Below are 57,671 nucleotides of genomic sequence, written 5' to 3'. Positions count from 1 at the left end.
CTGCATTTTGTAAAATTGACCTCGCATCTAAATAATCTTCCATTGTGACAATGTGCATTGCCTGTACAACTTTAATATGAGATGGGTGAATAACTGTCTTTCCGATTAAGCCATTTGCATGGTCAAGTGATACCTCTTGAATGAGCCCTTCTTCATGATCATTAGAAAAATATTCCCATACACATCCTGAAATAATATATTCATTTGTTGCCCTTGAGAAAACGTTAATAATGTCTGAAATACAATCACGGACAACAGTAATATGATAGATAGGTGTGTATTTATTGCGCCGAATACTAAATATACTTGAAAAATCAGTAGCACCAATACGTACATTTAAGATGTAATCGTGATAAGAATCTAGTAAATCTTTTATTTGTAATAATGATTCTGCCCGTGTTTCCTTATACATAATTTCTGGTGATTCTAAAATCGGCATGCCATATAGCGATAATGAGTATAACTCGTTTATACATGCAAGCTGATCGATATAAGTCTTTCCGTTAATCGGTGTGAATTTTGGAAAGACAAAACCACATAAACAATGAACAGCACTACCTAATTCAGTAACAATTGTCTTCATTTGACTTGGCTGTCGAACTCTAATAAAAAGAAGTGGGATGTCTGCTTGATTTAGTATGTTGGCACTGACTAAGTTGGCTATTTGCTGTATTTGAACGACGATGTTTTGCTCTGCAAGTTTTACTTCTTCATCGCTGATAGCGTCCTCTAGACAAAGAATAATTGAGGTAGCATCCACATGTTTCTTTCTAATTATATCTTCCGCAATCGTTTCTTTCGTGCCAGGAGTATATAGTGTAGCGCCTAGTGCGTAAGCTAGTTGTTCTTTTCCTATATTTTTTGAAAAACTAAGAGGTTCTTTATAGAAAAAATTTTGCCGTTCTTCTGAGGAGAGATAAGAAAAGTAATTCAAATTGTCACCACCTTATTTGTAATGATTCTGTTTAATTGTAACATAATAAGAAAAATCTTCCATAAAATGAAGCGAGAAATTAAAAAAATATATTGAGAAAGATGAATTATAAGATGAATATCGAATATTGTTAATAGAAATATAATAGGGGGAAAGAGAAAGTGGATATACATAAGTTAACAGAGGAAGAAGCAAATGAGATAAATACGTGGGCGTACGAGGAACCATATAATTTATATAGTTTTTCAGGCGAGAAAGAAGTAATAAAAGAATTATTAGATGGAACTTATTATGGCTGTTGTAACGATCAAGAAGAGTTCATCGGCTATTTTTGTTTTGGAGAAAATGCACAAGTACCAGGTGGAAGAGATGCTAATTTATATGGTGGAGAAGATGTGATTGATATCGGACTTGGCATGAAGCCAGATTTAACAGGGAAGGGAATGGGAGAAATGTTTTTTCAAGCTGGAATAGCGTTTGCTGCTAAGGAATTTAATTCGAAGATGTTTCGATTAAGTGTAGCAACATTTAATACAAGAGCGATTACGTTATATAAAAATATCGGATTTAAGCAAGGGTCTATTTTTTTGAGTCGTGGAAGAGAATTTATGCTTATGGAATACGAAAGACCGTCAGCATGAAACTGACGGTCTAGAAAACATTATTATTCCGAGTGATCAGCTCGGTGCGCTAAACGGCTTGAGGCAGCGGCAGCAATTCCGCCAACGATATCGTCAAGGAACGTGTGCACTTTTCCAGTTGATTTATCATTTAAGTATTCTAAAATACCAGGTTTTAATTTATCGATATATCCAAAGTTCGTGAAACCGATAGATCCGTATACATTCACGATAGAAAGTGCGATAACTTCATCAATTCCGTATAAGCCTTCATCACGTTTTACGATATCTTGTAACGGCTCACTTAGCATTCCTTTTTCAGCAAGAACATCGAGTTCGATACCTGTAATCAGTGCGTTTTGTACTTCACGTTTTGATAGTACACGTTCTACATTATAACGGCATTCTGACATCTCTAAATTTGGATGATATTTTTTTTGAAGAAAATGAACAAGTTCAGCAATATCGTCAATTGTTACACCGCGTTCTTGTAATAGTTGTAATGCTCTTTCTTGTAGTTGATTTGATTCTTTCATGTTTATCACCTTTTTTTCTTTTTAGTATTTGTATACGTTTCGTTGCTTTATCATGTGCATAGGAATGAAAGGCGAGCACAAGCTCATATATATAAAGAAAAACCATAGGTGGCGACTGCGATGATTCAGCATATTTATGAGCATTATCACATGCATGTTAAAGAATTAATCCCCCTTGGCCCCTATAAAAGCTTTTGGATTCGCAACAAAATTTATGTACTTGTTCCAATTGGAGAAATGGAGGAAGAAGTACTTGTAGAGATGAAAAAGCTCAGTGATTATATGAACCAGCAAGGGGATATAACTGTAGCGACTTTCGTTCCGACTATACACGGCTACTATGTAAGTGAGATAGAAGAACAAAATTACTGCTTATTAAAAGGTATGCGCACGTTAGAACGACATGCTATGTCATTAGGAAGTGAGCTTTCTATATTCCATAAACGAGGTGCATTCTTTCCAGAAGAAATTGAGCAATTAAGCCGTATTGGTGAATGGAAAGCGTTATGGGAAAAAAGGCTCGACCAATTAGAAAAGTTTTGGCAATCACAAGTGATGAACCACCCTTCAGATGTATTCGATCAATTGTTTATTGAATCCTTCCCGTATTACTTAGGAGTTGCAGAAAATGCAATTCAATATGTTGTCGATACAGAAATGGATGATACGCCGCAACTAACGGATGCAGCAACAATTTGCCAAGAACGATTCACACCTTTATTATGGCATCAAACGAAGCGGCTCAAACTTCCTTTTGATTGGGTTTATGATCACCCAACTCGAGATATGGCAGAATTAATTCGCTATATGATGATAGAAAAAAAGAAAGACTGGGAGCAAACAATAATTCAATTTGTTACAGATTATGAACGTAATTATTCGCTATCCTCATTTGGCTGGCGCTTATTATTTGCAAGGCTCTTGTTCCCGCTGCACTATTTTGAAACGGTCGAACGATATTACCAAACTGGAAACGAAGAACAAAAAAGCATATATAGAGATCGCTTAGAAGCCATTTTACACGATGTGAACCGCTCAGAGCAATTTATGAAGCATTTTTATGGCTCACTTCGTTTACCAGTAGATAAGCTTGGGATTAGAAAATTAGATTGGCTATCTTAAACGTATAAAAAAGAGACCGCTGGAGGTCTCTTTTTTATACCACAATTTTATGTAATACATTATGCCCCTACCTGTTGATCTGTACATATATTTAAAACGAATTGATGTTTTTCGAGTTTTTCATTTACTTTACCCAATAATTCTTGCTGGATTTCTTTAAATAAAAATTGATAGCTTGTATTCCATGTTGGTATAACGGATGAAAGGCCTAATAAATACTCTTTTTTCTTTTCTAGTTCTTGAATTGTTAAAAAAGTGTTCCCCATTTTTGGCATGTGTCATCCCCCTATGTTTTCTTACTGTATATGTGTGAACGATTCACTATATAGTATTAATTATCGCATTTTTTGAGAAGGATTTCCAATTTTGTTTTATGATGTTAACGGATAAATGTGATTTGAATAAAAAAGGAGACCAAATTTGGTCTCCTTTTAGAAGGCGATTCTGAACGAGCCGCTTCTGCTTTTAATTATCCAGCTCCAGCGGCTAGAACAGTCGGCCATTTCGCGCCTTCCTGTGAGGCAAAAAGCGCCTCTTCGTCAGGAGCTCCAATGACCTCCTGTTCTGAACGAGCCGCTTCCGCTTTTAGATTAAAATACTTGTTCTACTTCGATAACGCCTGGTACTTCTTCAAGTAACGCGCGCTCGATACCAGCTTTTAGTGTGATTGTAGAACTTGGGCAGCTTCCGCATGCACCCATAAGGCGTAGTTTTACGATACCTTCTTCAATGTCTACTAATTCAACGTCTCCGCCATCGCGAAGTAAGAATGGACGTAATTTATCTAATACTTCTAATACTTGTTCTTGCATATGTGGGTTTTCCATTTTTATCGACTCCTTTCATCAGTTTTATTATAATCAAGATAGAGGGGAAAATCTATTTTTTCTCTTCTTGTTTTATTGTCGAAATATTGTATCATGTTTTTTCAGTATAGGGGTATGGAATAAGTTTGTAAAATGATGTGCTTATGTAATAAGACATCTGAATATACTGTTGGAACAAGAAGTGGGGGAGAAGAAATGGTTAATGTGCAAGTGTATGGGACGAAAGTAATTTGTGCGAGCTGCGTCGGAATGCCATCTTCAACAGAAACGTTTGAATGGTTACAAGCGGCAATTGGTCGTAAATATGAAGGACAAGAAAATAAATTTAATTTCGAGTATATTGATTTTCAAGAAGAACAAGAAGATGAAGATAAGAAAGCATTCGCTGAGCGCGTAGTGGAAGAAGATTTATTTTATCCGGTCGTTCTTATAAATGGAGAAATTGTTGGAGAAGGAAATCCTCGTTTGAAGGATGTTTACGAAGAAATCGAGAAATATTTATAAAACAAGAAGTCTTTGCGAATTTGCAAAGGCTTTTTTTATTGGAGGGATAGATGTGAAAAATGGAGTGAAGCATGCGTTACCAACGGAAGTACAACAGTTAATGGAGCGGTACACAGTAGAATTAAAAGAAATTTTTTTGGATGAAAAAATAGTCGGGGTATATATTTACGGATCCATCGCACTAGGTGCATTTCATAAGGAAACGAGCGATGTTGATTTTGTTACAGTGATAAGTGATTCCGTGAATGAAGCTGAAAAACAGCAGCTTGTGGAACTACATAAGAAACTTAGTGATAATACGCTAGGTAAAAGAATGGACGGTATGTATATTCCGCTTGTTGATTTAGGGAAATACAATGATGAAATAAACGAGTATGTGTATTGTGCAGATGGTAAAGCTAATGTTGGTCATTGGGACATTAATGCGGTCACATGGTGGACGTTGAAAAATCAAGGCATTACAGTTACCGGAAAAGAAGCAGAAGATCTTCCGTTGCAAATACAATGGAATGATGTAGTAAATACGATGAAATATAACGTAGAACAGTACTGGAGTGAAAAGGCGAAGAAGCCATATTTATTTTTTATAGAAGATTGGGTAGAATCAGCTGTCGTTACGATGGGACGTATTTTATATACACTAGATTATAAAACAATCGTTTCAAAAGATAGAGGATTGCAATACTTGTTAGAAAGTTCAGCGGAAGAATGGGAGCTTTTATTAAAAGAAGTAGAGCGAATACGGCACAATCCAAAAGAAAAGCGAATGCTCTCAAGGTGGAGAAGGGCAGATATGACGAAGAGGTACTTACTGCATTTAATTGAGGCGTGTAGAGAGAAATGGTAGGGACGAAAATGGACAATACAGTGGGGTGTATTGTCTTTTTTTATGTTGGATTTGGTATATAATGGTTTAAAAAGTTTGATTATACTGGAGGGGATAGGATGAATATAGAATTAGCTACATATGAAGAAAAGAATGAACAAATGAGTATGCGCCAAGTAATTAGCATTCTATTAATTATTTTTGGGGTCATGCATGGAATTGGTTTTTTGAACCTTTTATATGATTCTTCCTTATACCCATGGTATGTAGATTATCTTATTCCACCTTTCACGTTTTGTATGATTATCGTAATGTATGCACCGGCAAGAAATTGCTGCTTACATTTAATAAAATCATTACAATTCAATAATTTTAAATACTATGTAACGATAGTAATGACAGCGATTGTAATGCTTATATATCTTGCAATATTAAATTTAGTTCTACCACATGGGCTTGGGGTGGACGAATCTAATATAGTAATAGAGCCTACTAAAAGTGAAATCATTTTATACGTAGTTGTACTCCCCGTTTTTGCACCGATTTGGGAAGAAATTTTATTTCGGGGGATGTTTTTCACGAAATTATCCCAGCGCTTTTTCTACACTTACTAGTGCCGTTATAAGTGCTTGTATATTTACTTTAGGCCATCCCCTTACAGTAGGTAGTATTTTATATATTTTTGGTATGGGTATATGTTTAGCATATACATATAAGAAAACGAAGAATTTACTCGTTCCAATTGGGATTCATTTATTAAATAATTCGTTTTATTTATTAGTAAATTTTCAACTATAAAAAGACGCCTTTTTGAAAAGGGCGTCTTTCGTATTTTGTAGTAAGTAGAAAGGGTTTTACACTCATTGTGTAGAGGCAAGGTAATACAAAATATAAATAGTTTCATGTGAAACATTTTTATTATCAAATATACAAAATGATTAACTTAGTGTATTAAACGTATCATTCATAAGTATTCTAATATATTTAAAAGTAAAATAAAATAAGAAACAGATAATTGTCGGAATATATTCGATTTCCGTTCATTTTTATGAAATATGTGTACTTTTTGTTAGATTCCTTTATTTTTTACATATACAATAAATGTATATAGAAATAAGAAAAGGATGATGTACGTGAAGGACACTGTTTTACAAGAAACAATTTCTCAGCAAGAATTACATAAAGTTGTTCAAAAAAATACAGCTTATTATGATTTTAAGTGGGGTAAAGTAGAAAATCCTGCGCAAGGGAATACATGGAATTGGGTAGCCTTTTTCTTCCCAACCTTTTGGTTAGCTTATCGTAAAATGTATAAGTTATTTATTATATTTGCGTTATTGGCTATACCTAGTATAGTTATACCCCCTTTTATAGATATTCCAGATGGGATTTATGTAACATTTAGTTTAGCTCTTCAATTAGGAATGATGATATTTACTGGATGGCAAGGAAACCGTTTATATTATAAGCATGCTGTTCGTGTTTTTCGTAAGGGAGAAGATGCGTCTGATCATAAGAAGGCGTATTTCTTACAATCAAAGGGCGGCGTTAGTGTAGCTGGTATGATTGGTTTACAGATTATAGTCGGGATTGTGTTTGGTTTAGCTGCGTTAGGGCTGTCCTTTTTACCAACTGAGCCGAATATTAAAAACGTTGTTCGTTCAAGTGATGAAGGGGTTACTTTAGAGATTATGACTGATAATCCAACTTGGAAGTTTGTGAAGAAAGAAAAAGAGTATGACGTAGTAGAGTTTACTGGTTATGATTATACAGAGAAGAAAAATGTGAAAATTAAATTTGCTGTTTATTTCGATGAAGATTATTTCGAGTGGCAAGAGGTATATGAAAATAATAAGAAGTTAAGTGAAGAAGTAGTAGAAGAATATCAAATTTATATTGAAGAAAATAATTGGGGTTTCTAGAGGGAACTCGTTCATTTTGAAAAGAAGAATCTTGTGAAGATTCTTCTTTTGTTTATTAGGGGAGAGAGAAATGATTTCAGCATTAATAGAAGCTCTAATAGGATCTATTAGTTTAAGTACGGGTTTACACACGAAAAAGATTGATGCTAACATACTTTACTTGCAGCAGTATGAGTGGTTTCGAATGATGTATGAAGACGAGAAGTATCGAAAGTTATTTATTACGAACTACAAAGTTCGCTCATATTTACAAAGTAAGCTGAGAGTTCGATTGCTGGTAAAAAATAAAAATGCACAACGAAGATTTTTAAAATTAGTAGAAGAGCAAATGGAAAAAAGGCATACGAATTGAAATTTTGTAAAATACAATAAAAAATGAGAATTTGAGGTAGGGTTGTCAATAACGTGAGACTATGGCACTATAAAGAAATGCTATACAAATTTTATTTATCGAGATGTAAACATCAATTTTGATTTTTACGTATAAATAATGAACGGAGGAAATGAATTTATGGCTACTTTACCAAATTGTCCAAAATGTAATTCAGAATATACGTATGAGGATGGCGTTCTTTTCGTATGTCCAGAATGTGCTCATGAGTGGGGCCAAGACGCAGAAGCTGAAAATAATGATGGTGCAAAAGTTGTAAAAGATGCGAACGGAAACGTTCTTCAAGATGGCGACGCTGTTACTGTTATTAAAGATTTAAAAGTAAAAGGAACTTCTTCAGTTGTGAAGATCGGTACGAAAGTAAAGAGTATCCGTCTAGTTGATGGCGATCACGATATCGATTGTAAAATCGACGGTTTCGGAGCTATGAAGTTAAAATCACAGTTCGTTAAGAAGGCGTAAGACAATAAAAAGAGGGGGCGAATAGCCTCCTCTTTTTATTATGTCACTTTTTGTCGGTAAATCGATATTTCGTGCAAAATCGTTGATATATTCTAAGTTATGATAGATATATTTGAAAAATCGTTAATATATTGCAAGTTATGATAGATATATTGAAAAAATCGTTGATATAATTTCACTCACCGAGAACAGGGCATCATTTACTGAGCGAAAGTTACGATTCACTTCGCATCATAGTCAACCTCTTTCAACTGACATCGCTTATTAAAGAACGTTTTATATCCAAGCTGTAAAAAGATAATGACAGCGAAAGCGGTACTTCCTGAAATACCGAGTATGATAGCGATTTGATATTGAATGGCTGTGAATGGTGATACACCGGATAATATTTGACCAGTCATCATGCCTGGTAAGCTTATAATTCCCATTCCGACCATAGAATTAATTGTTGGTAAAATAGCAGAATCAAAAGCGTCTCGAATGAGCGGAGCAGCTGCTTCTTTCGGTGTTGCGCCGAGCATAAGTGCACCTTCAATTTGACCTCTTTGCGATTTCATATTGTTTAAGAACGTATTTGCGCCGAGAGAAACACCAGTCATGGCATTACCGACTAACATTCCCGTAATAGGGACGATATATTGCGGAGCATACCAAGGGTCATGACCGATAATAACAAAGATAAATAGTAGAAGTGGCCCAATTGATCCAGCGACCATGGAAAGGGCGGCTACTCGTTTTAATTCTTTAGACATTGGGATATTAACTCGTTTATAAATATTAAAAATTGCAAAGGTAGTAATAGAAGTAATGAGAGCAATTGTATAAAATGGATTACTGTTTTCAAATACGTATGTAAGGACATATGCAACAAGTACGAGCTGAATCGTCATACGGAATGTTGCGAGCGCGATTTGTTTTTCACGAGGTATTCCTTTTAATTTTACAAGTCCAATTAAGATAAGGATAAAAATATAGGCAGCCGCCAGTTGCCAAATTTGGAGTTCAATAACGCCCTTCAATAGAGAGCACTTCCTTTCTAGTTGCACCGTTTGTTTTACTAATTTCAATAATGTCGTCTGCAATTTCTTTTGGAAGTTGTTGCGAGTGTGTGATGAAGATAACTGTTTTTTTCTTTTTTCGTGCTAGTTCAGTAAATTGTTTCATAACGCGGCGTTCTGTATCATTGTCTAGTGCTGAAGTGGGTTCATCTAATAAATAGACAGGCGGATCCATAAGTACAATACGAGCAAAGGCAAGTCTTTGTTTTTCACCGCCGGATAATGAGGAGGCGCTATCTTCTAATTGCTTGTCTAAGCTAACGGTTTGTAATGCACTCCGCAGGGCATCATCATTTGGAAATGGTTTTTCAGAAAGACGAAGTCCCGTTAATAGGTTTTCTTTAACGGTTCCATCAAAAATAGGTGGAGTTTGCCCAAGCATAACTACGTCACGACGTAATTGAATAGGCGGATAATCAGAAATTAACTTTCCGTTATATTCAATTGTACCGGATGTTGGAGATTGTAAATCGTTTAACATGCGAAGCAATGTGCTTTTTCCACTTCCACTTTCACCGATAATGCAAGTGATTTTTTCATTTTGAATCTGTAAATAAGGAATGTGTAGGATATCTTTATATATAACGTCTTTTAATATAAACATAAATCGCTCCTTTCTGATTCTATTTATATCGTATCAAAAAAGGGAGGATAAGGGTTATAAAGAGCAACGTTTTTTCTTCATCTTGAGTTTTATTAATAAGTTAAGTAAACGATCTAATTCTTGGCTGAAAGAAATCACTTTATTATGAGTTAATCCGTATCGTTCAACGAGATAGATTAACTCTTTCTTTTTCGCTTCTATTCGATTGTTTAGTTTCGATAAGTTCATAAGTTGAATGTAATGCCTCCTACAAAAGTATTTATCACATAAAAAATAAGACCGAATGAATTCGGTCTTAAAGGAAATAATAAGACAACTTACAAATAGCATACACTGTTTATCAATAGTTTTTAATATAAAAATGAAAAATAAATCATTATACATATTGAGAAAGATGTGTCTGATAATTTTTAAAAACTGATGCAAAGAGGCTGTCTACATAGTAGACAGCCTGTAAGATATTAACCCTTATGATATTTGTACATCCAAAGTAGACCGGATTTTAATAATCTTGGTACACGTCCCATTAATGGTTGGTTTGCAAGTAAACCGAAGCCATGCTTCTTACCAAGAGAGCCGAGAACACCTTTTAATTTGATTACAGGTAGTTCGTCAGGAAGTGGTTCATTGTTCCAACGTTTTAATAATATTTGGACAATTTGCTCTCCTTGACCTTCAGCAAGTTGGGCAGATGGAGCGTGTGGAAGTGCTGCGCAATCTCCTACAACATACACGTGCTCGTTATTTGGAATATTATGATATTTAGTTAAGACAACCCGTCCGCTACCATCTTGTTCAACTGGAAGGTTTCGAACAACTTCATTTGCTTGAATACCAGCTGTCCAGACGATTGCATCACATTCAAGTGGTTCATCGTGGTTATACACAATATTTGGTTCCACTTTTGTAATGTTAGAGTTTCTTATAATAGTAACTTTATGTTTTACGAACCATTCTTCTACGTATCTACTTAATTTCTCTGGATACGGGAATAAAATTCTATCTTTTCGATCAAATAAATAGATTTTTAAATCAGAACGACTTTCGCGAAGTTCACTGGCAACTTCCACACCACTTAAGCCAGCGCCAACGACAGCTACTGTTGCATTTGGTTCTAGACTATTTAATTGTTCATATGTCTTACGTGTTTGTTCAATCGATTGTAGGCTATGTGTATATTCTTTCGCCCCAGGAACGTTATGATATTTATCCTCACAGCCAAGACCGATAATTAAATCATCATATTGGATCGCTTCGCCGCCATCGAGATGAACAGCTTTTTCTTCGAGATCAATATTTGTTATTGTGCCGTATTGAATATTGAGTCGTGGGTGCTCGGGAAACGGTATACGAATATGTGTTTCTGAAATAGTACCCGCAACTAATGCATAATATTCAGTTTTGAAGCAATGATATGGTACTTTGTCGATTAATGTCACTTGTACATCATCTGGAAGTTGGTTGCTTGGAAGTAGCCTTTGTAGAATTCTCATTCCACCGTAGCCGCCACCTAGTATTACGAGGTGTTTCATGATGGATTACCCCTTTTCTGTTGAAATATCCCCTAATCATAAAATTTTATATTAATAAAATATTTTGACTTTACTCAATCAAATTATATCGAATTTGTGAACAAATAACAATGCATGAATGAATACTCTGTTGTACAATAAGAAGAAAAGTAAAGTAAATTGTTTTGCCTTTTTAGTTACTATTTTATTGCAAGTAGCATGTTATATAAAATAAAACCATCTACTTTGAAGTGAAATAGTGAAGTAACTAAATAGTTTAGGATGTATAACGAAAACAACAAGAGACAGCTTAGTTTTCTTCTTATAGATGAAGTCAGAAGGTAATTTGTTTTGTAGTACAGGGGGGAGAATTTTGATTAAACCATTAATTGAATTTTGTGTAGGTAACCTTGCAAGTGGTTCACAAGCAGCTTTAGAGAAATTAGAAAAAGATCCGAATTTAGATGTAATGGAGTATGGTTGTTTAGGATATTGTGGCATTTGTTTTGAAGGACCGTTTGCACTTGTAAATGGTGAAGTTGTACAAGGTGCTACAGTAGAAGAACTGGTAAATAATGTATATGATTATTTGGATGAAAATCCAATGTTTTAAGGTGTTGCAATCAGCAGCACCTTTTTCATTAGATAAAATGTTATTTCGTAGGGTAGTTTAATACTATAGATAAATAAAAAAAGGCCCTTTTTAGAAGGGCTTTTTTCTTACACAATGTGTGTAAGAGTGGCTCATCGCCAAACGTTGTCAAATATGAGAAACGGGGGACATTCATATTGTGTTCTAAAAGCATGCATTCTATACTTAAAATAACAAATTATTTTTGGAGTGAATATAAATGAGCCAATTTTCTTTTACAAAAATGCATGGTCTTGGCAATAGTTATATATATGTAAATATGTTTGAAGAACAAATTCCTGAAGAAGATTTAGTTCTTGTGGCGGAAAAGGTTTCAAATATTAATACTGGTATTGGAGCAGATGGGATGATTTTAATTTGTCCATCTGACGTAGCTCCGGTGAAAATGCGCATGTTTAATAATGATGGTTCAGAAGGAAAGAGTTGTGGTAACGGTTTACGATGCGTAGCGAAATATGCGTATGAGCATAAACTAGTAGAAGAAACAGTTTTCACAATTGAAACGTTAGCTGGTATTGTAACAGCGGAAGTAACGGTAGAAGAAGGGAAAGTTACATTAGCGAAAATCGATATGGGAGCACCGCGTTTAACACGTGCAGAAATACCGATGCTTGGTGAAGGTGAAACACCATTTATTCGTGAAAACTTCTTATACAATAATCATCGCTATGCATTTACAGCTGTTTCAATGGGGAATCCGCATGCGGTTATTTTTGTTGATGATGTAGAGCAAGCACCTCTTACAACACTTGGTCCAGTCCTGGAGACACATGAAATGTTCCCAGAGCGAGTAAATGTTGAATTCATCGAGATTTTGAATGATGCAGAGATGAATTTCCGCGTTTGGGAACGTGGATCTGGTGTAACGCAAGCTTGCGGAACAGGAGCGTGCGCTGCAGTTGTCGCTGCTATTTTAAATGGAAAGATGGAACGTGGTAAGGAAATTACAGTCCATTTAGCTGGCGGCGATTTAATGATTGCGTGGACTGAAGAAGGAAACGTGTTGATGAAAGGGCCTGCGGAAGTAATTTGCCGCGGAGTGTATGAGTACAAGATAGAAGCGTAAAGATGTATAATAGAATGAGAACAGAAAGGATGGTGTATTTCATGATTGAAGTAACAGAACAAGCAGCTTTTCAAATTAAAGATATGTTAAAAGATGCTGAAGATGGAGAGAAGTACGTGCGCCTTGCTGTACACGGCGGCGGATGTACTGGCCTTTCTTACGGCTTAGGATTTGAAGTAGAACCAAAAGAAGACGACACAGTTCTTGAGTTTTTCGGTGTTGAATTTGTTATCGATACAGAAAGTGCTCCAATTGTTAAAGGAGTAAAAATTGATTATAAACAATCGATGCTTGGCGGCGGATTCACAATCGACAATCCAAACGCAATCGCATCATGTGGATGTGGATCATCTTTCCGTACAGCGACGAATGCTGGTAAGCCGGAAGAGTGCTAAGTTTTTAGCAGAAATAGAGAAAGACCTTTTTAGCGATGAAATAAAATCGTTAAGGAGGTCTTTTCTTTTGCCGTAAAATCCTGATTGGTACGGGCTAATTAAAGTTTCACTTTATCTTTGCATAGATGCATGTATCAGCTAGTTATTTACCGCCAGCTGAAAAATCTTCATTACGCAATATCCCTTCAAGTTCAAAGCCTAGTTTTTCAGGAATCGCACGACTTTTCGTGTTATTAGATTCACATTGGATTTCACTCCTTCTAAATTTGAATAACTGAAATCCAAGGTTTGTTAACACACTTACTGTTTCTGTCATATATCCACTGCCACTAAATTGCGTGTTAATCCAATATCCAATTTCGCATTTAGAAACCTTCCAATTAATTCGATGAAGGCTAGCCGTTCCAACAAAATCATTCGTCTCCTTATGGTAGATAAGATAGCGAAAGCTTTCTCTTTTCAAAAAATCTATATGCGCATTTCTCAGGAGAATTTCCGTTTCTTCAACAGTAGGAATGGACTGGAATAAAGACAACCATGGCTTTAATTCACGAATTGAATCTTTAATAGCTTGTTGTACTACATTCCCTTCACCTGCTTGAAGTGGTGCTCGAAGAATGAGTCTGTCTGTTTCTATTTGTAACGGAACATCTAATAAAATAGGATTCATATTATTTCTCCTCTCGAAACCTTTAAATTATGACAGAATGAAACTTATATCATAAAAAAACTTTCACCCAAAAGAAATAATTCTTGAGGACGAGAGTTGCAATTTATAATAAATGAATTGAAAAATACTTTATCTCACTAATAGAAAATCACGTCACAGCATCACTATTAGTTATTATAGAACTGTGCGAAGTACAGGAATATAGTAAAGCTTATCTCCCATAAAGGAACCTCTCAAAAACGAGTAAACAATAAATATATATTCAATTCATCATTTAGAAATCCCTTTTCACATATTGAAAACTAAACTATCAGTTGGTACAGCAGCATTAGGTTGTTAAACTAATGCATATGTTAATTGAATAAGGAGTTATTATTTTTTAACCTGCTTTAAATTGAACGCATAATTCACGATTGATTATCTAAACGCAATCGCATCATGCAGATTTGGATCATTTTTCCGTACAGCGACGAATGCTGGTAAGCCAGAAGAGTGCTAAGTTTTTAGCCAAAATAGGAAAGACCTTTTTAGCGATAGAATAAAATCGTTAGAAAGGTCTTTTCTTTTGGCGTTAAAACAGAAAATGCATGTAAAGTTACTTTAGAATTTAATTTGAATGTTATTATATATAGAATATATGATAATTATTGTGAATTCGACTTTCATATTGTTCGTTTAAGACAAGATTATGCAACAGAAATGTAAATGAATAGCAGAAATATACTATTTATTAGTTATATTTAATGTTAATATTTGTAACGAAGATGATTGGTGAGGGCTGATTAAAGTTTCACTTTATATAAAAAAGGTGCATGAGGGAGAAGGCTATAGCAAATTGTATAGAACTGAATAGTTCCGTATTAATTAAAATACGTTGATTACTAAATATTAAAAAATACCGGGGGGATTAGAGTGAAGTCATTTAAGAGAGTACTTATAGTAGGGATGGCGTTGACTACAGTATCGATTTTGGGAGCTTGTTCTAGCGATACAGACGTATTAACAAAAGTAGGAGTAAAGCAACCAGCGAAGGCGGAAGGTGACGTACTAAAAGAACAGAAGAAAACACCTATGACTACGAGTAAACGTGAAAGTATTAAAAATGAGGACGCTCCATCATCACAGAAGCGTTACATTTCTCATGATGAATCTAAAAAGATTGAGGAAGGTATGATGTATACGGATATTCTTAATACGATTGACTACGGTGGTGAGAACATAAAACATTATAATAACAATGAAAAACGCGTATTTTATACTGAAAAAGATACGGATGGTACATATGAAATTATGGTTGAATTAAATACATATGGTTACGTTGTGAATATTGAACGTACTGCTATAAAGGATACAGAGAAAGATACAGAGAAAGATACAGAGAAAGATACAGAGAAAGGTAAAGAGAATCGGGTATCTACGAAACGTATTGAAGAGCCTGTAAAGGAATATGAAGAAAAAAACGATCGTGTACCGTGGTATAAAGATGTAAATAACAATTCGGCAGCAGTAAGTTACAATCACTATTTGAAAATCAAAAAAGGTATGCCTGCGAATCAGGTAAAAGCTGCAATTGGACAGCCACATGTGATTGAGAAATATAAATCTTATTCAGTATATGACTATACTGGTTATGGTGGAGAAGGATCATTACGTGTAATCTTTGAACCGAATGGAACTGTTACGGATGTAGTGGAAGACGGTTTACCACGATAATAAATTAGTTACGGGAAGAGTTGTAGTAAAGTTTTCGTTGATTTTATAAAGTTTTTGGGAGCATAACCGAATATAGATGGAAAGTGTTTTTATTAGCCATGTTAACTATAGTATCAGTATTTACCGAAGTTTCTTCCAAATTCAATAGCGTTATTGTGGATGTTGTTGTCGTATTATTCTTGTTGGTATATATCGCAGTAGGACAGCGGTTGTAACTGAACGTAAGAGGACGCGTAGTAGCAGCTTCCTTTTGAAAGAAGGAGGAAAATATGATGGAGGATATTCTTGAATTCATAGGGAGATACGTAATTAAACCTATTATTAGTATAGTGAGATATCTTGTAATAGAGATTATAATTGAGGGCATAATAGAAGGCGTAATAAACGGTATAAGGAAATTACGTGATAAGTGGCGAAATTGGCGTGAAAGACGTTATTGGCGGTAGTGTAGGTGATGAGTGTGCGAAACAAAAACGTTATACAGAAGTTATGAAGAAGTTTAATGAAATAATAGAAAACGACTTGCATTTAGAATCTGTACTCGTTCCAATTGGTGATGGAATGACGATTTCTAAAGTGAAGAAATAATTATTATCTTACAAAAGTGTAATGTTCATGTCATGTTTTTGAATTTCTTCTTTAAGCTCTGCGCTTTAAGATAAGAATATAAGAAAAACATATGAGGTGAAGGAAATGAAAAGATACATTGCACTATTTAGTATTTTAGTTGTATTTGCAAGTCTGTTAGTTGGTTGTGATTTAAACCGTATGGGTAAAGATGAGTATTATGTTCAAATTACAGTAGATGGAAAAGAATTTGATAGTAAAGCTAGTGATGGGCAGAAATTTAAAGATTATGAATATAAGCTGACTGGCTTTGATAAAGACGGTAAAGAGAAAGAATTAGAATTCACAGCACAAAAAAACCTTCGTAAAGAAGCATTCCTACGCGTATACAACTCAGATAAAAAAGGTGTAACAGCTTGGGAAGAAGTGAAGAAAGACGAGCTTCCAGCGAAAGTGAAAGAAAAATTAGGCGTGAAATAAGACAGATAGAAAAGGAATTGACGAACAGGGTCAATTCCTTTTTTTGCTTTCAAATTCTTCTTCTGAAATGACTTTAAATCCGTATCTTTTAAATAAAGCAGTAGTTACCCCGTAACCAGTTTGCTTATTACCGTTAAATTCTCCAGTATAAATCGTAGAACTACCACAAGATGGACTACGTTCCTTTAAAATAATATATTCTGGTTGTAAATTTTTAATTTGTTCTAATGCTTTATAAGCGCCATTTACGAAAGCTTCTGTGACATCTTCACCATCTTTTGTCATCACTTTCGCTTTTCCGTCCAAAACGTCGTCGCCATTCCCGCCAATAATTTCAGCGGAAGGACGAGGCGTTGGTAGTCCCCCTAATACTTCAGGACAAATGAGGACGGTATCTTCTTTTTGCAGAAGCTCCTCTATTTTTGAAACGAGATTGTCATTTCCGTCATATCGACAAGCGATACCACCTAAACAAGCGCTAATTACGATCATATTTTCATCTCCATTAAAAAAATATTAAATTCCACGCCAAATTCTCTTCCTGCCTCTTACTTATAAATGAGGTGATATAAATGGGAAGCTTATATAATTTAATGAAACCATATAGTGAATTTCGAAGTAAAGAAGAGTTTAATACATATCAAAAACAAGTTTTGAAGTGCTACCGATTTCAATTGAATAAAACTGATTCTATCATTATTCATTTTTTAGGAAAGTATGCGGTGAATGAGAAACAAAAAACAGTAGGAGTCGCCTGTCCGTTAATGGAGACGATTGCGAAGAATGTTGGAAAGAGTATTCGTACAGTACGCCGTTCAATTGCAAAGTTAGAGGGACTAGGAATTATAAAGCGTGTTGCAACAAAAGAAAGACATAAGCGCGGCGGGTATAGTGCGAATTTATATATTTTTCTTATATCTGCAATTGACCGCATGGATGACCGTATGAAAATGTCCGCTTGTAAAAGTGAGGATTATGCAGCTGGCTGTAGCGGAAAGGAGCAAAAAAACGAGAGGGAAACAATTCTTTCTAAAAACATTCCACAAATAAAAGAGAAAAGAAAAATAACGTACGAGCTTGATGAGACGTATTGCCGTCATGATATACCGAAGCCTTTTATATACGCACTTCTGCCGATGACGAGTAATCCGAAGAAGATTAATATATTTTGGAGTAAGGTAGAACTTGCATATAAAAAGAGCGGATTGCTAGAGCAAGGTGTTTTACTAGAGCAAATATTAGCTGATGAAGAAGTGTATGGAAATTTCATTTGGCGAGTGAAGAGTGTCGTGAGAGCTTATAAATACGGGGAAATCCGTAAAAATGTGAAGGCACTTTTATATAGTACAGTGCAAGATTTATTTTTAGAGGTTGGATTAGAATGGGGAGCAGCGCTGAGAAGAAGTAAGGGGATAGCGTTATTTGATCCATTTAAAAAGGAGCCATGCGTATAATACATGACTCCAAGTAGCTAGTCGAACTTTCTTACAACTGGAACACGAATCGCTACAAATAGTACGAAGACGATAACAGCAATTGCACCGCTTTTCATAACGGTTACGATTGGAATTCCCAGTGCAAGTGCGATTGATGTGAATGCATAAGAGAGCGGGATAAAGCCCATTGATGATAGCATAAGTAAGCTCATTACGCGTCCCATCATTTCCTCTTTTACTGTCGATTGAATCATCGCCATAAGCGGAACGATAGCCATTGCAATTGTAATACCATAAAACATGCCGGCTAATAGTGCTTGCCAAAGTACGGTGCTAAAGTTGATGGCTAAGAAGAATACACCAGACAATAGCATCATGATAATACAAAAAAGACCGCGCCTACGATTAATATTTCTTAAACCGACAATGACAGCACCGATTGCCATTCCGCCGCCTACAGATGCTTCTAAGTAACTAAACTGGAGTGAATCACCATGCAGCACGTTTTTAACAAAAAGCGGGAAACCAACTTGCATCGGGCCGATCAAAAATAAGTTTAAAAAGGCGCTACAAATAAGGAAAGTTGAAAGGAATGGTGATTCCTTTACATATAAGATTCCTTCTTTAATGGAAGTGAACATACCTTTATCCGTATCTTTTAGTTCTGGCATCGTAAATTGTATTTTTTGAACGAGTATGGCCGCGACAATCAGTAATAAAATTGTAATAGAAAATATTGTCTCGTAGTTTGTGAATTTGATAAGAATTCCGCCAAGTACAGGGCCTAAGATGACCGATGCTTGGTTCGTCATTTGTGTAAGTGAATTCGCTTGTGTTAACCGGCTTTTTTCTACCAATTCCGGTAAGATAGATCCATCTGCTGACCAGAAGAAAGCATCGGCAAGTCCAAAGAATAAAGCGAATAAAGCAAATGTATATAGTGTTACATCACCAACGATAAACCATGTGAGAATGGTTGCAACAAGAATCGCTCGAATAATATTGGAGTAAAACATAATGTTTTTTTTCGGGAATTTATCAGCTACAGCGCCGCCGATAATCATAAAAATAAGCCTTGGAACACTAAGAGCTACGAAAACAACACCGAGTGAAGCTTCAAGGTTTAATGTTTTTGCTATGTACCACGTTTGTGAAAAAGTAAAAAAGGCTAAAGCAAAGCTTGAAAAAAGAGTAGCTGCCCAAAGAAAAAGGAAATTCGTATTTTTTAATAACGGTTTTCCGCTTCCTTCTAAAGCAGTTTTATTTTGTTGTAGTTCCTCCATATTGCTTCCTTTCTATGTGACAAATTTAAACTAAAAAAACAGTAAACGCCCGATTGGTGAGGGCTAATACTCAATGAGAGATGTCCCTCGCTGATTATAGTTTCACTTTATACAGTTTCTAATATTTCTATACTGCACTTTCTCATTGTAGACAATAATAATGAATTTGCACAGTGGCTATTTAACGACAAAAAAGAAGATACCAAATGGTATCTTCTTTTTTGTAGTTCAGGCTAATGTGATTAATGAATATTAAACGACAAAAAAGAAGATACAAATGGTATCTTCTTTTTTGTCGTTCAGGCTAATGCAATATAAATATCCAATTGTACGTTGGTTGGATCTGTTGCTTTTTCATCATAAAGCTCAAAGTCTGTTGTAAAAGCACGTTTATTTTCTTTCGACCATTTCCAAATATATTCCCAAGCTTCGCAAACGACTTCAGCAACTGGTCCCTTTCTCGTTGTAAATACCGCATACGTAGCGGCGGGTATTGTTAAAGTTGTCATATTTTCAGGAACTTCTTTTAGTGAAGAAACGGGCATACCGATTGTAAATGTATATGTACCAGTTTCATCTGATTCGTAGTTGGAGTAGAAAGCGAGTGTTTCTTTCGTTTGTTGATTTGGGATGTGATGCATCATTTGTTCTTGAAAGTATCGGTTCCAGAGCTCGGGAATTTTTCCTTCAGTAGATGCTTCTTTTTCATTAGTCGTCGTAACCGAAACGCCGATTGCTTGGAAAGCTTCTTTTTTTACGATAATGGGTTCGTTTATCATTACAAATTCCTCCTTTAAAATAAGAACGTATGTTCTTTAATAATATAACATATTTTTACATGTAACGGTTATTGTTTTTTGAAAATTTTAATCATAAATAACAAACAGAAATGACTAAAAATGGTAGAATTTCTATTGTATGTATGAATAGATTAAGAGATATGTTAAGCTTTTTATGTATCCTTAAACTGTTATATAGACCTATATTATCAGGTGTTTTTATAGGTTTATATAAGTGTCTGGTATATATGCTATTTTTGATAAATTAAAATAGTAATATTCTATGAGATTTATATTGTTGACATTGGGATTTCAACGATACATTTTCGTAGGTCGGATTGTTGCGAGTGGATATATATTGCTATGTATACGGCTACGAAATTAAGTAGACGGATAGCAAGTATATAGAAAGGAGAAAGGTAGAAAATATGAAGCAAGTATTGAAGTGTTTTAATGTCGTAACGATGATCACACTTCTCCTATCCATCATATTGCCTTCACCCAGTGCTTTTGCTACAGAGATAAATAAAAAAAGCTGGGATGAGTTACAAGGAAATGATGTGAAAATTAAGGCAGAGCAAGTAAATGCTGAAATATATAAGGGAGAAGTAGCGGAGAGGGAGCACGTATTTCAATATACGATTGAAAATACGGGAGCTACACCAATTCAAGAATTGGTGCTTAAACAAAATAATGAAAATGAAATTACGTTCCCTTCGCAATCTGTGAAAGTAAACGGAGAGAAGTTACCTGAAAATAAGGTAGCGGATTTCTATGTAGAGGAAAAAGATAAGGGAGGAAAGATTCTTTCTTCTAATCTTAAAATTAAAGATTTAAAATCACATGAAAAAATGACTGTGTTAATAAAAGCTCGTCGTGCACAACATTTTAATAAAGAGTATAAGCAAAAAATTAGTGTGCAAAAGGATCAACTACAAATAGGAAACATGTCTGTAGATGTTGAAGGGCTTCCTTCTGGAGAGAATTTAGAAGCTAATACCGATGATGAGGCTGACAGTAGTAAGAAAGCTATCGGATCAACAACTGATTCGAAAGTTAAAGAAGTGGATGCAAAAGTATCTGCAGAGGATAAAAATAAACTTGCACGAAAAACAGAAATAGAGAAGATAAAACAACCTGAAGCTGAGAAGCAACTAGAAAAAGAGAAAAAGCAATCACCTTTAGCAGTAAAGCAGAGTGATGCAGAAGTACAAGCTGCATCAGAAAATGCTTCGAAGGTTCAAATCCAAACAGGAGATAAACAAGGGTTTGGAGATCCACTGTATTCTACAATTGCTTCTGGTAATTTAGTACAGACTGGTAATGTGACGCTTGGTTTGACTACGGATCATTATGGAAGACAAAGTATGGGTTATAAAACGAATAAAATGACTGTGGACGTTGATAACGAGGATAGTACTTTTAATTCGTCAACAGGTGCATTTCCTAACATCCCTGCCGGAAGTAAAGTGAAAAAGGCGTATTTGTTTTGGACAGCTGCAATGGGAACTGTAACTAGTACAAATGTTAATCAAAGAGTTAGTGATAATGATGTACGACAACCAGTCAAAATGAAAATGGGAAATAAAGAATATGCAGAGGTAAGTGCTGATAGCATACGAAAAGCGGATTACCTACCTTATATTTCTAATTACTCAGGTAGTGGCGCAGGATATGTTGCGTATGCAGATGTAACAAATGTAATTGCACAGCAAGGTATTTCTCAAACGTTGACAGTTGCGAATGTGCCACAAATTAAAGATGTAACAGGTGGCGGCTATTACTGGGGTAACTGGAATCTTATATTAGTTTATGAAAACTATAAAGAAACAGTAAAAGACATGAAGATTTGGGAAGGGTTAGTCTCTCAAAAAAGTACAGCCTGGACAGATATTAGCGTTAATAAAATAAACACACCAAAAGAAGGTGCTTTTAAGGCGAAATTTAGTTATTTTTCATCGCAAGGTGATCCAGCTGAGAAAGATGGATATGCATATGATTATGGAGAATATGATTTTGGTGCTGGATATATAAAGATAAAGAATATTAACGGTAAAGATAATGATGCGAATGATTCGTCTATGACAGAAGTACAAGTAGACGGTACTAACGAGTTTGTTACAAAAAAATATCCAGGATATAACCCGAATTGGACAAATTCATTCAGTACTGACATTCATACATATCACTTTGAAGGGCCCACTCAAGTAAAAAATGATTTAAAAGAAGCAAAAATGCGTTTTAGAGCAAATGGTGGTACTGGTGATATTTACGTATTAAACAATGCTACATTCGTAACAGAACATAATGCTCCAAACTTACAAGTTGATAAAAAGGCGTTAGATGGTGCTGGTAAAGAAGTTAAGGAAATTAAATCCGGTGAAGAGTTTACGTATCAAATTGAAGTGAAAAATGATACGAAAAATAATCAAGCACCTGTATCTAATGTAAAAGGTTTTGATAAATTAGATGATCGTTTAGAGTATGTTCCGGAATCTATACAATATATTTCTGGAAGTAATAAAGGAAATAAAACAGATAATGCAAGCGATGATGAAGCAGAGTTTGTAAATAATCAAATTGATTTCCGTATTGGTGAAGGGGCAGATGCTAAAGACGGCGGTGTTTTAAAACCTGGTGAAAGTGCCATTATTACATTTAAAGTAAAAGTGAAAGCTTCTGTACAATCAGATACAACAATAAAAAATATCGTTGCTGTAAAGGGAAAAGATAGTACCGAGGTAAATTATGAAACTACAGATGATGCAAATGTTACGGTTACGCTTCCGAAAGAAGTTCCGGGAGAAATAGAGGCAAGAAAAATAGCTTCTAATAAAACACCGAAGCTAAGTGACGAGGTAGAGTATCGTATTACATTTAAAAATAAGACAAAAGATGGACGTCTAGATGTATTGACAATTGAAGACGAATTACCAAGTAGTCTTGAATACGTGAAAGATAGTTTGAAAGCTGAAGGTATAAAACCAGAGCCAGTAGAACTAAAAGTGGAAGACGGCAAAGTAATGGCAAAGTATCCAGAAATTACGGATACAGAAAAAAGAAGTATTGTCTTTAAAGTGAAAGTAAAAGATTCGGCAAAAGTAGGGGAGGCAATTGTAAATAAAGCAATTGCAAAAGATCCGAAAAATGAGCCTGTTGAATCGAAGGTTGTTATTACACCGCAAAGTAAAAAAGGTGAAGTTGCTGCTACAAAGGTAGTTAATAATAAGAAACCGAAGTTAGGAGAAGAAATCGAGTACCGCATTAGTTTTCATAATACGGTTGAGAACGGAAAACTAGAAGAGGTGCGAGTGGAAGATACAATTCCAAAAGGTCTTGAATATGTAGAAAATAGTATCAAGGCCGAAGGAGAAGCACCTGGACCAGTAGAATTAGCTGTTGAAAATGGAATAGTCAAAGCTAAGTATATCGATATTATGGATATGAAAGAAAGAAGTATCGTCTTTAAAGTAAAGGTGAAGGAAGAAGCAAAAGTAGATAAAGAGATTGTCAATAAAGCAATTGTTGATGATACGAAAAATCCACCGATTGAGCCGGAGGAAAGAATTACTCCGCAATATAAGGATGGAATAATTGATTCGAAGAAGACAGTAGATAATCCATCACCAAAACTAGGAGAAGAAATAGAATACCGAATTAGCTTTCAAAATACGGTAGAAAACGGAAAACTAGAAAAGGTAACGATAGAGGATACAATTCCTAACGGTTTAGAGTATGTAAAAGGCAGTGAAAAGGCTGAAGGTGATAAACCAGCTCCATTAAAGTTAAGTGTGAAAGATGGAAAAGTCATTGCTGAATACGACAATATTACGGATATGAAAGAAAGAAGTATTGTCTTTAAGGTAAAGGTGAAGGAAGAAGCGGAAGTAGGTAAGGAAATCATCAATAAGGCAATTGTTGATGATATGAAGCATCCGAAAGAACCAGAAGCGAAAATTACACCATTACACAAAGATGGAAAAATTAAAGCGAAGAAAATCGTAAATAATGAAACACCGAAGTTAGGAGAAGAAGTAGAATACCGAATTAGTATGAAAAATACGGTAAAGAACGGAAAGCTAACAGACGTGACAATAGAGGATACTTTACCAGAAGGTTTAGAGTATGTAGAAAATAGTTTGAAAGCAGAAGGTGCCGGAACAGATTTAGTAGAGCTGAAATTTGAAAACGGTAAGGTAATGGCAAAATATCCAGAAATTATGGATACAGAAGAAAGAAGTATCGTTTTTAAAGTGAAAGTAAAAGAAGAAGTAACAGTTGGTAAAAAAATCATTAATAAAGCAACTATTGATGATTCACAAAACAAGCCAGTTAATCCGACAGCGGAAATTATTCCTCAGTATAAAGATGGAAAACTTGAAGCGAAAAAGATGGTAAATAATGAAACGCCGAAGTTAGGAGAAGAAGTGGAATACCGAATTAGCTTTAAAAATACGGTAGAACATGGAAAGTTAACAGAGGTAATAATAGAAGATGATTTACCAAATGGATTAGAGTATGTGAAAGATAGTTTAAAAGCAGAAGGTTCTAAGCCAGTTCCAGTGGAATTGAAATTTGAAAACGGTAAGGTAATGGCGAAGTATCCTGAGATTATAGATACAAAAGAGAGAAGTATTACCTTTAAAGTGAAAGTAAAAGGTAAAGTGAGCGATTCGATTGTTAATGAAGCGATTGTGAGCGATACGAAATATCCGCCAGAAACACCGACAGCAGAAATTATTCCGCAACATAAAGACGGAAAAGTGAAAGCGAAGAAGACGGTAAATAATGAAACGCCGAAGTTAGGAGAAGAAGTAGAATACCGAATTAGTTTTAAAAACACGGTAGAAGACGGAAAACTAGCAGAGGTGAAAATAGAAGATACTTTACCCGAAGGTTTAGAGTACGTAGAAAACAGTGTGAAAGCAGAAGGTTCTAAGCCGGATCCAGTGGAATTGAAAGTGGAAAATGGTAAGGTAATGGCGAAGTATCCAGAGATTACGGATACAGAAGAAAGAAGTATCACTTTTAAAGTGAAAGTAAAAGATGAAGTGAAAGTCGGTAAAAAAATCGTCAATAAAGCAATTATTGATGATACGAAAAATGAGCCAGAAACACCGACGGCAGAAATTACTCCACAGCATAAAGATGGAAAAGTAGAAGCGAAGAAAACGGTAAATAATGAAACGCCGAAGTTAGGAGAAGAAGTAGAATACCGAATTAGTTTTAAAAACACGGTAGAAAACGGAAAGCTAGCAGAGGTAAAAATAGAAGACGATTTACCAAATGGATTAGAGTATGTGAAAGATAGTTTACGAGCAGAAGGATCTAAGCCGAATCCGGTAGAACTGAAAGTGAAAGATGGCAAAGTAATCGCAAAATATCCAGAAATTACGGATATAGAAGAAAGAAGTATCGTCTTTAAAGCGAAAGTAAAAGAAGAATTTAAAGTTGGTGAAGGCATTGTCAATAAAGTAGTTGTTGATGATACAAAAGATCCAACAACTTCAGAAGTAACAATTACGCCAGAATATAAAGACGGTAAGCTTAAAGCAGAGAAATTTGTAAACAATAAAAAACCGAAATTAGGAGAAGAAGTAGAATACCGAATTAGTTTTAAAAACACGGTAGAAAACGGAAAACTAGTAGAGGTTAAAGTAGAAGATGAAATTCCAGCTGGATTAGAGTTTGTAGAGAACAGTTTACAAGCAGAAGGATTTAAGCCTAGTCCGGTAGAATTAAAATTTGAAAACGGCAAGGTAATGGCAAAGTATCTAGAAATTGCGGATACAAAAGAAAGAAGTATTATCTTTAAAGTGAAAGTAAAAGAAGAGGCAGAAATAGGCAAGGAGATTGTTAATAAAGCGATTGTAGTAGATACAAAAAATGAGCCAGTAGAGCCTCATGTGGAAATTACTCCGCAATATAAAGATGGTAAAATTATTGCGCAGAAAGTAGCAAATAATCATAAACCGAAACTAGGAGAAGAAGTAGAATACCGGATTAGTTTTAAAAACACGGTAGAAAACGGAAAACTAGCAGAGGTAAATATAAAGGATACATTACCAAATGGTTTAGAGTATGTAGAAGGAAGCATCACAGCAGAAGGTTCTAAACCGAAACCAGTAGAGCTACAGGTGAAAAATAATAAAGTAATGGCAAAGTATCCAGAAATTACAGATACAGAGGAAAGAAGTATTGTCTTTAAAGCGAAGGTAAAAGAAAGCGTCAAAGTGGGAGAAGAAATCGTAAATAAGGCAATTGTAGATGATACAAAGGATCTACCAGAAGAGCCTTATGTACCGATTACACCACAATATAAAGATGGAAAAATTGAGGCAAGAAAAGAAGTAAGTAATCATGAACCGAAGTTAGGCGAGGAAATCGAATATCGAATTATTTTTAATAATACGGTAGAAAACGGAAAACTAACTGAGGTAAAAGTAGAAGATAAAATTCCAGCCGGTTTAGAATACGTACAGGATAGTATAAAGTCTGATGGGCCGGAACCAAATCCAGTAGAACTTAAAGTTGAGAATGGAAAAGTAACAGCAAAGTATCCAGAAATTACGGATACGAAAAAAAGAAGTATCATCTTTAAAGTGAAAGTACAAGAAACGGTACAAGTAGGAAAAGAAATTATAAACAAGGCGGTTGTGGATGATAATAATCCGACAAATCCACCAGTTGAGTCACTTATACCAATTACACCTCAATATAAAGATGGGAAACTAGAGGCAAGGAAAGAAGTAAGTAACCATGAACCAAAGCTAGGGGAAGAAATTGAATATCGAATTATTTTTAACGGCACAGTAGATGGCGGGAAGTTAGTTGATGTAAAGATTGAAGATGAAATTCCGTCTGGTTTAGAGTATGTGAAAGAAAGTCTGGAGGCCGTAGGTGATAAGCCTTTACCAACAGAACTTAAAGTCGAGAATGGAAAAGTAACAGTGAAGTATCCAGAAATTACGAATACGAAAGAAAGAAGTATCATCTTTAAAGTAAAGGTAAAAGAATTAGTAAAAGTTGGAGAGAAAATAACAAATAAAGCGATCATTCATGTAGATGATCCAAATCATCCAGTTATAGAACCGACAGCGACAATAAAGCCAGAATATAAAGATGGTAAGTTAAAAGCGACGAAGATAGTAAATAATAAAGAACCGAAGCTAGGAGAAGAAGTAGAATACCGAATTAGTTTCAAAAATACGGTAGAAAACGGTAAACTAGCAGAGGTAAAGGTAGAAGATGAAATTCCAGCCGGTTTAGAGTACGTGCAAGATAGCATTAGATTTGAAGGGGCGGAGCCAAATCCAGTAGAGTTAAAAATGGAGTTTGGAAAAGTAATAGCGAAGTATCTAGAAATTACAGATACAAAAGAACGTAGTATTATTTTTAAAGCGAAGGTAAAAGCAGCACCAAGTAAAGGGATAACAAATAGAGCGATAGTGGACGATAGAATAAATCCACCACTTGAGCCTACAGTTACAATTTTACCGAAAACAAAAGAAGATTTTAAGATACCAGAAGAACCGAAAGAACCAGAAGTGAAACCGGAAGATCCGAAAGAACCAGAAGTGAAGCCGGAAGAACCGGAAGAGCCGAAAGAACCGAAGGAACCAGAAGTGAAACCGGAGGAACCGAAAGAACCAAAGGAACCAGAAGTGAAACCAGAGGATCCGAAAGAACCAAAAGAACCAGAAGTGAAACCAGAGGATCCGAAAGAACCAAAAGAACCAGAAGTGAAACCGGAAGATCCGAAAGAACCGAAGGAACCAGAAGTGAAACCGGAGGAACCGAAAGAACCAAAGGAACCAGAAGTGAAACCAGAGGATCCGAAAGAACCAAAAGAACCAGAAGTGAAACCGGAGGAACCGAAAGAACCGAAGGAGCCAGAAGTGAAACCGGAGAAACCGGAAGTAAAACTTGAAAAGTTAATTAAAGAACCGCAAGTAAAAGTAGAAAAAGAATTACCGAAAACAGGGGCAGCACATTCATGGATAATGTCAGTTGGTGCGGGAATTTCATTCTTAGTTGGCGGAGTATTATTCGTATTAGGTAGAAGAAGAAAATAATAATTTTTTTAGACGAAAAGCACACTGAGTTCGATAGTTTATGGAACTCAGTGTGCTTTCGTGGTATATAAAAGGAAAGCTCCTTCCACTTATGGAAGGAGCTTTTATTTTTGCATATTAAAACATACTTGAGCTATGCATCGGTTGAAGTTTTGCATTTGGATCGAAGTAAGCTTTTGCATTGTTTACTGCTGTCGGTGCTTCGCCAAATCCACAAGCGATAAGTTTTACTTTTCCTTCATATGTACAAATGTCACCAGCAGCGTAAATGCCAGGAATATTCGTTTCCATTTTTGAATTCACAAGGATGCTATTTTTTTGTATATCTAAGCCCCAGTTTTTAATTGGACCAAGAGAAGAAACGAAGCCGTAGTTTACAATTACGTCATCAACATCGATGATAACTTTTTCTTCAGTTTTTACGTGCTGAAGAACGACTTGTTCAATTTTGTCATCACCAATGAGTTCAACTGGAACATACGGTGTACTTACTTCTGCACGAGAATTCATTAAGTTTTCGACGCTATGTTCATGTGCACGGAATTTATCACGGCGATGAACGATTGTAACTTTTTCAGCAATCGGTTCTAACATCATCGTCCAGTCTACTGCGGAGTCGCCACCGCCAAATACTACGACGCGCTTGCCAGCAAATTTATTCATATCATCAACGAAATAATGTAAGTTTTTCTTTTCGTATTTTGCTGTACCTTCTAATTCTAAGCGGCGTGGTTGGAAAGCACCATTGCCGGCAGTAATGATGACTGATTTAGAATAGTGAGTTTGTTTATTCGTAACAAGTTTAAATATACCATCAGCTTGTTTTTCAAGCGTATCAACCGCTTCTTCTAAGCAAACGGTTGGATCAAATTTCTTCATTTGCTCTTTTAAGTTATCGACTAATTCTTGTGCACGCACTTTTGGAAATCCAGCCACATCATAAATGTATTTTTCAGGGTAGAGTGCGGATAATTGTCCTCCAAGTTGAGGTAAGCTTTCAATGATTTTTACACTTGCTTGTCTCATACCGCCATAAAATGCTGTGAACAGTCCCGTTGGACCACCACCAATAATTGTTATGTCGTAAACTTTTTGATTTTCTGCCACTTTCATTCCCCCTATAGATGGAATTTTGATATTGATTTCATATATTGTTCATATGTACACGAAAATCCTGCAAATGATGACACTTTCAAATAAATGATAGCATATTTGAGTTCATAATACTTCTGAAAACGACTGAATTGTGTGTAAGTTTTCGCATAGGTTCTTTTTTATTGTATAAAATATACAGAAAGGAAAATACATGAAAAAAAGGCTGAAAAACCCTTGAAAACGCTATGTTATTTTAAAATATTGATAATTCGCCAGATGCTTGAATTCTGGAATAAAACCGACTAATATAGGGAAGTATTATGTTAAATTTCTATGACAAAATTCGTACGATTTTTTGACTGCGTTTTGTTATGATATAGAATGTGATAAATTCCACATTCTTGACAAATAGAGTTTTTAGTACTTGGTATTATTTCTCATTACTATTATATAAAGAAAAGGGTTGTGATTTGGTGAAGACTCCAAAAATCGTAGTTTTAGGTGCAGGTTATGGCGGGATGATTACGACTGTTCGTCTGCAAAAAGCATTATCTGTAAATGAAGCTGAAATTACGTTAGTAAACAACAACAGCTATCACTACCAAGCGACTTGGTTACACGAGAGCGCAGCTGGTACATTACAAGATGAAAAAATCTGTCTAGATATTCAAGACGTTATTGATACAAATAAAGTGAACTTTGTACAAGACACAGTAGTAGAAATTAAAGCTGCTGAAAAACGTATTATCTTAAAAGACGGCGAGTTAGAGTATGACTACTTAGTAATCGGTCTTGGTTTCGAATCAGAAACATTCGGAATTACAGGATTAAAAGAGCATGCATTCTCAATCGCTAACATTAATGCAACTCGTGAAATTCGTGAGCATATGGAAGCTAGTTTCGCTAAATATGCAGATGAGAAGCGCGATGAGTTAGTAACAATCGTTGTTGGTGGTGCTGGATTTACTGGTATCGAGTACGTAGGTGAGCTTGCAAACCGTGTTCCTGAACTTTGCAAACAGTACAATGTACCACGTGAAAAAGCACGTATCATTTGTGTAGAAGCGGCTCCAACAGCACTTCCAGGTTTCGATCCAGCATTAGTAGAATACGCTGTAAAACAACTTGAGAAAAAAGGCGTAGAATTCCGCATCGGTACAGCAATTAAAGAAGCAACTGAAGAAGGAATTATCGTTGCAAATGGCGATGATACGGAATTAATTAAGTCTGAAACAGTAGTTTGGGCTGCAGGTGTTCGTGGTAATGGTATTGTAGAAGAGTCTGGCTTTGAAGCAATGCGCGGACGTGTAAAAGTTGATGAGTACATGCACGCTCCAGGATACGAAGAGGTATTCATGGTTGGTGATGCCGCGTTAATTATTAACGAAGAAATTAACCGTCCATACCCACCAACAGCACAAATTGCAATTCAACAAGGTTACAACATTGCACACAACTTAACTGTATTAGTTCGTGGCAAGGGCGAAATGAAAAAATTCGCATTCGATAATAAAGGATCTGTATGTTCTTTAGGTCATGACGATGCAATGGGTGTTGTTATGGGTAAAAAGTTAACAGGTTGGAAAGCTTCCTTCATGAAGAAAGTAATCGATAACCGCTACCTGTTCTTATTAGGTGGACCTTTATTAGTTCTTAAAAAAGGTAAATTAAAGTTCTTTTAATATATAGTAGAAAAAGCAGAAACGGCTAAGCGCTGTTTCTGCTTTTTTCATATTAAAAATATAGTATAATATATAAAAAAGAAAGAATATTCTGTCCGTTATGATGGAGGAGGTTATTACATCATGGAGAAACGAGGGAAGGTATGGCTAGCTGTTAGCGGTCTAGTAGCTACAAAAGATGGCAGGTGGCTATTCGTTAAGAAGAAATACAGTGGATTAAAAGGGAAATGGTCTTTACCGGCTGGTTTTGTAAATGAAGGTGAGACAGTTGATGAAGCTGTGAAACGCGAAGTGTTAGAAGAGACAGGCATTGTCGCTCATGTGAAGGGGATCATTGGTGTTCGATCGGGTGTTATTCGTGATGAAATTAGTGATAATATGATTATTTTCCTTTTGGAGCCTGAAGGAGAAAATATTATTGTACAGGAGAAAGAATTGTCTGAAGTGGCGTTCTTACATCCAGATAAGATTGCGGACGATCCGAATACGTCTGTACTTATTAAATATTTGTTAGAAGGAAGATCAGAACTACATCTTGAAGTGGACAAAACATTAAATCCAGGAGAATCATTTGGTTATACAGCTTATCACGTATTTACGGCACGTGCGAAGGAGAGGGAAAAAGAGTGAGTATACCGGTACTACTTATTTCAATGATGTTATTCTTTATTTTGTTCTTTGGAATTGGATTTTTACTCAACATGATTTTGCGGGCTACATGGGTAATGGTTATTGTGTATCCGATTGTTTGTATGCTTATTATTAATAAAGCGAGTATGTGGGATTATTTTTCAAAGCCGAAAGAAACATTTTCTTCATTTGGGACAAGTGTATCGCACTTAGGACAAGCAGACTTATTTATTCTATCTACTGGATTAGTAGGGGCTGCTTTAGCAGGAGTCGTGATCAAGAAACTTCGGAAAAGCGGATATCAAATGTTTTAATCTCCAATTCATTTGGAGATTATTTTTTTTGCATATTCCTTCATCGTATAGGGAATGATTAACGATGAAGGAGTGTGGAATGTAAAAATGTTAAAACGATATTGTATTCGCATTATGATGACTTGTTTACTTGCAATTGCATTATGCGTAACATGGAATGCTTTCACAGGAGTTTCTCTATTAGAGATTGTAAAGAAATATGAGGGAACGAGTGCAAAAGAAGTACATGCAGCAGAAGTTAAGAGAAATGTTGCTCCGAGTAAAGAAGTGATAAATGCTTTAGAGCAGGCAAACGACTGGTCTAAATATCGTTCAATTGAAATGACTGCAACAGGTTATACATCGGGGATTGAGTCAACTGGTAAGAGGCCAGGGCATCCAGAGTATGGTATTACATATTCAGGTGTTAAAGTGAAAAGGGATTTATATTCCACAATTGCTGCGGACTTACGCGTATTCCCGATTGGAACGATTCTCTTCGTGCCAGGTTACGGGTATGGTGTAGTAGCTGATAAGGGCGGTGCAATAAAAGGAAACCGTCTTGATCTATATTATGATACGGTGAAAGATGTTTATAGCCAATGGGGTAAGAAAAAAGTAAATGTGTATGTAGTAAAAGTAGGAAATGGTAAGTTTACAGAAGAAGAGTTAACGATGTTAAATCAAGACGAAACGATGCAAGTGTTTCGTGGTCAATATTTAAAACAAAGATAGTCTAGTTGTAATTACGCTAGACTTTTTTTCTTGGCTTATTTCATAATAGAGGAGATTTTACACGTCATATAACTGTAGTTGGAATTGTCGCATTTTATAGAAAATAAAGTTATAATGGTGGTAGAGAAATTTAGGGGGTCTGAACATGTTTCAAGTACAAAAAGAATTAGCAGGTCATGAAGTAGTGATTGTTGCTCTATTTGAAGAAGAGAAAATGAGTAGTTTTGTACAAGAACTGGACAAAGCGTTTGAAGGACAATTACAAGTTTTACTAGAAGAGAAAGAATTATCTACGAAGAAAAAGGCCATTTCGAAAGTACATAGCTTAGGAAAAACAAATGTGAAACGTTATTACTTTGTTGGTTTAGGCAAGAAAGAGTCTTACACGACAGAAACGTTACGTGCGGCTCTTGGAAAAGCGTTTAAAACATTACAAGTAGCAAAAGTACAAGATGCAGCAATCTTACTTGATTCTTTCGTAACAGAGAAATTAGATGCGATTGATGTAGCTCATATTGTAGCAGAAGTACAAGGCCTTGGTACATATGAGTTACAAACGTATAAATCAGATAAAAAGGATCGTGAAGAGTTAGAGAAGTTCACGGCTATTACAGCGGAAGATGCACAAGAAATTGAAGCCGCATTAACAGTTGGCTACGTACATGGACGTGCAACAAACTCGGCTCGTACACTTGTAAATATGCCGCCAAACGTATTAACAGCGACAAAGCTTGCTGAGTATGCTGTTGAGTTAGCGGAGAAGTATGATATGGACTATAAAGTTCTTGAGAAAGAAGAGATGGAAGATCTTGGTATGGGTGCATTACTTGCAGTAAACCAAGGTAGTGTAGAGCCACCAAAAATGATCGCTCTTATTTATAAAGGAAAAGAAGAGTGGACGGATGTCATTGGATTCGTTGGAAAAGGTATTACATACGATACAGGTGGTTATTCTTTAAAACCACGTGAAGGCATGGTTGGTATGAAAGGTGATATGGGCGGTGCAGCTGCTGTATTAGGTGCGATGGAAATTATCGGAGAACTGCGCCCAGAACAAAATGTGATCGCTGTTATTCCTTCAACTGATAACGTTGTAAGTGGTACGGCATTTAAGCCAGACGATGTAATCACATCTATGAGCGGAAAGACAATTGAAGTATTAAATACGGATGCAGAAGGTCGTCTAGCTTTAGCTGATGGTATTACGTATGCGAAAAAACTTGGTGCAAACTACCTTGTTGATGTTGCAACATTAACAGGCGGTGTAATTGTTGCACTTGGAAACTATACGACAGGCGCAATGACAAATAATGAAGAGTTATTTGAGCAAGTGCTAGAGGCTTCTATGGAAACAGATGAGCCAATTTGGCAACTACCGATTTTTGATCGTGATAAAGAACGTGTGAGAAACAGTAAGTTTGCTGATTTAAATAACTCACCAGGCCGTGAAGGACATGCGGTTATGGCAGGTACATTCCTAGGCGAATTCGCTGAAGATACACCGTGGGTACACTTAGATATCGCTGGAACATCAGAAACAAAAGGCGCGCACGACTTAGGTCCAGCTGGAGCAACTGGTGCAATGGTACGTACACTTGCAACACTTGTGGAGCGTTTCGGAGAAGAATAAGAGTATAAGTGAAGACTGTTCCAATATTTTGGAACAGTCTTCTTTTTTATAGGTTTGTTTATCTAGCTATTTGCCGGGCAGTAAGACCCTCACCTCAAAAATTCAGCGGAAGCAAAGAAGTTAAGTGTGGATCGAGCTGCTCGTAAACTCTTGATTGGTGAGGGCTGATTAAAGTTTCACTTTATAAAGAAATCGTATACAAAATCCCATTTAAGGCAAAAGAAGTACGGCCCGTTTCTTCAGAGACAACTAATATAAGTGCATCACTCTTTTCTGATAAGCCAATTGCAGCTCTGTGCCGTGTTCCCAGCTCAGGATCAACTTCTGTACTTTTCGTTAAAGGAAGAATATTAGCAGCTGAGACAATATGATTATTTTTTACGAGAACGGCACCGTCATGAAGAGGGTTACCTGGATAAAATATTGATTCGAGTAATGGTGCAGTTAAGTGAGCGTTTAATGTCGTTCCAGTTTGAATGAAAGCTTCAAGCGTCTCGTTTCGTTCCACAACGATAAGAGCACCATGTTTTCTGGCGCTTAAATGTTGGATAGCTGTTGTAATAAAAGATGAACTTTCCGTATAAGGTGATAAATATGCCTGAATATAGTATGTAGCTGCCAATGTTTGTACATTTGCCAACATATGATGAATATCTTCCATTTTGCATAAAATGCATTCATCTTCTTTATCGATTGCGTTCCTCATAATCGATAGTTCTCTTTCAGCAATTTCAATCATTTGCTTTGTTTGTATTTTGAGCTCTTCTGACAAGCCCCATTCGTGCATAATCCTCATTCCCTTTAGTGGAGTATTTAACAATAGTGTATACAAATATTCCTAGTAAAATCCTGCTAGATTTTATAAAATATTGAGATACGGCATGTTTTTTTCATATAATAAAGGTATGACGAGCGAGAGGAGAGAGAAGAATGAATTGGAAACAAGAATTTAGTCGCTGGCTTTCTTACGCACAATTAGATGCAGAATTAAAAGAACAGCTAGAAAACATGAAGCAAGATGAGAAGAAAATCGAGGATAGCTTTTATAAAAACCTAGAGTTCGGCACAGGTGGTATGCGTGGTGAACTTGGTGCTGGTACGAACCGTTTAAACGTATATACAGTTCGTAAAGCAACAAAAGGATTAGCAAGCTTTATTGAAAAGTTAGGTGAGGAAGCGAAAAAACGAGGTGTTGTTGTAGCCTATGATTCTCGTCATAAATCACCTGAGTTTGCAATGGAAGTCGCTGCTACACTTGGTGCACGTGGTATCACAACATATGTGTTTGAAAGCTTACGTCCAACGCCAGTACTTTCTTTCGCAGTTCGTCATTTACATACAGTAAGTGGAATCGTTCTTACGGCAAGCCATAATCCGCCTGAATATAACGGATACAAAGTATACGGTGAAGATGGTGGACAGTTGCCGCCAAAAGAAGCGGATGAGTTAATTAGCTACGTAGATGCAATAGAAGATGAATTAACAGTTGAAGTCGCTGATGTAGAGCAATTAAAAGCTGACGGTTTATTACATATTATTGGACAAGAAGTAGATGATGCATATGCTGCAGAATTGAACAATGTCATCATTAATAAAGAAATGGTGGAAAAGGCCGGCAAAGACTTAAAAATCGTCTTTACACCATTACACGGAACATCAAATATTTCTGTACGCCGTGGTTTAGAAGAAGTTGGATTTACAGATGTAACAGTTGTAAAAGAGCAAGAGTTACCAGATCCAAACTTCTCTACAGTAAAATCACCGAACCCAGAAGAGCACGCCGCGTTTGAGTATGCAATTCGTGACGGTGAAAAGGTAGGCGCAGATGTATTAATCGCAACTGATCCTGACGCAGATCGCCTTGGTGTAGCTGTTCGTAATCATAATGGTGAGTTCCAAGTATTAACAGGTAACCAAACAGGTGCATTAATGCTTGATTACTTACTATCTCAAAAGAAAGAAAACGGAATACTTCCAGAGAACGGTGTCGTATTAAAAACAATCGTAACGTCTGAAATTGGCCGTACAATTGCAAAAGCATACGGTTTAGATACAGTTGATACGTTAACTGGATTTAAATTTATCGGTGAGAAAATTAGACAGTATGAAGAAAGCGGACAATACGAATTCCAATTCGGTTATGAGGAAAGCTATGGTTATTTAATCCGTCCATTCTGCCGTGATAAAGATGCAGTACAATCTGTCCTATTTGCATGTGAAGTAGCTGCATACTACAAATCACAAGGGAAAACGTTATATGATGGTCTATTAGAAGTATTTGAGAAGTATGGTTTCTTCCGTGAAGACCTTGTATCGTTAACGTTAAAAGGAAAAGATGGAGCGGAACAAATCCAAGAGATGATGGCGACGTTCCGTGAGAATCCTCCGAAAGAAGTAGCAGGCTTAACAGTCGTAGCAGTTGAAGATTATAAAGCAAGCATCATTACATCTTTACAAGATGGACATAAAGAAGAGATTCACTTACCGAAATCAAATGTGTTAAAATATCAATTAGAGGATGGTTCATGGTTCTGCCTACGTCCATCTGGAACTGAACCGAAGATTAAGTTCTACTTCGGTGTACAAGATAGTTCTTTACAAAATAGTGAACAAAAGTTACTTACTATTAAAGAAGACATTATGAATCGTTTATAATACAAAGTAATTTTAAGTAGTAAGGAACAAAAGGGAGCGAAATCTCCCTTTTGTTTTATGTAGGAAATGATTGCTATTAATTCCGACAGGAGAGAGGGTATTTTGTGATGAAAAAAGTAAGAAAAGCGATAATCCCAGCAGCTGGATTAGGAACACGTTTTTTACCAGCAACGAAAGCAATGCCGAAAGAAATGTTACCGATAGTAGATAAACCAACGATTCAATACATTGTAGAAGAAGCAGTGAAATCGGGAATCGAAGATATTATTATCGTTACTGGTAAAACAAAGCGCTCTATCGAAGATCATTTTGATAACGCATTTGAACTAGAACAAAACTTATTAGAGAAGAAAAAATATGAGTTGCTTGAAAAAGTACAAGCTTCTTCAAAAATGGTAGATATTCATTACATCCGTCAAAAAGAGCCGAAGGGACTAGGACATGCTGTTTGGTGTGCACGTAAATTCATTGGTGATGAGCCATTTGCAGTGTTACTAGGTGATGATATTGTCCAAGCTGAGAAACCATGTTTACGTCAATTAATGGATGAGTATGAAAAAACACTTTCTTCTGTTATTGGTGTACAAACTGTTCCAGAAACAGAAACACACCGTTACGGAATTATCGATCCATTAGAACAAGAAGGTCGTCGTTACCAAGTTCGCAATTTCGTTGAGAAACCAGCACAAGGTACAGCACCTTCAAACTTAGCGATTATGGGCCGTTACATTTTAACGCCTGAAATCTTTATGTTCTTAGAACAGCAACATGTCGGTGCTGGCGGTGAAATTCAGTTAACAGATGCAATCCAAAGCTTAAATGAAATCCAACGTGTATTTGCTTACGATTTCGAAGGAAAGCGCTACGATGTAGGTGAAAAGCTAGGATTCGTTCAAACGACAATTGAAATGGCCCTGCAACACCCAGAATTACGTGATGACATGGTTGCGATGATGAAGAAAATTTTAGAAGAACAAGCGAATCAAGAGTCTTAATATAAAAAAGAGTTATTTCAGCTTGTTGAAATAACTCTTTTTTTATTATGAAATCGTCGAATGAGAATGCTGATAAGCAGAACGACGCACAGCATAGTATATGCGAGGTGCGATAATAGCACCGATAATTGTAAATGCAATATCTTTTACTGCGAACCACATCATAATCATCCAAGCAGCTTTATAACTCATATTACCGCCCATAAAGAGATTGACTGCCCCGTACATGTAAGTAGTACCGATTATATAAGTTAAAATAATTCCTGTGAAAGAGGCAATAGCAAATGTAATGAATGTTGGTCTTTCTTTTTGTTCTACTAGTTTTCCCGATACGTAAGCAACGATAATAAATGCGATAATAAAACCACCAGTAGGATCTAAAAGTGCTCCAAATCCAGCTTTGAAGTTAGCAAAGATTGGTGCGCCGGCTACGCCAACGAGCATATATACAGTCATGGATAAGGCACCAAGTCTACTTCCAAGAAGAAGACCTGCTAAAATTGCGAAAAATGGTTGCATAGATAATGGGATGCCCGCTACTTGCAGGAATGGTGCCCAAGATACAATATTTGCACCAATGGCCATAAGAGCGACGAACATGGCAGCTAATGCTAAATCTAAAACATGAAATCTCCTCATAATGTTAACCTCCTGTTGTTTTTAGGTTAACATTATCGTAGCGAAAATATTTACTTGTTGTCAATCAAAATATTTTGATAAGAAGGCTTTAAATAGTCTCTTAGCAATGTATATGGAATACGAAATTGCGGAATTCCACTTGAATACGGAGCAATTTCATATAAAGGGAAATAAATGACGAGATTGTCTGGCTCTAAAAAGAAGTGAAACTTTTTCATACTCATTACCTTTTCAGTTGCATCAGGAAAATAAATACTTTCATTTTGTTTAATTTGTCTTACAATCTCTGCACGGATTACATCTTTATATTTATCTTTTTGTTGAAATAAATCGTCTAAGTGCAGTAGCTTTTTTTCGTTTAAATCAAATGTATTTGCCTTCCACGTATAAAGACCATGTGCTCCGCCAGTATATTGATAGTAATTCACATATAGGCTAAGAAAAGGTGGTTTGTTTAATGAGACTTTATAATCGACATTTGCTACGTACGGATGAAATGGTGTACTAGATCCTTCTGTCTCTTTATAATATTTTTTTGCTTCTTTTTCTAATTTGTTTTTAAATTTGTCAGTGGATTTTTTGTAATATAAATTGAGCTTATTTTGAAATTTAGAGTCAGAAAAGTTGTGAAAAGAAGGCCTATTTATTTGATATTCTATATAAGGTTTCTTACCTTTTTGCGTTACAGTCTTAACATCGATTGTCAGGTTAGATGCTTTGGCTGTTATTGCACAATTTGGTACAATAGTCAGCAAGGAGAACATAAGCAGTAATATACAAAATTTCTGTTTCATTTAGGTGAAGCCTCCTTATATAAGTGTTATAAGTAGTTTGAAAATAAATAGGTAAAATTATACATTTAATTAAAGTAAGAGAAGGAGGAAGCGATATGGCAAAAACTTTAATGGATTCACTTGGAATTGAGTTGTTAGAGATGACAGAAGAAAAGGTGGTTGCTACGATGCCTGTTGATGAGCGTACGCATCAGCCGTTTGGATTTTTACATGGTGGTGCATCGGTTGCATTAGCAGAAACAGTGGCAAGTGTTGGTTCATACAATTTAATTGATCAAGAAAAATGTATTTGTTTCGGATTAGAAATTAATGCAAACCACATTCGCTCAAAGAAAGATGGAATTGTAACAGCGATTGGGACACCGATACATAGAGGACAATCGACAATGGTTTGGGATGTTCGCATTATTGATGAAAATGATGATTTACTATGTATATCAAGATGTACAGTAGCAATTAAAGAAAAACGTGAAAAGTAAAAAAGAGGCGCTCTTATGAGCAGCCTCTTTTTCTTATAATTAGAACTGGATTTTCTTCTCTAAGAAACCTTTTAGTTCGCTAATTGGCATACGAACTTGTTCCATTGTGTCACGGTCACGTACTGTAACAGCTTTGTCTTCAACTGAGTCGAAGTCGTATGTGATACAGAATGGTGTACCGATTTCGTCTTGACGACGGTAACGTTTACCGATAGAACCAGTTTCATCAAAGTCTACCATGAAGTCTTTAGCTAATTCTGCAAATACTTCAGTAGCACCTTCAGATAGCTTTTTAGATAATGGTAAGATAGCTGCTTTGTATGGTGCTAAAGCAGGGTGGAAACGAAGAACTGTACGAGAATCGTTTTCTAATTGTTCTTCTTCATATGCATCACATAAGAATGCTAATGTTACGCGGTCTGCGCCTAAAGATGGCTCGATGCAGTATGGTACGTAACGCTCATTCGTTTGTGGATCGATATAGTTAAAGTCTTCGTTTGAGTGTTCCATGTGACGTTTTAAGTCGAAGTCTGTACGAGATGCAACGCCCCAAAGTTCGCCCCAACCGAATGGGAATTTGAATTCAATGTCAGTTGTTGCATTACTGTAGTGAGATAACTCTTCTTCACCGTGGTCACGAAGACGCATGCTCTCTTCAGTCATACCAAGTGAAAGTAACCAGTTTTTACAAGTTTCACGCCAGAATGCGAACCACTCTAAATCTTCACCAGGCTTACAGAAGAATTCAAGTTCCATTTGTTCGAATTCACGTGTACGGAATGTGAAGTTACCAGGCGTGATTTCGTTACGGAAACTCTTACCGATTTGGCCAATACCAAATGGAAGCTTTTTACGCATAGAGCGTTGAACGTTTTTGAAGTTTACGAAAATACCTTGTGCTGTTTCAGGACGAAGGAAAATTTCGTTTGTGCTAGACTCTGTAACACCTTGGAATGTTTTGAACATTAAGTTGAACTGACGGATTTCAGTGAATTCTTCACTACCGCAATCAGGACATTTTACTTCATGTTCTTTCATTAAGTCAGCCATTTGGTCGAAAGTAAGACCGTCAACAACCATTTCAATGCCTTTTGCATCTAAAGCATCCTCAATTAATTTGTCAGCACGGTGACGAGCTTTACATTTTTTACAGTCGATCATTGGATCGTTGAAGTTACCAACGTGACCAGAAGCGATCCAAGTTTTAGGGTTCATTAAAATAGCTGCGTCTAAACCAACGTTGTGTGGAGATTCTTGAATGAATTTTTTCCACCAAGCTTTTTTAACGTTATTTTTTAATTCGATTCCAAGTGGACCGTAATCCCAAGTGTTTGCAAGACCACCGTAAATTTCAGAACCAGGGAAAACAAAACCGCGATGTTTCGCTAAGTTTACAACTTGTTCCATTGAATACATAAGAAAATCCTCCTTTTGAAAGTTAACGTATTGGCGATGATATACTCTGATACTTTGGAAACGAGCAGTATATGCTAAAAAGAACATAAAAAAACGCTCATCCCAAGGCTTATTTGCCTAGGGACGAGCGTTTGCCCGCGGTTCCACCCTAGTTGATACACAAAAGGTGCATCCACTTTATCATGTATTGCTCGGGACTGCCGTTTCCTTGCGGCTTCAGGCTTTCACTATCCCTGAATCGCTTTTTATGCAAGTACTTATAAGTCCGTCATCGCTACTTATATTAATAATAATGAACATATTCTAACACGTTCTTTTTTAAATCTCAATAGAGGAACGTGTCTATCTATGATAGAGTCTCGCCTATTTTTTCATTATTTATTCCGTAATTTTGTTTAATATGCTTAATTGCTTCACGCTTACTTAATGGAGCGAGTTCATTGTTTTGCACGTATTCCCAAACTACATCCGGATTTGTTTTTGCATATTCACGAAGGACCCAGCCAATCGCTTTTTGAATGAAAAATTCTTTTGAAGAATGTAGTTGCCCAATAATCCAGAAAAGAAGTTCTTCATCCATCTTTTGTTTATATTTCAGTTGGAATAAAATAGCGGCACGTTGTAACCATATGTTATCTGATGCAATCCATTTTGGAATATACGCAGAAATTAATTCTGGGTGTTTTAAAAAGATAGTACCTAAGAATGTAGGGACGATGCTATCGACAGAGTCCCACCAAGATTTTGTGACAATAAGTTCTTCTAAGAAGGGGATATGAGTTTCGTTTATATGCTTTTTATATTTTTGCATGATATCAAGTGCGGCCGCTTGGAATTCACGTTCTGGTAAGTCCCAAAGCTCGCGTACAATAATTTGGAAGTCTTTTTTATCTGGGAGAGTATGTATTTGAATGACGTCTTTTAATAATTGGCGCCTTTCCGGTGTTTGAATACCTAGAAATGGGAAGTGATTTTTCATATAACGAGTCATAGGTTCTGCTTTTTCAGGATTTTGATGAGCTGTAAAATGCTCTTGTAATGCTTTTACAAATGGATGCATACGTGTTTCTCCTCTCTTATTCTCTTTCTTCTCTTATTATACAAAGAGTTTGGATAAATTTTAAAACATAACTTGCAATGTAATGAAATATGTTGAAAGTAGAGAGGAGAGGATAAGATGGAGGATCAAGGCGTACTAGCAGGTTTCTTTGCTCTTAGTTTTGCGTTTATTCTTGTTGTATTGATTTGGGCAATTATTGCGTATTTATTAACGGCTTTTGCACTGTATACGATGGCGAAAAATGATGGTGCAACGGATGGTGCTCTTGCGTTTATTCCTTTTTTAAATAGTAAGATATGGGGTGATTTAGCAAAAGACAAATTACCGGATTTCTTAAAAGAAGAAGCGGGATGGAAAGTATTCGGCATATATGTCGCATGTTTCATTTTTAACTTCGTACCAATTCTATATTTATTAGCAACAGCTGTATCGATTGTGCTGTCTATTTATCTTATCTACGCAATTTTAGATAGATACGGAACGAATTCTATATTGTTTACGATTATTCATACAATCACATTTTCGGTTTTCTTACCGATTCATTTATTTATTATTCGAAATGAACCGGTGAGATATAAAGAGTAGATTTTTCGTTTCTGTTGATAAGTCGATATATTTTAGATATAAGTAAAAAAGCGCCCTGATTATCAGGGTGCTTTTTCTACTACATAAGGTAGCGTAAATAAATATAAATGTGAGAAATGATTAATGAAACGATCATAATTGGGAAACCGACTTTTAGGAATTCCATGTAACTAAATTTATGTCCTTCGCGGCTCGCGATACCTGCAACGATTACGTTAGCAGAAGCTCCGATTAATGTTCCGTTTCCGCCGAGACAAGCACCTAGTGCTAATGCCCACCATAATACATCGATTTGTGCGTCAGATGGTGATAAGCCTAGCCCAACTGCCATATCGTTAATAAGTGGAATCATTGTTGCGACAAATGGGATGTTATCAATTGTTGCAGAGGCGATACCAGATACCCATAAAATAAGGATGGATGCGTAAGAAATATCTCCGCCTGTTATACCAATTACTTTTTGAGCTAACATTTTGATAAGACCGATATCGATAAGTCCTCCAACAAGTACGAATAGCCCTGCGAAGAAGAAGATTGTTACCCACTCTACGCTTGCAAATACTTCTTCAATTTCATGCTCTTTCACACCAATTAACATAAGTACAGTAGCACCAGTTAAGGCAATGATAGCCGCATCAATATGGAAAATAGAATGAGTCATGAAACCTACAATTGTAAGTCCAAGTACCGTTAAAGATTTTTTCATTAATACTGGATCTTTAATGTATTGTTTTTCATCTAAGCTCATTAATTTTTTGACTTGTACAGGATCGGCAATTAATTGTTTGCGGTACATGAAGTAAAGTATTGTTGCTGTAACTCCAATAATAATAATTACGATTGGTGCTAGATTCAATAGGAAAGCATTGAAGTCTAAATGTTTATTGGCAGAACCAATCATAATGTTAGGTGGATCACCAATTAATGTTGCCGTTCCCCCAATGTTTGAAAAAATAATTTCAGAAAGTAAATAAGGAACAGGATTTACTTGCAGTATGCGCGTAATAGATAAAGTAACTGGAACAACAAGAAGTACAGTTGTAACGTTATCTAAAAATGCGGAGCCAAGCGCAGTAAGTAGGGAAAGGGAAATTAAAATTTTAATTGGATTTCCTTGTGCCCTTTTTGCTGCTTTAATGGCAACGTATTGGAAAACACCTGATTTACTCGTAATGTTCACCAAAATCATCATACCGATGAGTAGCGTAATCGTTCCCCATTCAATATGTTTCGTAAAGGCGTTATGTAAATCGACGACCCCCACAATTACCATGAGTGCTGCACCAAGAAGTGCGATGACAGCGCGATTAATTTTTTCAGAAATAATAATGGCATATGTAATTAAAAAGACTGCGATAGCAAAATAATACTGCCAGTTAGCGAGTTCTTGCGTTGTTTCGTGCAAAAATCTCATCTCCTTTCATTCATTTTTCTTAGTGTGTCAAATATTAACTAGATGAAACACACATAACGTCATTATAAAGTAGAAAAACTGCGGATGTAAATGAAAGGAGGGATTTTGTCATATTTTCTGCATAGGTCATTTTTTCTTATTTTTTAAAATATTTGTGGGCATTTGACATATATATAAGATACATCCAATCTGAATATTTAAAATGGAATTAGCATTCGAGCTTGTTCGTGTAGGAGTGTCAAATAGAAAGGAATGACAAAAATGATAAGGAAGGGATCGTATGGATGAACAACGATTTTTATTTTTAGACTTTGAGTTTACGATGCCCCAGCATAGAAAAAAACCGAAAGGATTTTTTCCGGAAATTATTGAGGTAGGACTCGTTTCAGTTGCTGGCTGTAAGGTGGAAGATACGTATTCATCACATGTCAGGCCGAAAACATTTCCCTCCTTAACGGATCGATGTAAGAAGTTTTTAGGAATAAAACAAGAAGTCGTGGATAAAGGGATTTCATTTCCTGAACTCGTTAAGAAGCTTGCAGAATACGAAACGAAATGTAAACCGACAATTGTAACGTGGGGAAATATGGATATGAAAGTGCTGAAGCATAATTGTGAAATGGCAGGGATAGCTTTTCCATTCTTCGGGCAGTGTCGTGATTTATCGCTTGAGTATAAGAAGTTTTTTGGGGAAAGAAATCAAACAGGATTATGGAAAGCAATTGAGGCGTACGGAAAAGTAGGGACAGGGAAGCATCATTGTGCGCTTGATGATGCGATGACGACGTACAATATTTTTAAACTAGTAGAAAAAGATAAAGAGTATTTAGTAAAACCAGCACCACCAACATTAGGAGAACTCGTTGATTTTTCAAAAGTGTTAAAGAAAGTGAGCACACAGTAACGACCAAATTGCACATTATGTAATTTGGTCGTTTTGTTTTTTTAGAGTTTGTAGTCCTTCTTTAACTGTTCTAATGTTTCTAGACTACGCTCTGCAAAAGGTGAATCATCTTCAGAAAATGAATTCATTTGAGTTTCTAATGCTAATTTTAGTGACTCGGTATAATCAGGAATTTCTCCTTCATATTTCTTTACCATTTGCTGTGGAATGTTCGTTTGCTCACGAAAAGCTAAAGCGCGTCTTTCATGGAAAAATGGTACGTCAGCTTGTTTTACGTTATGTAAGTCACCTTGCACCGGATGTTTTAAAACAGCTAATACTTTTACGACATAACTACCAGGACGGCTATTTGTAATTTCGCCGATGTATTTTCCTGTTTTATAAATACCAGTAACGATTTCACCAATTTCAAATGTTTCTCTCATATTTTTCACCTCAAGTTTATAGTAAGGAAAGTAGGAGGAGGAGTCAAAGAAATCATTCACTTTCGGAACGCCCCTTGAGAATATGAACTGGTTCAACTATAATTTAAAGATATATAACAGAAAATTCTGATGTTTTTTGAATCCTATAATTAAGGAGTGTTCGTTATGATGCCTTTATATTTTCCGGAAGATAAAACAGAATATATTATTCCAGGGATTGTGTGCGTTCTATTTATTATCGGTGCTATTGCCACGTGGCGCATGTTTATTCGTATATCAAAAAGAGAAGCAGAGCGATTACAGAAAGTTGAAGAAAAACTATTAGCTGAAAAGAAACAGTAACGCATTTTTGTATGTTTCCCTCTATGCTCGGACAATCTAAGGGCAGAATATATTTTGGAGGGAATGGAATGAAGAAACGGCTTTTTTTCAGTTGTTGTTTATTATTTCTGATGGCAGGTTGTGACCAAGGAAAGCCGAAAGAAATTGAAGTGAAATTACATAATGCTTCAGGAGATGAGGTAGGGACTGCGAAAGTAGTTCAGCAAACAAGTGGAGTGAAAATTACGATTAAAGGGGAAGGTTTCACGCCAGGACCACACGGACTACATGTACATGAAATCGGAGAGTGTAAGGCACCTCGTTTTGAATCATCCGGGAATCATTTTAATCCTGATGATAAAAAACATGGTCTTCTTAATCCGAAGGGTGCAGAAAACGGTGATTTACCGAACGTAATTGCAGACGGTTCTGGAAAGATCAAGGCAGAAATCGACGCGCCGCACATAACGCTTGAAGAAGGTAAAACAACGATTCATAGAAAAGATGGAGCGTCTATTATTATTACAGAAAACGCTGATGATGGTATGACACAACCGACAGGTAAATCAGGTGATCGAATTGCTTGTGGTGTCATTGTAAAAAAAGCATCGGATATGAAGAAAAAGTAAAAGCTACCGTGCATGGTAGCTTTTTTTGTGAAACGTAATTGAAAAGATATGGATAAAGGAGGTTGTCCTAAAATGATTTATGACAGCCTCTTTTCTTATTATGAAAACGTATGACGCAGTCTGTTCAAAATTTCTTCTAAAACAGATCTTGGACAGCCGATGTTAATTCGAATATGTTCTTCCCCACCTAACCCGTATTTCTCACCAGGTTCAACGATGATTTTTCCTTTTTCCTCAAGTAATGCAGTACGCTCGTTTTGAGAAAGCTTTAGACGAGAACAATCAATCCATAATAAAAAGCTACCTTCTGGCTTCGTTACGGAAAGAGCAGGTATGTGAGTTTTGATATATTCATAAGCAAATTGAGCATTATCTTCTATATATAATCGAATTTCGTTTAGCCAATCATTACATTCTGTATAGGCACTTTGCATCGCTGTGTAGGCGAAGATATTTAACCCGTGGAAGCCTTGTCTATATTGGATAGCTGTAAAGGCGTGACGGAGTTTTTCGTTTGGAATGATAATAATCGACGCTTGTAATCCAGCGATATTAAATGTTTTACTTGGAGCCATACAAGTGATAGTGCGCTCTGCTAATTCTTCAGATAAGGAAGCGAACGGTGTATGTGTATGGTCTGCATAAATGATATCGGAATGAATTTCGTCCGCGACAACGATTACGTTATATTTAGTACATAACGATCCGAGCTGCACAAGTTCCTCTTTCGTCCAAACGCGTCCGATTGGATTATGAGGGCTACAAAGAAGCATGAGTTTGACGCCTTGCTGAAACTGCTTTTCTAAATGCTCGAAGTCTATCACATATGTATCATTTTGTTTCTGTAATGGACTCACGCATAACTGCCTATTATTTGTTGTGACCATTTCGAAAAATGGAGGATAAATAGGTGGTTGTACGAGAACGGATTCGTTTTCTTTTGTAAAAGCCTGTATGCTCGTACTAAGAGCTGGGACGATCCCTGCACTAAAGACGATCCATTCTTTTTGAATGTCCCAGTCGTATTGTTGTTTTGTCCAGTTACAAATAATATCCCCAATATTTTCAGGGGGAAGTGTGTAGCCAAAAATCGGATGTTCGATCCGTTGTTTTAAGGCAGTTTGAATTGGTTTTGGTACTTCAAAATCCATATCAGCAATCCAAGCATGGATAAGTTCTTCGTTTTTATATGTATCCCATTTTATACTATGCGTTCCACGTCGATTGATTGCTTTATGAAATAGTTGCATAAGTTTGCCCCCTTCTTCTGTAAAACCAATAAGTTACGAAAGTTCTCTCTCTTCTTATAGAATAGCTGATGTGATAGGATAAAGAAAAGTATTAAAAAGTGAAAAGGCGGGAAGCGAATGGGTACATATGAAAAGATGATAGAGGTTGTGAAGAATTGGGATCCGTTTCAAATGGGACCGGAGTTTTATGAAACAGAAGCGAGCGATGTTGTGAACGTCATAAGTGTGTTTGATGATCCAAAATACATCGCAAAGAAGATTCAACATATATACTTTATGTCTTTTGAGGAAGTACCTGCGCTTGAAAAATGTGAGAAGTTAGCTTTGGAATTACTTGTAATAAAAGAAGGCGGAAGTTGTTCATTATAGGCTGTCGGAATTTCCGACAGCCTTTTTTATATTATCCCGCTATTTGCTTGGTAGTAAGACCCCACCTCAAAATTCAGCGGAAGCAAAGAAGTTAGGTGGGGACTGATTAAAGTTTCACTTTATTGCGCAGAAAAAGCGATAATTTCTTCATAAACATGTTTAGGCTTTTCTTCAGGTAGTAAATGTCCTGTATTTTCGTAAGAAATAAATTTTGAATTCGGTAAATCTTTGTGTAGACGATGACCTATATGTACAGGGACGACGCGGTCTTTTTCACCCCAAATGAGCAAGATAGGTGTTTCGATTTTTTGTAATTCAGTTGAAGATAAGTCACCTTCACGGTCTCGTATCATGCGAGTTAAAGCGGGAAATATACGGTCGTCATAAAAAGGAGCGGAGTAACCTTTTTTCATTTCATCGTCAATTAATGAGTGATCATGAACGACATTCATTAAGTTATGAACAATACCGCGTCTAATAATCCAGTTCTTTACGTATAAATGAAAGAACGGTAAATAAGAAGAGTATAGTAAAGGTAAGGTTGCGCGTGCTAAATAGCTAGAGCTGCATAGTAAAATCGTTTTTGAAATGAGTTCAGGACGTATACGGTTTACATAGAGAGAAATTTGCCCACCCATAGAGTGCCCAACTAATACAATGTTTGAGAGAGATAAATGTTCAATTAAATCAATAATAATCGTTGCTAAATTGTGATAAGAATACTTAAACAGATGAGACTTATCACTTTTTCCGAACGGTGGTAAATCAAGAGCAATCACTGTTCCTGCTTTCGATAGTAAGGGAATGAGACGACGGTAACTAAATGAGGAAGATAAAAAGCCGTGAACGAGTACGAAAGTAGGACGTTCTGTTTTGTTATCGTGTTCATACAATTCGTAATGAATAGTAGTGCCGCGAGTGGAAAAAGTGAAATAAGGACAAGTATATTCGTGATTCATTTTTTGTCACTCCATTGATTTTTGTTCATATCATCTCCAAGGAAGAAGAAAATATGTTAACAAAAAAAGGCAAGATGACGATGTCATCTTGCCTTTCGTTTATTCAGTATTACCCGCGAACAATATTAGGCGGTGTTTTTCCTTGTAATCCTGCAACTAAATTTTCAGCGGCGGTCATAGCCATTTGCTGCCTAGTTTTTAATGTTGCAGATCCGATGTGTGGTAAAGTCACAACATTTTGTAATGATAAGAGTGGATTATCTTTTTGAATCGGCTCTTGTGTAAATGTATCGATACCTGCTGCAAAGATTTTCTTTTCTGTTAAAGCATGGATTAACGCTTCTTCATCTACTGTTTTCCCGCGAGAAGCATTAATGAAGATTGCTGTTTCTTTCATTAATGAAAATTCCTTTTCTCCGATAAGGTGATATGTTTCATCTGTTAATGGAGTAAGAAGAACAATAAAGTCAGACTGCTCCAGTAGCGTCTGTAAATCACAATATGTAGCATCGAATTTTTGTTCAGCTTCTTCTTTACGACGGCGGTTATAGTAAAGAACATTCATATCAAATCCGAATTTTGCTCGTTTTGCAACGGCTTCTCCAATTCGGCCCATACCGATAATACCAATTGTGCTATGGTGTACATCTAGTCCGAAGTGTTCTTTTCCAATTTCAGCGTTCCATTCACCATTTTTCACATAAGAATCGAGTTCGCAAACACGGCGCCCAGCAGATAACATAAGGGCGAAAACGAGATCAGCTACTGTATCATCTAATACGTATGGTGTATTCGTTCCGATAACATTTCGGTTTTTCATCGCTTGTAAATCAAAATTATCGTAACCGACAGAAATGTTGCTCACTACTTTTAAGTTAGGAGCCACTGTCAGTAATTCTTCATTAATAGCAGATCCGAAATTTAATAACCCATCTTTATCTTGTATTTTTTCTAATAGAACATCACGGGGTACTTTCTCATTTTGATCCCATTTTTCATAATCACAGTGTTCTGATAAATAGTTTTCTACAAATGTTGGAACTGGTTCAGCAATATAAACTTTTGGTTTCACGATTCCATCCCCTTTCGCTTTATCACGCATTTTTCCACTGATTAAAGTTTCACTTTACCCCGCATTAACGGACAGTAAGTCTCCCACCTCAAAAAGCAGCTCAAGCAAAGAGGTTAGGTGGGAGAGCAACTGTCCGTAAAAGCCCGATTGGTGTGGGCTGATAATCAGTGGGGTGAAGCATTTCGCTGATTAAAGTTTCACTTTATTTTGACATAATTCAATAGAAAAATCTTCTTTTCAAACTGGAAAGGGTATTTGTATAATTTAAACACAAACGAAAAGGAAGGATGATTTATATGGTGACAGAAAAAGAATTAGAATTATTAGCTTGTCTTGAAAAGAGTAGTCGATTATCTGTAGATACATTAGCGAAGCTGTTAAATATAGAGGTAGAAGAAGTAAAGAAGATGGTTGCGAGGTTAGAAAATGAAAAGATTATTGTGGATTATGTAACACATATTGATTGGACGAAGGTGAAAGAACATACAGGTTTAACGGCAATGATCGATGTGAAAGTTACGCCAAAGCATGGCGTTGGGTTTGATGCGGTTGCTGAACAAATTTATCGTTATTCAGAAGTGAAATCCGTTTATTTAATGTCAGGGACATATGATCTTTCTATTACATTAGAAGGGAAAACGATGGGAGAAGTAGCGATGTTTGTTTCTGAGAAATTAGCAACAATTGAATCTGTTGTTTCTACAACTACTCATTTCATTTTGAAGAAGTATAAACATGAGGGCGTTATTTATGAAAAAGACGATGATGATAAGCGAATTGTGGTGACACCATGAAGCAATTTGAACTATCTAGATCAGCAGAATCTTTAAAACCATCTGGTATTCGAAAATTTTTTGATTTAGCAGCAAATATGAAAGGTGTTATTTCCCTCGGGGTAGGAGAGCCGGATTTTGTTACACCTTGGAATGTAAGGCAAGCATGTATTCGTTCTTTGGAACAAGGGTATACGTCATATACAGCAAATGCAGGATTATTGGAGCTCCGTCAAGAAATAGCAAAGTATCTAAAAAAACAATTTGCAGTATCTTATGATCCAAGTGATGAAATCATTGTTACAGTTGGAGCGAGCCAGGCGTTAGATGTAGCGATGCGCGCCATTATAAATCCTGATGATGAAGTGCTCATTATTGAACCGAGCTTCGTTTCTTATGCACCACTTGTGACATTAGCTGGAGGAGTTCCGGTTCCTGTGGCGACTACGTTAGAAAACGAGTTTAAAGTACAACCAGAACAAATTGAAGCAGCTATTACAGCGAAAACAAAGGCAATTTTGCTTTGTTCACCAAATAACCCGACAGGTGCAATGCTAAATAAATCCGAGCTTGAAGAAATAGCAGTGATTGTTGAGAAGTACAATCTAATCGTATTATCTGATGAAATTTATGCAGAACTTGTATACGACGAAGTATATACAAGTTTCGCGAGTATTAAAAATATGCGTGAGCATACGATTTTAATTTCAGGATTTTCAAAAGGATTTGCGATGACAGGATGGCGCCTCGGTATGATTGCAGCTCCTGTTCAATTTTCAGAATTAATGCTCAAAATCCATCAGTATTCAATGATGTGTGCACCGACGATGTCTCAGTTTGCAGCACTTGAGGCGTTACGCGCAGGGAACGATGAAGTAATTCGAATGAGAGATAGCTATAAGAAGCGTCGTAACTTCATGACGACATCTTTCAATGAAATGGGCTTAACGTGTCATGTGCCGGGCGGAGCATTTTATGTTTTTCCTGCTATATCTTCAACCGGATTATCTTCAGCGGAATTTGCAGAACAGTTATTGTTGGAAGAAAAAGTGGCCGTTGTCCCTGGTAGCGTATTTGGCGAAAGTGGTGAAGGATTTATTCGTTGTTCATATGCAACGTCGCTTGAACAACTTATGGAAGCGATGAAGAGAATGGAACGGTTTGTAGAAAATAAAAAAAGGACAAAACGTAATACGTTTTGTCCATAAAAGGGGGGGAATACTAGAAAGCCATGTGTTAGTAGTCTATCCCAATATTGGAGAATTATACTTCTTTAAGGGAAATTTTTCATGAATTTTGAATGAGTTCTGTCATAGTGGTATAATTTACTAATATAAGGTATACGCATTCTAGATAACGTTATCTAGAATGCGTACTAACCAATCGGATATTTAAAATAAATATATCTGCTTTGCTCTTTATAATTGTAGAGAGAATGGTAAACGTATGGGAGTGTTTCATATGTCAGAACAATATACAACAGGAGTGGTTGTAACAGGGAAAGTGACTGGAATTCAAGATTACGGTGCATTTGTAGCGTTAGATGCAGAAACACAAGGACTTGTGCATATATCTGAAATTACAAATGGATATGTAAAGGATATTCATGACTTTTTAAAAGTCGGCGATACAGTAGAAGTAAAGGTACTTTCAATTGATGAAGAGCACAGAAAAATGAGTTTATCGTTAAAAGCGGCGAAAAGAAAACAAGGAAGGATTCTTATACCGAACCCATCTGAAAACGGATTTAATACGCTGCGAGAAAAGTTGGCAGAATGGATTGAAGAGTCCGAGTTAACAAAGTAAAAGAGGAACGCATATGAGCGTTCCTCTTTTACTTTATCTTATGATATATATTTGCAAATATGATTGCATGCAATCATATTCGTATGTCGGAGGTGAAAGGACATACTGACTATCGAATTTCGTTTGTTTCTGGGTGTGTACCAAGATTTTCAGATGGTTTAAACAGTAAACCAAGATTGATAAGCCCAGATATACCAACGATGCCGTAAATAATACGTGCAAGAGCTGAATTTTGTCCACCGAAAATGGCTGCTACTAAGTCAAACTGGAAAAATCCGATTAGTCCCCAGTTCACAGCGCCAATTACAGTAAAGACTAATGCGATACGTTGCAAAGTACTCATGAAAAAGCCCCCCTTAATTGTGAAGCATGAGCAAGCGATGAGTTAATTAACTCTTTTATAGAATGGGGTAGTTATGTTGTTTTTATACATAAAAAATGTTCGAAAGATGATGTATATACATCTATACCGAAAAATACGAATTTTTATGCAAAAAATGAACTTTTTCTAAAAAATATATATTGGTTACGTTTACAATGGTTGAATCGCTTGATTTACAACTTCAGTTTCGCTAAAGTGAATACAGAAATACATATCCATAATTGGAGGGAAAAAGATGAGTACACATGTAACGTTCGACTATTCTAAAGCGTTATCCTTCATCGGTGAACATGAAATCACTTATTTACGTGATGCAGTGAAAGTAACACATCACGCAATCCACGAAAAAACTGGAGCTGGGAACGATTTCCTTGGGTGGGTAGACCTTCCGCTTCAATATGACAAAGAGGAATTCGCTCGCATTCAAAAATGCGCAGAAAAAATTAAAAATGACTCTGACATTTTACTTGTTGTAGGTATTGGTGGTTCTTACTTAGGGGCACGCGCAGCAATCGAAATGTTAAACCATTCTTTCTACAACACGCTTTCTAAAGAACAACGTAAAACTCCACAAGTGCTATTTGTTGGACAAAACATTAGCTCCACTTACATGAAAGATTTAATGGACGTATTAGAAGGTAAAGACTTCTCTATTAACGTTATTTCCAAATCAGGTACAACAACAGAGCCAGCACTAGCATTCCGTATCTTCCGTAAGTTATTAGAAGAAAAGTATGGAAAAGAAGAAGCTCGCAAACGTATTTATGCAACTACAGATAAAGCACGTGGTGCATTAAAAACATTAGCTGATAACGAAGGTTACGAAACATTTGTTATTCCAGATGATGTTGGAGGACGTTTCTCTGTATTAACGCCAGTTGGTTTATTACCAATCGCAGTAAGTGGCTTAAATATTGAAGAGATGATGAAAGGTGCAGCTGCTGGTCATGATGACTTCGGAACATCAGAACTAGAAGAAAACCCAGCTTACCAATATGCAGTAGTTCGTAACGCTTTATACAATAAAGGAAAAACAATTGAAATGCTTGTTAACTATGAGCCAGCACTTCAATACTTCGCTGAGTGGTGGAAACAGTTATTTGGTGAAAGTGAAGGAAAAGATCAAAAAGGTATTTTCCCATCTTCAGCAAACTTCTCAACTGACTTACACTCATTAGGTCAATACGTTCAAGAAGGTCGTCGTGACTTATTTGAAACAGTTCTTAAAGTAGGTAAATCTACACATGAACTAACAATCGAATCAGAAGAAAACGATTTAGACGGATTAAATTACCTTGCTGGTGAAACTGTAGACTTTGTAAACACAAAAGCATACGAAGGTACATTACTTGCACATAGCGACGGGGGAGTACCAAACTTAATCGTCAATATTCCTGAATTAAATGAGTACACATTCGGTTACCTTGTATACTTCTTCGAAAAAGCATGTGCGATGAGCGGCTACTTATTAGGGGTAAATCCATTTGACCAACCTGGCGTAGAAGCATACAAGAAGAACATGTTTGCTTTACTTGGTAAACCAGGATTTGAAGAATTAAAAGCAGAATTAGAAGAGCGTTTAAAATAATAAAAAGCGACCGGATTCCGGTCGCTTTTTATTATTTTATCGAAAAGTCCAGGTCGCTTTTTATTATTTTATCGAAAAGTCCATCAGTATATTCAAGCTAGAGTGGGTATGCTAAAGGAAAAGTCTTGGAGGGATGGACTTGATTCCAATTCAATCAAATTTAGAAGGACGTACATATGCGCTATTTAAGTTAGAAGAGATTATGAAACCACTTGGATATAGCATTGGTGGTAATTGGGATTATGATAAAGGATGCTTCGATTACAAAATCGATGAAGAAGATGGGTATCAATTTTTACGAGTGCCGTTTACAGCAGTAGATGGTGAACTGGATGTACCTGGTGTAGTAGTCCGTCTTGAAACGCCGTATATTCTTTCGCACGTATATCAAGACGAACTAGATGATAATGTGAATACTTTAACCGCTGGAACGAGTGGGATGGATCAATTTGCTGAACCGAAAGATCCAGATGGAGATGTAAAAAGAAAATATATCAATATTGGGAAAGTGCTCATGCAAGAACTAGAGCGTCATTTTATTAATGGTGAATAACAATGAGTATGTCGCTTTCGATAAGAATGAAGGTATGGACTGGATTAATCATATATTGATCATCACGCTTTATACCTAGTAAGAGAATGTTTTGTTTTAGAAGGGTATAGCTACAATTTGCAAAGGTTTGTCCGGTGCAGGACGGAGAAAGTTCCATCAGTTGTAATTTGTTATCAGAGATTTCATCGTAAAGTGAGAATAGTACACCTGAAATAGAAGGGAATAAAAGAGAAGCGGTAAATACATAACTCGTTAATTTATTTCCTTCTATAATTTCTGACGCGCCCGCTCTCGTTGCATTTTGAATTTGTTCAGTAGTAAGTAGTTCGGCGATGCAGTGAATGTTTGGATTGAGTCCTTTCGCAGTTAAAATATTTAAAATGGACTGTGTATCTGCTAAGCTTTCGTTCTTTTCTTTATCCGCTGTTATTAATATGGTGTGTGCCGTTGCAATATTAGCCTTTAATAAAGTTTGATCGTGATGCGGACAACCTTTTATAAATTCTAAATGATGAAAGGGTTTTGGGAGTAAAGAAAGTGTTTCATCAATTAAAACGATATCAAGGTTTGGTTGTAGTACATGCATTTGCTTTACAACATGTTTTGCACGCTCATTCCAGCCAACGATAATCATATGACCGTTAGAGGTAGCGGCTTCTTCACCTTTAACTTTCATGTATTGTTTACTAATCATCTCAGTAGCGAATAGAACCATATAATAAGAACAAAAGCCAGTTCCTAATAAAATAATACTTATACCTATTAGTTTTCCTATCGTTGTATGGGGAGCAAAGTCGCCATATCCAACTGTAAAAATGGTAACAATTGACCACCAAATTCCGTCAAACCATGTAGTGAAATGAGAGGGTTCTAATCTATGTATAAGAAAACCAGAAAAAGCAGTGAGTACAATAATAAAACAAATTAAACGAAAAATAATGGAATCACGAAATGTATCTACTAAATTCGGACGGGATTTCAATAGTAAATTCCTCCTTGTTTTGCAGGACTACATTCATTGTTACCATTATAGAAAAAAGAAAAACTCTCTAATTAAAGAGAGTTTATTTTATGCTACATACTTTCCACTTCAGTTTGTTGGACACTTTCAAGATGCTGGAGAGTATAGTAAACATCAGCGGTATGTCTTTTTTGATCAATGGACAGTTTAAGATGTAAATAGTGAGAACCGTTTTCTAACGTTTTAAGCTTCATATTTTTAACGTTTATATCCATTTCTTTTATCTCCTCGATTACAACCGGGATATTGTCCATATTTCGCACAACAAGTTTCACTGCAATATCACGTTGACGAAATGATCTAGGACCTACAAACTTCATTGTCAATGGTATAAGTTCGACACTAATCATAAGAAAACACATTCCGAAAATTGCCTCGATATAGAAACCAGCTCCAACGGCAATACCAATACCAGAAGCACCCCAAATCATAGCGGCAGTCGTGAGTCCTGCAATGCTATCGTTGCCTCTTCTTAAAATTACGCCAGCACCTAAAAAACCAATTCCTGATACAATTTGAGCGGCAAGTCGAAGTGGATCCATATTCATATGATCGGTATGTGGTAAGTTATAAGCTGCTTTAATAGAAACAATTGTTAGGAGGCAACTAATAATAGAAATAACTAAACACGTTTTTAAACCAAGTGGTTTCCGTTTTAATTCGCGTTCTAAACCAATGGCAAATCCTAAAATAGCCGAGAGACCTAGTTTGATTAATAAATCGGTATAGTCCATATATATTCCTCCTTGTATGATATGGTATATGAATAAAACGCTTATTATAGAAAGAAACGTTTTTTGATAGAGTAACTTTATATAAAATATATGTAGGAATTAATCATACATGAAAGAGATATTTCGTTTAAGTATATGATATTAAAAAAGAAATGTGGGCAGTTTTTAAAAAAGTTTATAAAAGGTGTTGCATTTCATTTATATACTGCATGATATATTAATAACCGTCGCTGATGCGGAAACGCAGAAAACGACAAAAAAGAAATTGAAAAACTTAGTTGACATTGAAAAATGAAGATGTTAACATAAGGAAGTCGCAAATGAGCGACCAAGTAGTTCTTTGAAAACTG

At 36.1% G+C, this 57,671-nt stretch carries 59 protein-coding genes and 2 pseudogenes (1 of these 61 running past the window's edge); 35 read left to right on the top strand and 26 right to left on the bottom strand.

From position 1 onward, the window contains the following. Positions 1 to 934, bottom strand: the 5' portion of a protein-coding gene (locus DN403_RS07655) for an HpcH/HpaI aldolase/citrate lyase family protein (RefSeq protein WP_001106085.1). It extends 170 nt beyond the left edge of the window; 934 of the gene's 1,104 nt are visible here — the first part of the coding sequence; its start codon is at positions 932 to 934; its stop codon lies off the left edge, out of view. 161 nt (positions 935 to 1,095) lie between these two features. Here DN403_RS07655 and DN403_RS07650 point away from each other — a divergent pair, with 161 nt between their 5' ends. Further along, the gene (locus DN403_RS07650; RefSeq protein ID WP_000351142.1) at positions 1,096 to 1,575 is read left to right on the top strand and encodes a GNAT family N-acetyltransferase; all 480 of its coding nucleotides are present in this window, start codon (positions 1,096 to 1,098) and stop codon (positions 1,573 to 1,575) included. Between the two features lie 23 nt (positions 1,576 to 1,598). On the opposite strand, the gene DN403_RS07645 is transcribed toward DN403_RS07650, so the two are convergent. Then, positions 1,599 to 2,090, bottom strand: a complete 492-nt coding sequence (locus tag DN403_RS07645; protein WP_000665102.1) for a phosphatidylglycerophosphatase A family protein — start codon at positions 2,088 to 2,090, stop codon at positions 1,599 to 1,601. 120 nt (positions 2,091 to 2,210) lie between these two features. On the opposite strand from DN403_RS07645, the gene yutH reads away from it, so the two are divergent. Then, positions 2,211 to 3,212 (top strand): spore coat putative kinase YutH, encoded by a 1,002-nt coding sequence (gene yutH, locus DN403_RS07640; RefSeq protein WP_000614219.1) that lies wholly within the window; start codon positions 2,211 to 2,213, stop codon positions 3,210 to 3,212. 59 nt (positions 3,213 to 3,271) lie between these two features. Here yutH and DN403_RS07635 read toward each other — a convergent pair whose 3' ends face one another. Both DN403_RS07635 and DN403_RS07630 read right to left on the bottom strand, forming a co-directional pair. Continuing rightward, complete coding sequence (locus tag DN403_RS07635; RefSeq protein ID WP_001125497.1) at positions 3,272 to 3,487, bottom strand: hypothetical protein; 216 nt, start codon at positions 3,485 to 3,487, stop codon at positions 3,272 to 3,274. Positions 3,488 to 3,802: 315 nt separating this feature from the next. After that, complete coding sequence (locus DN403_RS07630; protein WP_000431159.1) at positions 3,803 to 4,039, bottom strand: NifU family protein; 237 nt, start codon at positions 4,037 to 4,039, stop codon at positions 3,803 to 3,805. A 195-nt stretch (positions 4,040 to 4,234) separates the two neighbouring features. On the opposite strand from DN403_RS07630, the gene DN403_RS07625 reads away from it, so the two are divergent. From DN403_RS07625 to phnA, 6 genes and pseudogenes are all read left to right on the top strand, one after another. Further along, complete coding sequence (locus tag DN403_RS07625; RefSeq protein ID WP_000248589.1) at positions 4,235 to 4,543, top strand: YuzD family protein; 309 nt, start codon at positions 4,235 to 4,237, stop codon at positions 4,541 to 4,543. 52 nt (positions 4,544 to 4,595) lie between these two features. Beyond that, entirely contained in the window at positions 4,596 to 5,390 is a 795-nt protein-coding gene (locus DN403_RS07620) for a nucleotidyltransferase domain-containing protein (protein ID WP_016078131.1), read from the top strand. Positions 5,391 to 5,488: 98 nt separating this feature from the next. Continuing rightward, positions 5,489 to 6,167: pseudogene (locus DN403_RS07615) on the top strand (CPBP family intramembrane glutamic endopeptidase). Positions 6,168 to 6,493: 326 nt separating this feature from the next. Continuing rightward, positions 6,494 to 7,291, top strand: coding sequence for a DUF2628 domain-containing protein (locus DN403_RS07610; RefSeq protein WP_127057683.1), 798 nt, complete (start codon positions 6,494 to 6,496; stop codon positions 7,289 to 7,291). 70 nt (positions 7,292 to 7,361) lie between these two features. Continuing rightward, on the top strand, positions 7,362 to 7,643 hold the full coding sequence (locus DN403_RS07605) for a hypothetical protein (RefSeq protein ID WP_000622255.1): 282 nt from the start codon (positions 7,362 to 7,364) through the stop codon (positions 7,641 to 7,643). Between the two features lie 159 nt (positions 7,644 to 7,802). Next, the gene (gene phnA / locus DN403_RS07600; protein WP_000212735.1) at positions 7,803 to 8,144 is read left to right on the top strand and encodes an alkylphosphonate utilization operon protein PhnA; all 342 of its coding nucleotides are present in this window, start codon (positions 7,803 to 7,805) and stop codon (positions 8,142 to 8,144) included. 221 nt (positions 8,145 to 8,365) lie between these two features. On the opposite strand, the gene DN403_RS07595 is transcribed toward phnA, so the two are convergent. The 4 genes from DN403_RS07595 to DN403_RS07580 form a co-directional block, all read right to left on the bottom strand. After that, positions 8,366 to 9,163 (bottom strand): ABC transporter permease, encoded by a 798-nt coding sequence (locus tag DN403_RS07595; protein WP_000679259.1) that lies wholly within the window; start codon positions 9,161 to 9,163, stop codon positions 8,366 to 8,368. Next, positions 9,147 to 9,806: an ABC transporter ATP-binding protein gene (locus DN403_RS07590; protein ID WP_000470267.1), complete on the bottom strand. Its 660-nt coding sequence runs from the start codon at positions 9,804 to 9,806 to the stop codon at positions 9,147 to 9,149. Before DN403_RS07590 ends, DN403_RS07595 begins: the two co-directional genes overlap by 17 nt. A gap of 54 nt (positions 9,807 to 9,860) precedes the next feature. Continuing rightward, complete coding sequence (locus tag DN403_RS07585) at positions 9,861 to 10,034, bottom strand: aspartyl-phosphate phosphatase Spo0E family protein (RefSeq protein WP_001054092.1); 174 nt, start codon at positions 10,032 to 10,034, stop codon at positions 9,861 to 9,863. Positions 10,035 to 10,267: 233 nt separating this feature from the next. Then, positions 10,268 to 11,338, bottom strand: coding sequence for an NAD(P)/FAD-dependent oxidoreductase (locus DN403_RS07580; RefSeq protein WP_000682067.1), 1,071 nt, complete (start codon positions 11,336 to 11,338; stop codon positions 10,268 to 10,270). Positions 11,339 to 11,690: 352 nt separating this feature from the next. Between DN403_RS07580 and DN403_RS07575 the strand changes: the two genes are divergently transcribed. From DN403_RS07575 to DN403_RS07565, 3 genes are all read left to right on the top strand, one after another. Next, positions 11,691 to 11,930 carry a YuzB family protein gene (locus DN403_RS07575; RefSeq protein ID WP_000595025.1) on the top strand — a complete coding sequence of 80 codons (240 nt, stop codon included), beginning with the start codon at positions 11,691 to 11,693 and terminating at the stop codon, positions 11,928 to 11,930. Between the two features lie 238 nt (positions 11,931 to 12,168). Next, the gene (gene dapF / locus DN403_RS07570) at positions 12,169 to 13,035 is read left to right on the top strand and encodes a diaminopimelate epimerase (protein ID WP_000077409.1); all 867 of its coding nucleotides are present in this window, start codon (positions 12,169 to 12,171) and stop codon (positions 13,033 to 13,035) included. A gap of 41 nt (positions 13,036 to 13,076) precedes the next feature. After that, on the top strand, positions 13,077 to 13,430 hold the full coding sequence (locus tag DN403_RS07565) for a HesB/IscA family protein (RefSeq protein ID WP_000573830.1): 354 nt from the start codon (positions 13,077 to 13,079) through the stop codon (positions 13,428 to 13,430). A gap of 142 nt (positions 13,431 to 13,572) precedes the next feature. Here the strand turns inward: DN403_RS07565 and DN403_RS07560 are convergent, their stop codons facing one another. Then, complete coding sequence (locus DN403_RS07560) at positions 13,573 to 14,100, bottom strand: GNAT family N-acetyltransferase (RefSeq protein WP_149185381.1); 528 nt, start codon at positions 14,098 to 14,100, stop codon at positions 13,573 to 13,575. Positions 14,101 to 14,506: 406 nt separating this feature from the next. Here DN403_RS07560 and DN403_RS07555 point away from each other — a divergent pair. From DN403_RS07555 to DN403_RS07535, 4 genes and pseudogenes are all read left to right on the top strand, one after another. Beyond that, positions 14,507 to 14,599 (top strand): annotated as a pseudogene (locus DN403_RS07555) (iron-sulfur cluster assembly accessory protein); the annotation flags it as partial. 413 nt (positions 14,600 to 15,012) lie between these two features. Continuing rightward, positions 15,013 to 15,813, top strand: a complete 801-nt coding sequence (locus DN403_RS07550) for a hypothetical protein (protein ID WP_086396217.1) — start codon at positions 15,013 to 15,015, stop codon at positions 15,811 to 15,813. Positions 15,814 to 16,215: 402 nt separating this feature from the next. Beyond that, positions 16,216 to 16,401 (top strand): O-methyltransferase, encoded by a 186-nt coding sequence (locus DN403_RS07540; protein ID WP_002083726.1) that lies wholly within the window; start codon positions 16,216 to 16,218, stop codon positions 16,399 to 16,401. Positions 16,402 to 16,506: 105 nt separating this feature from the next. Next, positions 16,507 to 16,860 (top strand): YxeA family protein, encoded by a 354-nt coding sequence (locus DN403_RS07535; RefSeq protein ID WP_000833144.1) that lies wholly within the window; start codon positions 16,507 to 16,509, stop codon positions 16,858 to 16,860. A 30-nt stretch (positions 16,861 to 16,890) separates the two neighbouring features. Here the strand turns inward: DN403_RS07535 and DN403_RS07530 are convergent, their stop codons facing one another. Then, complete coding sequence (locus tag DN403_RS07530) at positions 16,891 to 17,352, bottom strand: 2-thiouracil desulfurase family protein (protein WP_000635493.1); 462 nt, start codon at positions 17,350 to 17,352, stop codon at positions 16,891 to 16,893. A gap of 80 nt (positions 17,353 to 17,432) precedes the next feature. Here DN403_RS07530 and DN403_RS07525 point away from each other — a divergent pair, with 80 nt between their 5' ends. After that, positions 17,433 to 18,314: a helix-turn-helix domain-containing protein gene (locus DN403_RS07525; RefSeq protein WP_106081633.1), complete on the top strand. Its 882-nt coding sequence runs from the start codon at positions 17,433 to 17,435 to the stop codon at positions 18,312 to 18,314. 17 nt (positions 18,315 to 18,331) lie between these two features. Here the strand turns inward: DN403_RS07525 and DN403_RS07520 are convergent, their stop codons facing one another. Together DN403_RS07520 and DN403_RS07515 are read right to left on the bottom strand one after the other, a co-directional pair. After that, positions 18,332 to 19,579, bottom strand: a complete 1,248-nt coding sequence (locus DN403_RS07520; protein WP_000391930.1) for an MFS transporter — start codon at positions 19,577 to 19,579, stop codon at positions 18,332 to 18,334. Between the two features lie 299 nt (positions 19,580 to 19,878). Next, positions 19,879 to 20,358, bottom strand: a complete 480-nt coding sequence (locus DN403_RS07515) for a GyrI-like domain-containing protein (RefSeq protein ID WP_000606668.1) — start codon at positions 20,356 to 20,358, stop codon at positions 19,879 to 19,881. Positions 20,359 to 20,786: 428 nt separating this feature from the next. On the opposite strand from DN403_RS07515, the gene DN403_RS07510 reads away from it, so the two are divergent. Beyond that, entirely contained in the window at positions 20,787 to 28,433 is a 7,647-nt protein-coding gene (locus DN403_RS07510; protein ID WP_149185380.1) for an isopeptide-forming domain-containing fimbrial protein, read from the top strand. Positions 28,434 to 28,550: 117 nt separating this feature from the next. Here the strand turns inward: DN403_RS07510 and DN403_RS07505 are convergent, their stop codons facing one another. After that, the gene (locus DN403_RS07505) at positions 28,551 to 29,540 is read right to left on the bottom strand and encodes an NAD(P)/FAD-dependent oxidoreductase (RefSeq protein WP_000829785.1); all 990 of its coding nucleotides are present in this window, start codon (positions 29,538 to 29,540) and stop codon (positions 28,551 to 28,553) included. Between the two features lie 461 nt (positions 29,541 to 30,001). Between DN403_RS07505 and DN403_RS07500 the strand changes: the two genes are divergently transcribed. The 5 genes from DN403_RS07500 to pepA all read left to right on the top strand — a co-directional run bounded on the left by DN403_RS07500 (position 30,002) and on the right by pepA (position 34,498). Continuing rightward, positions 30,002 to 31,210 (top strand): NAD(P)/FAD-dependent oxidoreductase, encoded by a 1,209-nt coding sequence (locus DN403_RS07500; RefSeq protein WP_000856602.1) that lies wholly within the window; start codon positions 30,002 to 30,004, stop codon positions 31,208 to 31,210. A 123-nt stretch (positions 31,211 to 31,333) separates the two neighbouring features. After that, the gene (locus DN403_RS07495) at positions 31,334 to 31,840 is read left to right on the top strand and encodes an NUDIX hydrolase (protein WP_000415307.1); all 507 of its coding nucleotides are present in this window, start codon (positions 31,334 to 31,336) and stop codon (positions 31,838 to 31,840) included. Beyond that, positions 31,837 to 32,154, top strand: coding sequence for a YuiB family protein (locus tag DN403_RS07490; RefSeq protein ID WP_000027012.1), 318 nt, complete (start codon positions 31,837 to 31,839; stop codon positions 32,152 to 32,154). Before DN403_RS07495 ends, DN403_RS07490 begins: the two co-directional genes overlap by 4 nt. 87 nt (positions 32,155 to 32,241) lie before the next feature. Then, on the top strand, positions 32,242 to 32,868 hold the full coding sequence (locus tag DN403_RS07485; protein WP_000920103.1) for a 3D domain-containing protein: 627 nt from the start codon (positions 32,242 to 32,244) through the stop codon (positions 32,866 to 32,868). 145 nt (positions 32,869 to 33,013) lie between these two features. Next, positions 33,014 to 34,498 carry a cytosol aminopeptidase gene (pepA, locus tag DN403_RS07480; RefSeq protein WP_000487967.1) on the top strand — a complete coding sequence of 495 codons (1,485 nt, stop codon included), beginning with the start codon at positions 33,014 to 33,016 and terminating at the stop codon, positions 34,496 to 34,498. Positions 34,499 to 34,679: 181 nt separating this feature from the next. Here pepA and cdaS read toward each other — a convergent pair whose 3' ends face one another. Next, positions 34,680 to 35,285 (bottom strand): sporulation-specific diadenylate cyclase CdaS, encoded by a 606-nt coding sequence (cdaS, locus tag DN403_RS07475; protein ID WP_000545255.1) that lies wholly within the window; start codon positions 35,283 to 35,285, stop codon positions 34,680 to 34,682. Between the two features lie 143 nt (positions 35,286 to 35,428). Between cdaS and DN403_RS07470 the strand changes: the two genes are divergently transcribed. Both DN403_RS07470 and galU read left to right on the top strand, forming a co-directional pair. Then, positions 35,429 to 37,153, top strand: coding sequence for a phospho-sugar mutase (locus tag DN403_RS07470; protein ID WP_001104214.1), 1,725 nt, complete (start codon positions 35,429 to 35,431; stop codon positions 37,151 to 37,153). 107 nt (positions 37,154 to 37,260) lie between these two features. After that, positions 37,261 to 38,148, top strand: a complete 888-nt coding sequence (galU, locus tag DN403_RS07465) for a UTP--glucose-1-phosphate uridylyltransferase GalU (protein WP_000757823.1) — start codon at positions 37,261 to 37,263, stop codon at positions 38,146 to 38,148. Positions 38,149 to 38,193: 45 nt separating this feature from the next. On the opposite strand, the gene DN403_RS07460 is transcribed toward galU, so the two are convergent. Both DN403_RS07460 and DN403_RS07455 read right to left on the bottom strand, forming a co-directional pair. After that, a complete protein-coding gene (locus tag DN403_RS07460) occupies positions 38,194 to 38,787 on the bottom strand; it encodes a biotin transporter BioY (RefSeq protein WP_001252163.1) in 594 nt (197 codons plus the stop codon). 50 nt (positions 38,788 to 38,837) lie between these two features. Then, positions 38,838 to 39,581 carry a DUF3298 and DUF4163 domain-containing protein gene (locus DN403_RS07455; protein WP_000810328.1) on the bottom strand — a complete coding sequence of 248 codons (744 nt, stop codon included), beginning with the start codon at positions 39,579 to 39,581 and terminating at the stop codon, positions 38,838 to 38,840. Between the two features lie 95 nt (positions 39,582 to 39,676). Here DN403_RS07455 and DN403_RS07450 point away from each other — a divergent pair, with 95 nt between their 5' ends. Continuing rightward, the gene (locus DN403_RS07450; RefSeq protein WP_001140616.1) at positions 39,677 to 40,060 is read left to right on the top strand and encodes a hotdog fold thioesterase; all 384 of its coding nucleotides are present in this window, start codon (positions 39,677 to 39,679) and stop codon (positions 40,058 to 40,060) included. A gap of 39 nt (positions 40,061 to 40,099) precedes the next feature. Here DN403_RS07450 and DN403_RS07445 read toward each other — a convergent pair whose 3' ends face one another. Both DN403_RS07445 and DN403_RS07440 read right to left on the bottom strand, forming a co-directional pair. Further along, positions 40,100 to 41,476, bottom strand: coding sequence for a glycine--tRNA ligase (locus DN403_RS07445; RefSeq protein ID WP_000287148.1), 1,377 nt, complete (start codon positions 41,474 to 41,476; stop codon positions 40,100 to 40,102). A 346-nt stretch (positions 41,477 to 41,822) separates the two neighbouring features. Continuing rightward, positions 41,823 to 42,536, bottom strand: coding sequence for a DNA alkylation repair protein (locus DN403_RS07440; RefSeq protein WP_000553316.1), 714 nt, complete (start codon positions 42,534 to 42,536; stop codon positions 41,823 to 41,825). Between the two features lie 117 nt (positions 42,537 to 42,653). On the opposite strand from DN403_RS07440, the gene DN403_RS07435 reads away from it, so the two are divergent. Continuing rightward, positions 42,654 to 43,121: a hypothetical protein gene (locus DN403_RS07435; RefSeq protein ID WP_000390065.1), complete on the top strand. Its 468-nt coding sequence runs from the start codon at positions 42,654 to 42,656 to the stop codon at positions 43,119 to 43,121. Positions 43,122 to 43,200: 79 nt separating this feature from the next. Here DN403_RS07435 and DN403_RS07430 read toward each other — a convergent pair whose 3' ends face one another. Beyond that, positions 43,201 to 44,526 (bottom strand): ArsB/NhaD family transporter, encoded by a 1,326-nt coding sequence (locus DN403_RS07430; protein ID WP_000545235.1) that lies wholly within the window; start codon positions 44,524 to 44,526, stop codon positions 43,201 to 43,203. A 289-nt stretch (positions 44,527 to 44,815) separates the two neighbouring features. Here DN403_RS07430 and kapD point away from each other — a divergent pair, with 289 nt between their 5' ends. After that, positions 44,816 to 45,439 (top strand): 3'-5' exonuclease KapD, encoded by a 624-nt coding sequence (gene kapD, locus DN403_RS07425; RefSeq protein ID WP_000344356.1) that lies wholly within the window; start codon positions 44,816 to 44,818, stop codon positions 45,437 to 45,439. 41 nt (positions 45,440 to 45,480) lie between these two features. Here the strand turns inward: kapD and kapB are convergent, their stop codons facing one another. Further along, positions 45,481 to 45,864 (bottom strand): kinase-associated lipoprotein KapB, encoded by a 384-nt coding sequence (gene kapB, locus DN403_RS07420; RefSeq protein ID WP_001209326.1) that lies wholly within the window; start codon positions 45,862 to 45,864, stop codon positions 45,481 to 45,483. 165 nt (positions 45,865 to 46,029) lie between these two features. Between kapB and DN403_RS31065 the strand changes: the two genes are divergently transcribed. Together DN403_RS31065 and sodC are read left to right on the top strand one after the other, a co-directional pair. Further along, positions 46,030 to 46,206, top strand: a complete 177-nt coding sequence (locus tag DN403_RS31065; RefSeq protein WP_000982756.1) for a hypothetical protein — start codon at positions 46,030 to 46,032, stop codon at positions 46,204 to 46,206. A 68-nt stretch (positions 46,207 to 46,274) separates the two neighbouring features. Further along, a complete protein-coding gene (sodC, locus tag DN403_RS07415; protein WP_000746518.1) occupies positions 46,275 to 46,814 on the top strand; it encodes a superoxide dismutase [Cu-Zn] in 540 nt (179 codons plus the stop codon). Positions 46,815 to 46,912: 98 nt separating this feature from the next. Here sodC and DN403_RS07410 read toward each other — a convergent pair whose 3' ends face one another. Continuing rightward, positions 46,913 to 48,064 carry a MalY/PatB family protein gene (locus tag DN403_RS07410; protein WP_001175811.1) on the bottom strand — a complete coding sequence of 384 codons (1,152 nt, stop codon included), beginning with the start codon at positions 48,062 to 48,064 and terminating at the stop codon, positions 46,913 to 46,915. Positions 48,065 to 48,181: 117 nt separating this feature from the next. Here DN403_RS07410 and DN403_RS07405 point away from each other — a divergent pair, with 117 nt between their 5' ends. Next, positions 48,182 to 48,433: a YugE family protein gene (locus tag DN403_RS07405; protein WP_149185379.1), complete on the top strand. Its 252-nt coding sequence runs from the start codon at positions 48,182 to 48,184 to the stop codon at positions 48,431 to 48,433. A 119-nt stretch (positions 48,434 to 48,552) separates the two neighbouring features. On the opposite strand, the gene DN403_RS07400 is transcribed toward DN403_RS07405, so the two are convergent. Both DN403_RS07400 and DN403_RS07395 read right to left on the bottom strand, forming a co-directional pair. Next, on the bottom strand, positions 48,553 to 49,392 hold the full coding sequence (locus DN403_RS07400) for an alpha/beta fold hydrolase (protein ID WP_001015202.1): 840 nt from the start codon (positions 49,390 to 49,392) through the stop codon (positions 48,553 to 48,555). 109 nt (positions 49,393 to 49,501) lie between these two features. Beyond that, entirely contained in the window at positions 49,502 to 50,494 is a 993-nt protein-coding gene (locus DN403_RS07395) for a 2-hydroxyacid dehydrogenase (protein ID WP_001205003.1), read from the bottom strand. Positions 50,495 to 50,760: 266 nt separating this feature from the next. Here DN403_RS07395 and DN403_RS07390 point away from each other — a divergent pair, with 266 nt between their 5' ends. The 3 genes from DN403_RS07390 (at position 50,761) to yugI (ending at position 53,043) form a co-directional block, all read left to right on the top strand. Beyond that, positions 50,761 to 51,258 (top strand): Lrp/AsnC family transcriptional regulator, encoded by a 498-nt coding sequence (locus tag DN403_RS07390; protein WP_000255696.1) that lies wholly within the window; start codon positions 50,761 to 50,763, stop codon positions 51,256 to 51,258. Then, on the top strand, positions 51,255 to 52,445 hold the full coding sequence (locus tag DN403_RS07385; protein WP_000808529.1) for an aminotransferase: 1,191 nt from the start codon (positions 51,255 to 51,257) through the stop codon (positions 52,443 to 52,445). Before DN403_RS07390 ends, DN403_RS07385 begins: the two co-directional genes overlap by 4 nt. 253 nt (positions 52,446 to 52,698) lie before the next feature. Next, entirely contained in the window at positions 52,699 to 53,043 is a 345-nt protein-coding gene (gene yugI, locus DN403_RS07380) for a S1 domain-containing post-transcriptional regulator GSP13 (RefSeq protein WP_000003764.1), read from the top strand. Positions 53,044 to 53,152: 109 nt separating this feature from the next. Here the strand turns inward: yugI and DN403_RS07375 are convergent, their stop codons facing one another. Continuing rightward, complete coding sequence (locus DN403_RS07375) at positions 53,153 to 53,386, bottom strand: DUF378 domain-containing protein (RefSeq protein ID WP_000105788.1); 234 nt, start codon at positions 53,384 to 53,386, stop codon at positions 53,153 to 53,155. A gap of 274 nt (positions 53,387 to 53,660) precedes the next feature. On the opposite strand from DN403_RS07375, the gene DN403_RS07365 reads away from it, so the two are divergent. Next, the gene (locus DN403_RS07365) at positions 53,661 to 55,013 is read left to right on the top strand and encodes a glucose-6-phosphate isomerase (RefSeq protein ID WP_000103654.1); all 1,353 of its coding nucleotides are present in this window, start codon (positions 53,661 to 53,663) and stop codon (positions 55,011 to 55,013) included. 139 nt (positions 55,014 to 55,152) lie between these two features. Then, complete coding sequence (locus tag DN403_RS07360; protein WP_000612326.1) at positions 55,153 to 55,566, top strand: YugN-like family protein; 414 nt, start codon at positions 55,153 to 55,155, stop codon at positions 55,564 to 55,566. Here the strand turns inward: DN403_RS07360 and DN403_RS07355 are convergent. Then, positions 55,553 to 56,548, bottom strand: coding sequence for a potassium channel family protein (locus tag DN403_RS07355; RefSeq protein WP_000842324.1), 996 nt, complete (start codon positions 56,546 to 56,548; stop codon positions 55,553 to 55,555). The genes DN403_RS07360 and DN403_RS07355 overlap by 14 nt on opposite strands. A 92-nt stretch (positions 56,549 to 56,640) precedes the next feature. Continuing rightward, on the bottom strand, positions 56,641 to 57,321 hold the full coding sequence (locus DN403_RS07350) for an MgtC/SapB family protein (protein WP_000386682.1): 681 nt from the start codon (positions 57,319 to 57,321) through the stop codon (positions 56,641 to 56,643). Positions 57,322 to 57,671 lie beyond the last annotated feature (350 nt).

The sequence above is a fragment of the Bacillus sp. AY2-1 genome (genome assembly GCF_008368965.1).
GTDB lineage: Bacteria > Bacillota > Bacilli > Bacillales > Bacillaceae_G > Bacillus_A > Bacillus_A thuringiensis_S.
The sequence above is the reverse complement of the archived record's forward strand: the minus strand, read 5'-3'. Positions and strand labels throughout refer to the sequence as shown.

Coding starts and splice junctions, on each gene's coding strand:
- DN403_RS07350 (WP_000386682.1), bottom strand. CDS start 57,321: ATGGACTATACCGATTTATTAATCAAACTAGGTCTCTCGGCTATTTTA.
- DN403_RS31065 (WP_000982756.1), top strand. CDS start 46,030: ATGATGCCTTTATATTTTCCGGAAGATAAAACAGAATATATTATTCCA.
- DN403_RS07375 (WP_000105788.1), bottom strand. CDS start 53,386: ATGAGTACTTTGCAACGTATCGCATTAGTCTTTACTGTAATTGGCGCT.
- DN403_RS07390 (WP_000255696.1), top strand. CDS start 50,761: ATGGTGACAGAAAAAGAATTAGAATTATTAGCTTGTCTTGAAAAGAGT.
- DN403_RS07525 (WP_106081633.1), top strand. CDS start 17,433: ATGGGAAGCTTATATAATTTAATGAAACCATATAGTGAATTTCGAAGT.
- DN403_RS07460 (WP_001252163.1), bottom strand. CDS start 38,787: ATGAGGAGATTTCATGTTTTAGATTTAGCATTAGCTGCCATGTTCGTC.
- DN403_RS07435 (WP_000390065.1), top strand. CDS start 42,654: ATGGAGGATCAAGGCGTACTAGCAGGTTTCTTTGCTCTTAGTTTTGCG.
- DN403_RS07450 (WP_001140616.1), top strand. CDS start 39,677: ATGGCAAAAACTTTAATGGATTCACTTGGAATTGAGTTGTTAGAGATG.
- phnA (WP_000212735.1), top strand. CDS start 7,803: ATGGCTACTTTACCAAATTGTCCAAAATGTAATTCAGAATATACGTAT.
- kapD (WP_000344356.1), top strand. CDS start 44,816: ATGGATGAACAACGATTTTTATTTTTAGACTTTGAGTTTACGATGCCC.
- DN403_RS07510 (WP_149185380.1), top strand. CDS start 20,787: ATGAAGCAAGTATTGAAGTGTTTTAATGTCGTAACGATGATCACACTT.
- galU (WP_000757823.1), top strand. CDS start 37,261: ATGAAAAAAGTAAGAAAAGCGATAATCCCAGCAGCTGGATTAGGAACA.
- DN403_RS07385 (WP_000808529.1), top strand. CDS start 51,255: ATGAAGCAATTTGAACTATCTAGATCAGCAGAATCTTTAAAACCATCT.
- yugI (WP_000003764.1), top strand. CDS start 52,699: ATGTCAGAACAATATACAACAGGAGTGGTTGTAACAGGGAAAGTGACT.
- DN403_RS07400 (WP_001015202.1), bottom strand. CDS start 49,392: ATGAATCACGAATATACTTGTCCTTATTTCACTTTTTCCACTCGCGGC.
- DN403_RS07630 (WP_000431159.1), bottom strand. CDS start 4,039: ATGGAAAACCCACATATGCAAGAACAAGTATTAGAAGTATTAGATAAA.
- sodC (WP_000746518.1), top strand. CDS start 46,275: ATGAAGAAACGGCTTTTTTTCAGTTGTTGTTTATTATTTCTGATGGCA.
- DN403_RS07470 (WP_001104214.1), top strand. CDS start 35,429: ATGAATTGGAAACAAGAATTTAGTCGCTGGCTTTCTTACGCACAATTA.
- DN403_RS07605 (WP_000622255.1), top strand. CDS start 7,362: ATGATTTCAGCATTAATAGAAGCTCTAATAGGATCTATTAGTTTAAGT.
- DN403_RS07405 (WP_149185379.1), top strand. CDS start 48,182: ATGGGTACATATGAAAAGATGATAGAGGTTGTGAAGAATTGGGATCCG.
- DN403_RS07560 (WP_149185381.1), bottom strand. CDS start 14,100: ATGAATCCTATTTTATTAGATGTTCCGTTACAAATAGAAACAGACAGA.
- DN403_RS07580 (WP_000682067.1), bottom strand. CDS start 11,338: ATGAAACACCTCGTAATACTAGGTGGCGGCTACGGTGGAATGAGAATT.
- DN403_RS07445 (WP_000287148.1), bottom strand. CDS start 41,476: ATGTATTCAATGGAACAAGTTGTAAACTTAGCGAAACATCGCGGTTTT.
- DN403_RS07590 (WP_000470267.1), bottom strand. CDS start 9,806: ATGTTTATATTAAAAGACGTTATATATAAAGATATCCTACACATTCCT.
- DN403_RS07365 (WP_000103654.1), top strand. CDS start 53,661: ATGAGTACACATGTAACGTTCGACTATTCTAAAGCGTTATCCTTCATC.
- kapB (WP_001209326.1), bottom strand. CDS start 45,864: ATGAGAGAAACATTTGAAATTGGTGAAATCGTTACTGGTATTTATAAA.
- DN403_RS07520 (WP_000391930.1), bottom strand. CDS start 19,579: ATGGAGGAACTACAACAAAATAAAACTGCTTTAGAAGGAAGCGGAAAA.
- DN403_RS07565 (WP_000573830.1), top strand. CDS start 13,077: ATGATTGAAGTAACAGAACAAGCAGCTTTTCAAATTAAAGATATGTTA.
- pepA (WP_000487967.1), top strand. CDS start 33,014: ATGTTTCAAGTACAAAAAGAATTAGCAGGTCATGAAGTAGTGATTGTT.
- DN403_RS07485 (WP_000920103.1), top strand. CDS start 32,242: ATGTTAAAACGATATTGTATTCGCATTATGATGACTTGTTTACTTGCA.
- DN403_RS07395 (WP_001205003.1), bottom strand. CDS start 50,494: ATGCGTGATAAAGCGAAAGGGGATGGAATCGTGAAACCAAAAGTTTAT.
- DN403_RS07440 (WP_000553316.1), bottom strand. CDS start 42,536: ATGCATCCATTTGTAAAAGCATTACAAGAGCATTTTACAGCTCATCAA.
- DN403_RS07535 (WP_000833144.1), top strand. CDS start 16,507: ATGAAAAGATACATTGCACTATTTAGTATTTTAGTTGTATTTGCAAGT.
- DN403_RS07585 (WP_001054092.1), bottom strand. CDS start 10,034: ATGAACTTATCGAAACTAAACAATCGAATAGAAGCGAAAAAGAAAGAG.
- DN403_RS07495 (WP_000415307.1), top strand. CDS start 31,334: ATGGAGAAACGAGGGAAGGTATGGCTAGCTGTTAGCGGTCTAGTAGCT.
- DN403_RS07610 (WP_127057683.1), top strand. CDS start 6,494: ATGATGTACGTGAAGGACACTGTTTTACAAGAAACAATTTCTCAGCAA.
- DN403_RS07455 (WP_000810328.1), bottom strand. CDS start 39,581: ATGAAACAGAAATTTTGTATATTACTGCTTATGTTCTCCTTGCTGACT.
- yutH (WP_000614219.1), top strand. CDS start 2,211: ATGATTCAGCATATTTATGAGCATTATCACATGCATGTTAAAGAATTA.
- DN403_RS07410 (WP_001175811.1), bottom strand. CDS start 48,064: ATGCAACTATTTCATAAAGCAATCAATCGACGTGGAACGCATAGTATA.
- DN403_RS07625 (WP_000248589.1), top strand. CDS start 4,235: ATGGTTAATGTGCAAGTGTATGGGACGAAAGTAATTTGTGCGAGCTGC.
- DN403_RS07530 (WP_000635493.1), bottom strand. CDS start 17,352: ATGATCGTAATTAGCGCTTGTTTAGGTGGTATCGCTTGTCGATATGAC.
- dapF (WP_000077409.1), top strand. CDS start 12,169: ATGAGCCAATTTTCTTTTACAAAAATGCATGGTCTTGGCAATAGTTAT.
- DN403_RS07645 (WP_000665102.1), bottom strand. CDS start 2,090: ATGAAAGAATCAAATCAACTACAAGAAAGAGCATTACAACTATTACAA.
- cdaS (WP_000545255.1), bottom strand. CDS start 35,285: ATGCACGAATGGGGCTTGTCAGAAGAGCTCAAAATACAAACAAAGCAA.
- DN403_RS07515 (WP_000606668.1), bottom strand. CDS start 20,358: ATGATAAACGAACCCATTATCGTAAAAAAAGAAGCTTTCCAAGCAATC.
- DN403_RS07635 (WP_001125497.1), bottom strand. CDS start 3,487: ATGCCAAAAATGGGGAACACTTTTTTAACAATTCAAGAACTAGAAAAG.